Source organism: uncultured Sphaerotilus sp. (genome assembly GCF_963924895.1).
Classification (GTDB): Bacteria; Pseudomonadota; Gammaproteobacteria; order Burkholderiales; family Burkholderiaceae_C; genus Sphaerotilus.
Genome location: NZ_CAWURG010000008.1, coordinates 1 through 53232, shown reverse-complemented (window position 1 = coordinate 53232; position 53232 = coordinate 1). Strand labels below are relative to the sequence as shown.

Annotated in this window: 49 protein-coding genes, 2 tRNA genes and 2 pseudogenes; 38 read left to right on the top strand and 15 right to left on the bottom strand. The window is 67.0% G+C overall.

The annotated features are described in order from the left end of the window. The 5 genes and pseudogenes from AABN02_RS03530 to AABN02_RS03510 form a co-directional block, all read left to right on the top strand. Positions 1 to 135 (top strand): annotated as a pseudogene (locus tag AABN02_RS03530) (IS1595 family transposase); the annotation flags it as partial. Between the two features lie 70 nt (positions 136 to 205). Further along, positions 206 to 1729, top strand: coding sequence for a phosphatase PAP2 family protein (locus AABN02_RS03525; RefSeq protein WP_338413530.1), 1524 nt, complete (start codon positions 206 to 208; stop codon positions 1727 to 1729). 69 nt (positions 1730 to 1798) lie between these two features. Then, a complete protein-coding gene (gmk, locus tag AABN02_RS03520; protein ID WP_338413529.1) occupies positions 1799 to 2446 on the top strand; it encodes a guanylate kinase in 648 nt (215 codons plus the stop codon). 42 nt (positions 2447 to 2488) lie between these two features. Continuing rightward, positions 2489 to 2692, top strand: a complete 204-nt coding sequence (gene rpoZ, locus AABN02_RS03515) for a DNA-directed RNA polymerase subunit omega (RefSeq protein WP_179634291.1) — start codon at positions 2489 to 2491, stop codon at positions 2690 to 2692. A gap of 76 nt (positions 2693 to 2768) precedes the next feature. Beyond that, on the top strand, positions 2769 to 5183 hold the full coding sequence (locus AABN02_RS03510) for a bifunctional (p)ppGpp synthetase/guanosine-3',5'-bis(diphosphate) 3'-pyrophosphohydrolase (RefSeq protein WP_338413528.1): 2415 nt from the start codon (positions 2769 to 2771) through the stop codon (positions 5181 to 5183). Here AABN02_RS03510 and greB read toward each other — a convergent pair whose 3' ends face one another. Beyond that, complete coding sequence (gene greB, locus AABN02_RS03505; protein ID WP_338413527.1) at positions 5184 to 5750, bottom strand: transcription elongation factor GreB; 567 nt, start codon at positions 5748 to 5750, stop codon at positions 5184 to 5186. Positions 5751 to 6055: 305 nt separating this feature from the next. On the opposite strand from greB, the gene AABN02_RS03500 reads away from it, so the two are divergent. The 4 genes from AABN02_RS03500 to AABN02_RS03485 all read left to right on the top strand — a co-directional run bounded on the left by AABN02_RS03500 (position 6056) and on the right by AABN02_RS03485 (position 9121). Then, complete coding sequence (locus AABN02_RS03500) at positions 6056 to 6664, top strand: excisionase family DNA-binding protein (RefSeq protein ID WP_338413526.1); 609 nt, start codon at positions 6056 to 6058, stop codon at positions 6662 to 6664. Positions 6665 to 6674: 10 nt separating this feature from the next. Then, entirely contained in the window at positions 6675 to 7049 is a 375-nt protein-coding gene (locus AABN02_RS03495; RefSeq protein WP_338413525.1) for a response regulator, read from the top strand. Positions 7050 to 7145: 96 nt separating this feature from the next. After that, entirely contained in the window at positions 7146 to 8213 is a 1068-nt protein-coding gene (locus AABN02_RS03490; protein ID WP_338413524.1) for a transposase, read from the top strand. Continuing rightward, complete coding sequence (locus tag AABN02_RS03485) at positions 8210 to 9121, top strand: ATP-binding protein (protein WP_338413523.1); 912 nt, start codon at positions 8210 to 8212, stop codon at positions 9119 to 9121. Before AABN02_RS03490 ends, AABN02_RS03485 begins: the two co-directional genes overlap by 4 nt. On the opposite strand, the gene AABN02_RS03480 is transcribed toward AABN02_RS03485, so the two are convergent. The 4 genes from AABN02_RS03480 to AABN02_RS03465 all read right to left on the bottom strand — a co-directional run bounded on the left by AABN02_RS03480 (position 9051) and on the right by AABN02_RS03465 (position 12330). After that, entirely contained in the window at positions 9051 to 9494 is a 444-nt protein-coding gene (locus AABN02_RS03480; protein WP_338413522.1) for a DUF3717 domain-containing protein, read from the bottom strand. The two genes, AABN02_RS03485 and AABN02_RS03480, sit on opposite strands and share 71 nt — an antisense overlap. A gap of 27 nt (positions 9495 to 9521) precedes the next feature. Next, a complete protein-coding gene (locus AABN02_RS03475; RefSeq protein WP_338413521.1) occupies positions 9522 to 10622 on the bottom strand; it encodes a GGDEF domain-containing protein in 1101 nt (366 codons plus the stop codon). A 2-nt stretch (positions 10623 to 10624) separates the two neighbouring features. Next, the gene (locus AABN02_RS03470; protein ID WP_338413520.1) at positions 10625 to 11788 is read right to left on the bottom strand and encodes an FIST C-terminal domain-containing protein; all 1164 of its coding nucleotides are present in this window, start codon (positions 11786 to 11788) and stop codon (positions 10625 to 10627) included. Between the two features lie 92 nt (positions 11789 to 11880). After that, positions 11881 to 12330 carry a YidB family protein gene (locus tag AABN02_RS03465; RefSeq protein WP_338413519.1) on the bottom strand — a complete coding sequence of 150 codons (450 nt, stop codon included), beginning with the start codon at positions 12328 to 12330 and terminating at the stop codon, positions 11881 to 11883. 140 nt (positions 12331 to 12470) lie between these two features. Here AABN02_RS03465 and purN point away from each other — a divergent pair, with 140 nt between their 5' ends. The 3 genes from purN to AABN02_RS03450 all read left to right on the top strand — a co-directional run bounded on the left by purN (position 12471) and on the right by AABN02_RS03450 (position 15838). Then, complete coding sequence (purN, locus tag AABN02_RS03460; RefSeq protein WP_338413518.1) at positions 12471 to 13109, top strand: phosphoribosylglycinamide formyltransferase; 639 nt, start codon at positions 12471 to 12473, stop codon at positions 13107 to 13109. An 18-nt stretch (positions 13110 to 13127) separates the two neighbouring features. After that, complete coding sequence (locus tag AABN02_RS03455; RefSeq protein WP_338413517.1) at positions 13128 to 14390, top strand: RsmB/NOP family class I SAM-dependent RNA methyltransferase; 1263 nt, start codon at positions 13128 to 13130, stop codon at positions 14388 to 14390. Positions 14391 to 14614: 224 nt separating this feature from the next. Continuing rightward, positions 14615 to 15838 carry a fatty acid desaturase gene (locus AABN02_RS03450; RefSeq protein ID WP_338413516.1) on the top strand — a complete coding sequence of 408 codons (1224 nt, stop codon included), beginning with the start codon at positions 14615 to 14617 and terminating at the stop codon, positions 15836 to 15838. A gap of 84 nt (positions 15839 to 15922) precedes the next feature. Here the strand turns inward: AABN02_RS03450 and AABN02_RS03445 are convergent, their stop codons facing one another. The 4 genes from AABN02_RS03445 to trxB all read right to left on the bottom strand — a co-directional run bounded on the left by AABN02_RS03445 (position 15923) and on the right by trxB (position 19260). After that, the gene (locus AABN02_RS03445) at positions 15923 to 17506 is read right to left on the bottom strand and encodes a hypothetical protein (protein WP_338413515.1); all 1584 of its coding nucleotides are present in this window, start codon (positions 17504 to 17506) and stop codon (positions 15923 to 15925) included. Positions 17507 to 17691: 185 nt separating this feature from the next. Then, on the bottom strand, positions 17692 to 17862 hold the full coding sequence (gene rpmG, locus AABN02_RS03440) for a 50S ribosomal protein L33 (protein WP_310463471.1): 171 nt from the start codon (positions 17860 to 17862) through the stop codon (positions 17692 to 17694). A gap of 15 nt (positions 17863 to 17877) precedes the next feature. Beyond that, positions 17878 to 18111, bottom strand: coding sequence for a 50S ribosomal protein L28 (gene rpmB / locus AABN02_RS03435; protein WP_179634305.1), 234 nt, complete (start codon positions 18109 to 18111; stop codon positions 17878 to 17880). A gap of 180 nt (positions 18112 to 18291) precedes the next feature. Then, entirely contained in the window at positions 18292 to 19260 is a 969-nt protein-coding gene (gene trxB / locus AABN02_RS03430; protein WP_338413514.1) for a thioredoxin-disulfide reductase, read from the bottom strand. 204 nt (positions 19261 to 19464) lie between these two features. Between trxB and AABN02_RS03425 the strand changes: the two genes are divergently transcribed. The 15 genes and pseudogenes from AABN02_RS03425 to AABN02_RS03355 all read left to right on the top strand — a co-directional run bounded on the left by AABN02_RS03425 (position 19465) and on the right by AABN02_RS03355 (position 35175). Then, a complete protein-coding gene (locus AABN02_RS03425) occupies positions 19465 to 20133 on the top strand; it encodes a cyclic nucleotide-binding domain-containing protein (protein WP_310463474.1) in 669 nt (222 codons plus the stop codon). Positions 20134 to 20230: 97 nt separating this feature from the next. Continuing rightward, on the top strand, positions 20231 to 22840 hold the full coding sequence (locus AABN02_RS03420; RefSeq protein ID WP_338413513.1) for a DNA translocase FtsK 4TM domain-containing protein: 2610 nt from the start codon (positions 20231 to 20233) through the stop codon (positions 22838 to 22840). A gap of 68 nt (positions 22841 to 22908) precedes the next feature. Next, the gene (gene lolA, locus AABN02_RS03415; RefSeq protein ID WP_338413534.1) at positions 22909 to 23487 is read left to right on the top strand and encodes an outer membrane lipoprotein chaperone LolA; all 579 of its coding nucleotides are present in this window, start codon (positions 22909 to 22911) and stop codon (positions 23485 to 23487) included. 29 nt (positions 23488 to 23516) lie between these two features. Beyond that, positions 23517 to 24845: a replication-associated recombination protein A gene (locus tag AABN02_RS03410; protein WP_338413533.1), complete on the top strand. Its 1329-nt coding sequence runs from the start codon at positions 23517 to 23519 to the stop codon at positions 24843 to 24845. Between the two features lie 200 nt (positions 24846 to 25045). After that, the gene (locus AABN02_RS03405) at positions 25046 to 25981 is read left to right on the top strand and encodes a branched-chain amino acid ABC transporter permease (protein ID WP_338413512.1); all 936 of its coding nucleotides are present in this window, start codon (positions 25046 to 25048) and stop codon (positions 25979 to 25981) included. A gap of 22 nt (positions 25982 to 26003) precedes the next feature. Next, on the top strand, positions 26004 to 27086 hold the full coding sequence (locus AABN02_RS03400; RefSeq protein WP_338413532.1) for an ABC transporter ATP-binding protein: 1083 nt from the start codon (positions 26004 to 26006) through the stop codon (positions 27084 to 27086). A 22-nt stretch (positions 27087 to 27108) separates the two neighbouring features. Next, on the top strand, positions 27109 to 27897 hold the full coding sequence (locus tag AABN02_RS03395; protein ID WP_338413511.1) for an ABC transporter ATP-binding protein: 789 nt from the start codon (positions 27109 to 27111) through the stop codon (positions 27895 to 27897). A 22-nt stretch (positions 27898 to 27919) separates the two neighbouring features. Next, positions 27920 to 28669, top strand: a complete 750-nt coding sequence (locus tag AABN02_RS03390; RefSeq protein ID WP_338413510.1) for an ABC transporter ATP-binding protein — start codon at positions 27920 to 27922, stop codon at positions 28667 to 28669. Positions 28670 to 28759: 90 nt separating this feature from the next. Further along, on the top strand, positions 28760 to 29344 hold the full coding sequence (locus AABN02_RS03385) for a phospholipase D family protein (protein WP_338413509.1): 585 nt from the start codon (positions 28760 to 28762) through the stop codon (positions 29342 to 29344). Positions 29345 to 29394: 50 nt separating this feature from the next. Further along, a complete protein-coding gene (locus tag AABN02_RS03380; protein ID WP_338413508.1) occupies positions 29395 to 30441 on the top strand; it encodes a histone deacetylase family protein in 1047 nt (348 codons plus the stop codon). Further along, positions 30438 to 32852, top strand: a complete 2415-nt coding sequence (locus tag AABN02_RS03375) for an EAL domain-containing protein (RefSeq protein WP_338413507.1) — start codon at positions 30438 to 30440, stop codon at positions 32850 to 32852. The genes AABN02_RS03380 and AABN02_RS03375 overlap by 4 nt, the downstream gene beginning before the upstream one ends. Positions 32853 to 32872: 20 nt before the next feature. Continuing rightward, entirely contained in the window at positions 32873 to 33865 is a 993-nt protein-coding gene (locus tag AABN02_RS03370; RefSeq protein ID WP_338413506.1) for a CAP domain-containing protein, read from the top strand. Positions 33866 to 34186: 321 nt separating this feature from the next. After that, positions 34187 to 34409: pseudogene (locus AABN02_RS03365) on the top strand (type II TA system antitoxin MqsA family protein); the annotation flags it as partial. Between the two features lie 72 nt (positions 34410 to 34481). Further along, a complete protein-coding gene (locus AABN02_RS03360) occupies positions 34482 to 34859 on the top strand; it encodes a type II toxin-antitoxin system RelE/ParE family toxin (protein ID WP_338413505.1) in 378 nt (125 codons plus the stop codon). Then, positions 34840 to 35175: a helix-turn-helix transcriptional regulator gene (locus tag AABN02_RS03355; protein WP_338413504.1), complete on the top strand. Its 336-nt coding sequence runs from the start codon at positions 34840 to 34842 to the stop codon at positions 35173 to 35175. Before AABN02_RS03360 ends, AABN02_RS03355 begins: the two co-directional genes overlap by 20 nt. Before the next feature lie 4 nt (positions 35176 to 35179). Here AABN02_RS03355 and ppc read toward each other — a convergent pair whose 3' ends face one another. Further along, positions 35180 to 38041 (bottom strand): phosphoenolpyruvate carboxylase, encoded by a 2862-nt coding sequence (ppc, locus tag AABN02_RS03350; protein ID WP_338413503.1) that lies wholly within the window; start codon positions 38039 to 38041, stop codon positions 35180 to 35182. A gap of 121 nt (positions 38042 to 38162) precedes the next feature. Between ppc and hemC the strand changes: the two genes are divergently transcribed. The 7 genes from hemC (at position 38163) to AABN02_RS03315 (ending at position 44546) form a co-directional block, all read left to right on the top strand. After that, positions 38163 to 39119: a hydroxymethylbilane synthase gene (gene hemC, locus AABN02_RS03345; RefSeq protein WP_338413502.1), complete on the top strand. Its 957-nt coding sequence runs from the start codon at positions 38163 to 38165 to the stop codon at positions 39117 to 39119. Between the two features lie 4 nt (positions 39120 to 39123). Beyond that, positions 39124 to 39933, top strand: coding sequence for a uroporphyrinogen-III synthase (locus tag AABN02_RS03340; RefSeq protein ID WP_338413501.1), 810 nt, complete (start codon positions 39124 to 39126; stop codon positions 39931 to 39933). Between the two features lie 151 nt (positions 39934 to 40084). Beyond that, positions 40085 to 41197 carry a uroporphyrinogen-III C-methyltransferase gene (locus AABN02_RS03335; protein ID WP_338413500.1) on the top strand — a complete coding sequence of 371 codons (1113 nt, stop codon included), beginning with the start codon at positions 40085 to 40087 and terminating at the stop codon, positions 41195 to 41197. Positions 41198 to 41209: 12 nt separating this feature from the next. After that, on the top strand, positions 41210 to 42457 hold the full coding sequence (locus tag AABN02_RS03330; RefSeq protein ID WP_338413499.1) for a heme biosynthesis HemY N-terminal domain-containing protein: 1248 nt from the start codon (positions 41210 to 41212) through the stop codon (positions 42455 to 42457). 57 nt (positions 42458 to 42514) lie between these two features. Then, positions 42515 to 42591, top strand: a tRNA-Arg gene (locus AABN02_RS03325). A gap of 49 nt (positions 42592 to 42640) precedes the next feature. Continuing rightward, positions 42641 to 42717 (top strand) — tRNA-Arg (locus AABN02_RS03320). 200 nt (positions 42718 to 42917) lie between these two features. Next, entirely contained in the window at positions 42918 to 44546 is a 1629-nt protein-coding gene (locus AABN02_RS03315; RefSeq protein WP_338413498.1) for a 4-hydroxyphenylacetate 3-hydroxylase N-terminal domain-containing protein, read from the top strand. A gap of 54 nt (positions 44547 to 44600) precedes the next feature. Here AABN02_RS03315 and AABN02_RS03310 read toward each other — a convergent pair whose 3' ends face one another. The 4 genes from AABN02_RS03310 to AABN02_RS03295 all read right to left on the bottom strand — a co-directional run bounded on the left by AABN02_RS03310 (position 44601) and on the right by AABN02_RS03295 (position 48015). Further along, positions 44601 to 44945 carry a hypothetical protein gene (locus AABN02_RS03310; protein WP_338413497.1) on the bottom strand — a complete coding sequence of 115 codons (345 nt, stop codon included), beginning with the start codon at positions 44943 to 44945 and terminating at the stop codon, positions 44601 to 44603. After that, entirely contained in the window at positions 44942 to 46354 is a 1413-nt protein-coding gene (locus AABN02_RS03305) for a cytochrome P450 (RefSeq protein ID WP_338413496.1), read from the bottom strand. The genes AABN02_RS03310 and AABN02_RS03305 overlap by 4 nt, the downstream gene beginning before the upstream one ends. Before the next feature lie 8 nt (positions 46355 to 46362). Further along, the gene (locus AABN02_RS03300) at positions 46363 to 47580 is read right to left on the bottom strand and encodes a hypothetical protein (RefSeq protein WP_338413495.1); all 1218 of its coding nucleotides are present in this window, start codon (positions 47578 to 47580) and stop codon (positions 46363 to 46365) included. Positions 47581 to 47679: 99 nt separating this feature from the next. Further along, positions 47680 to 48015 (bottom strand): DUF3579 domain-containing protein, encoded by a 336-nt coding sequence (locus tag AABN02_RS03295; protein WP_338413494.1) that lies wholly within the window; start codon positions 48013 to 48015, stop codon positions 47680 to 47682. Between the two features lie 237 nt (positions 48016 to 48252). Between AABN02_RS03295 and AABN02_RS03290 the strand changes: the two genes are divergently transcribed. Beyond that, positions 48253 to 49452 carry an aspartate aminotransferase family protein gene (locus AABN02_RS03290; RefSeq protein ID WP_338413493.1) on the top strand — a complete coding sequence of 400 codons (1200 nt, stop codon included), beginning with the start codon at positions 48253 to 48255 and terminating at the stop codon, positions 49450 to 49452. 17 nt (positions 49453 to 49469) lie between these two features. After that, on the top strand, positions 49470 to 50432 hold the full coding sequence (argF, locus tag AABN02_RS03285; RefSeq protein ID WP_179634324.1) for an ornithine carbamoyltransferase: 963 nt from the start codon (positions 49470 to 49472) through the stop codon (positions 50430 to 50432). Positions 50433 to 50495: 63 nt separating this feature from the next. On the opposite strand, the gene AABN02_RS03280 is transcribed toward argF, so the two are convergent. Then, positions 50496 to 51512 carry an integron integrase gene (locus tag AABN02_RS03280; protein WP_338413492.1) on the bottom strand — a complete coding sequence of 339 codons (1017 nt, stop codon included), beginning with the start codon at positions 51510 to 51512 and terminating at the stop codon, positions 50496 to 50498. Positions 51513 to 51806: 294 nt separating this feature from the next. Between AABN02_RS03280 and AABN02_RS03275 the strand changes: the two genes are divergently transcribed. Continuing rightward, complete coding sequence (locus AABN02_RS03275) at positions 51807 to 52325, top strand: class IV adenylate cyclase (protein ID WP_338413531.1); 519 nt, start codon at positions 51807 to 51809, stop codon at positions 52323 to 52325. 76 nt (positions 52326 to 52401) lie between these two features. Beyond that, the gene (locus AABN02_RS03270; RefSeq protein WP_338413491.1) at positions 52402 to 52986 is read left to right on the top strand and encodes a hypothetical protein; all 585 of its coding nucleotides are present in this window, start codon (positions 52402 to 52404) and stop codon (positions 52984 to 52986) included. The last annotated feature ends 246 nt before the right edge of the window (positions 52987 to 53232 follow it).

Here is a 53232-nt window from a genome sequence, read left to right as displayed (position 1 = left end):
CTGGCGGCGTTCGCCTACCGCTTCAACCGTCGGTTCGACCTGCGCGGGCTGGTGGCCCGGCTCATCATTGATGTCTCACGGTGCAAGCCTCGGGCTCAGCGGGTCGTCCGGGGGAATGCTGAGGATCGTTGCTAATCAGGTCAGCTTTAGCTGGTGGTTGGTGAATTAATAGTTCTGATTTTGGTCATTTTTACGGAGTGGAATCATGCCTGCTACATCAGAAAAAGTTCGGTACTGGATCGATATGGCACTTGAGTGTGTTCGACGAGACCACACCTCAAAATTTGGTGCTGGTGATCAAAAGGGTCCATTTCTGACTGCGCGTGCTCTTGGAATGGCACTTGCGGCCCTGCACGATGCATATGTTGATCCGAATGAGCGTTTGATTGTTGATAAAAATTTCCCTCTTCCGAAGGATGGATTTTCACGAGATATTTCAGGTTGTGCTGCCTGCCAACAGTTGTTGAAACTTAGGTACCCTCAGCAAGCGGTTGGACTGAATGCGGCATGGGATTTTTGGGGTGAATATCATGAAATTGGTGTTGATGTTGTTTCTGAAGACTATGGGCGCAGAATTGCAGGTCAAATAGATCTTCTTGGTATTGATGATCGTCAGTTTGGAGGGTCGGTGACGTATAAAAATTATACGCCTTATTCGCCTGGGGGAGCTTATACTCATCAAGCTGATCCGAATGAACCTGGCCAGGGATTTGCGGGATCTTTGTGGGGCAATGTTAAAACAATCATTTCTGGTGCGATAAATGATTTCGCTCCCCCTCCCGGGCGTGACAAAGTAAATGTAAAGCCTGATAAAAATTTCTCCGAAGATTTTTTGCATGTGCAAACCAAAGGGGCAAATCAAAAAAGAAGTAGAACGGCTAAAGAAGAGGTGATCGGTATATTTTGGGGTTACGATGGTGCGTCTGAATTGGGTACTCCACCACGTCTATACATGCAAGTTGTTCTGCAGATCCTCGATGAAATAGAAGCTCGAACTCCCGCTAAATTGACAGATCAAGATGAGTTGAAGATTGTTGCTGCTGTTGGCTTGGCAATGGCTGATGCGGGGGTTGAGGCGTGGCGTTATAAATATTCGCCAGAGCACATGATGTGGCGACCCGTTCATGGCATTCGTCATGGGCTAGGCGGTGTATTTGCTCCGGCTGAGGTTGGATGGAATCCGCTTGGTAAGCCAATAACCAATGACCCAAGAGATACGACTAAGTTCAGAGAGTCTGTGACGCCTGATTTTCCGGCGTATCCATCTGGGCATGCCACTTTTGGTGCTGCGGCATTTCAGTTGCTTCGATTATTTTTGGCTGAAAAGAAATTGCTGAAATTTGATGAGAATGGAGTTGATAGTTTGAGTTTTTGTGCGCACTCTGATGAGTATAATGGCAGAAATTTCGATCAGAATTCGAGGGTTATTCCTAGATCAAAATTAGTTTTGAACTATAAAAGCCTTTGGGCGGCGATTATTGATAATTCTGTGAGTCGTGTTTATCTTGGTGTTCATTGGCAGTTCGATGGGCTAACTAAGGTTGGTGATGAAGATCCATTGGGTGTTTTTGGTGTTCCAAAATCGCCGGCCGAATTGGGACGGCGTGGTGGTGTATGGCTTGGATGTCAAATAGCTAATGCAATTGCCGGAAAAATAAATATTACTGATGCTGTGATTAACGCTTCAGGAATTCCACTTCCTGCGCCTGTTGCTGTGGGTGGTCCGTGACGTTATTTTTTTGATGGATACTTGGGGCCGTGCATCCACAGGGTGCCTGTACTGTTCAGTGAGCCCGCCGTGCCCCAAGCCACCACCCCATCCCCCGCCGACTACCCCGGCAACCTCTACGTCGTCGCCGCCCCGTCCGGCGCCGGCAAGTCCAGCCTCGTCAAGGCGCTGCTGGAGATCGACACCCGCCTGATGGTGTCGATCTCGCACACCACCCGCGCGCCGCGCGGGCAGGAGGAGCACGGCCGCGAGTACTGGTTTGTCTCGCCCGACGAGTTCGGCGCCATGGTCGAGCGCGGCGACTTCTTCGAGTGGGCCGAGGTCCACGGCAACCGCTACGGCACCTCGCGCAACGCGATCGAGCAGCGCCTGCACGACGGCCAGGATGTCGTGCTGGAGATCGACTTCCAGGGCGCGCTGCAGATCAAGGAGCTGTTCCCGAGCGCGGTGCTGATCTTCATCCTGCCGCCCTCGTGGGAGGAACTGCAGCGGCGCCTCTTCCGCCGCGGCGAGGACACGCCCGAGGTCATCGCGCAGCGCATGGTCAATGCCCGCCACGAAGTGGCGCAGGCGCGGCACTTCGACTACATCGTCGTCAATGCCCTGTTCGAGACCGCCCTGTTCGACCTGAAAACCATCGTCCACGCGCAGCGGTTAAAATATTCGACCCAGCGTCTCAGCCGCCCGGCTGTGTTCGATGCCCTTCAACTGTCCTGAGTCCCCTCAGCGACTCCTCACCTGCGGAAGCACGCTCCCACCATGGCTCGTATCACTGTCGAAGACTGTCTGCTGAAGATCCCCAACCGCTTCCAACTGGTGCTCGCCGCCACCTACCGCGCCCGCATGCTGAGCCAGGGCCACGCCCCCAAGGTCGAGACGAAGAACAAGCCCGGCGTGACCGCGCTGCGCGAAATCGCTGCCGGCCAGGTCGGCATCGAGATGCTGCGCAAGGTCCCGACCTGAGTCGCATCTGACCCGCGCTTGTCGGGCATCGGCCACACGGTGCCCGGTCCGCTGCGGGACACGCTAGAGTCGATCCATGGTGTCCCGCACAGCCGATGTCCTGCGTCGCATGTTCTTCTCGTCCTGGCGACGAGGAAGCAAACCCGAGTCCGCCGAGTCCGAACCGTTTCCGGACACGCAGCCCAGCGACCCGGGTGAGGATTCGGACACCGACACCGCCGTCAAAAACAAGCTCCGCACCAAGGTCGGAAAGCCTCCGCGGCCGGTGATCGAGCAGGTGCCGGGCGCGCACGGCGCGAGTGCCGCCTCCTTCGCCGTGCTGACGGCCAAGCTCGACTACCTCGACGAAGCCGACGTCCGCCGCGTGCGCGAGGCCTACCGCTTCGCCGACCAGGCCCACCTCGGCCAGTTCCGCGCCAGCGGCGAGCCCTACATCACGCACCCCATCGCGGTGGCCGGCCTGTGCGCCGACTGGAAGCTGGATGCGCAGGCCATCATGGCTGCGCTGATGCACGACGCGATGGAAGACTGCGGCGTGACCAAGGCGGAACTGGTCGAGCGCTTCGGCCTGCCGACGGCCGAGATCGTCGACGGCCTGACCAAGCTCGACAAGCTGCAGTTCTTGACCCGCGAGGAGTCGCAGGCCGAGTCCTTCCGCAAGATGCTGCTGGCGATGGCGCGCGACGTGCGCGTCATCCTGATCAAGCTCGCCGACCGCATGCACAACATGCGCACGATGGGCGCGATGGCGGCGAACAAGCGCGGCCGCATCGCCCGCGAGACGCTGGAAATCTATGCGCCGATCGCGCACCGGCTGGGCCTGAACCAGTGCTACCGCGAGCTGCAGGAACTCTCGTTCAGCTTCCTGCAGCCCTGGCGCCACGCGGCCCTGTCGCGGGCCGTGGACAAGGCCCGTGGCCACCGCCGTGACATGGTCGAGCGGGTGCGCGAGGAGGTCGAGATCTCGCTGACGCAGGCCGAGGTGCCGGCGCAGGTCTATGGCCGCGAGAAGACCGTGCACTCGATCTACACCAAGATGCGCGAGAAGCACCTCAGCTTCGCGCAGGTGAGCGACATCTTCGGCTTCCGGCTCGTCGTGGCGACGCTGCCGGAGTGTTACCTGGCGCTGGGTGTGCTGCACCAGCTCTACAAGCCCGTCCCCGGCCGTTTCAAGGACTACATCGCCATCCCCAAGGCCAACGGCTACCAGTCGCTGCACACCACGGTGGTGAGTCCTGTCGGCACGGCCGTGGAGTTCCAGATCCGCACCGCCGCGATGCACGCGGTGGCGGAGGCCGGCATTGCCGCGCACTGGATGTACAAGACCGGCGGCGGCAGCGAGCCGCCCGACACCAAGCACCTCGGCACGATGTGGCTGCAGTCGCTGGTCGACATCCAGAGCGAGACGCGCGACTCGGCCGAGTTCCTCGAGCACGTCAAGATCGACCTGTTCCCGGAGTCGATCTACCTCTTCACGCCCAAGAGCAAGATCCTGGCGCTGCCGCGCGGGGCCACGCCGGTGGACTTCGCCTACGCGATCCACTCGCGGGTGGGCGACCACTGCGTTGCGGCGCGGGTCAATGGCGAGCCGGTGGCGCTGCGCACCGAGCTGAACTCGGGCGATGTGGTGGAGATCATCACCGCCCCGTCGGCGCGCCCCAATCCGGCCTGGCTCAACTTCGTGCGCACCGGCAAGGCGCGCTCCAAGATCCGCCACTATCTGAAGAACATGGAGGCCGAGGAGTCGTATGACCTGGGTCTCAAGCTGCTGGCCCAGGCGCTGCGCACCGAGGGGCTGCAGCTGCCGGGCGTCGATGACAGCAGCATGAGCGAGCTGGACACCGCGCTGTGGCAGTCCCTGGTGCGCTGGAGTGGCAACCGCAACCGGCGCGAGCTGCTCACCGACATCGGCCTGGGCCGCAAGATCGCCGTCATCGTGGCCAAGCGCATGGCGCGCAAGATGGTCGAGCAGGGCCGGCGGCCGGACGCGCTGACGCTCAGCATGGGCCGCTACGCCACCGACCAGGAAGCGCCGACCCAGGGCACCGTGGTCATCGACGGCAGCGAGAATGCCACCATCCAGCTCGCCACCTGCTGCCAGCCGATCCCGGGCGACGACATCGTCGGCTACCTGGGTCGCGGCGAAGGCCTCACGGTGCACACCAGCGACTGCTCGGTGGGCAAGCGCCACTTCGAGCGCGATCCCGAGCGCTGGCTGGGCGTCGAGTGGGCCGAGCAGCCGGCGCGGGCCTTCCGCACCGCGGTGGCCGTGCTGGTGCACAACGGCAAGGGCGTGCTGGCCGAGGTGGCGCAGGCCGTGAGCCATGCCGAAGCCGACATCGCGCACATCGACATGGACCCGACCCGCGCGGACGAGACCTCCGAGCTGAAGCTCACGCTGGCGGTGCGCGACCGGCAGCACCTGGCGGATGTGCTGCGCGTGGTGCGGCGCTGCCCGTCGGTGGTGCGCGTGTCCCGCGTCAAGCCTTGATCAGGCGCGCTCGGGTGCGGGATAGTGCACGGAGATCACCTCCAGAACCTGCAAGCCGCCCGGCGTCATCAACTGCACCTCATCGCCCTCGCGGGCCTTGATCAGCGCCCGCGCGATCGGGGCCACCCAGCTCACCTCGCCGTTCAGGCTGTCGGACTCGTCGATGCCCTTGATGGTGATGGTGTGCTCCACGCCCTCGTTGTCGGCATAGGTGACCGTGGCGCCGAAGAAGATCTGGTCCTTGCCGTGGTGCGCCGACGGGTCGGCCACCTCGGCGATGTCGAGCCGCCGCGTTAGGTAGCGGATGCGGCGGTCGATCTCGCGCAGGCGCTTCTTGCCGTAGAGGTAGTCGCCGTTCTCCGAGCGGTCGCCGTTCTTGGCCGCCCAGGACACGATCTCCACCACCCGGGGCCGTTCCTCGTCCAGCAGTTGCATCAGCTCGGCGCGCAGGCTGCGCCAGCCTTGCGGGGTCATGTAGTTTCGTGTACCCGCTGGCAACGGTGGAAGACCGTTTGCGGGCTCGTCGTCGTCGTCTGAAGACGTTTCAGGCTGAAAGGCTTTGCTCATGATCAGAATTGCGGGATCATTGGTACTGTTTAGTCCCGCGGATGCGGGGTTTGTGGTGCAAGACCATCACACTGGATGTGCGTAATTCGTAATTGGGTAGCGAAATACGTCACACTTTGAAACATCCGGTCCTACAGCAGGGGAAGTGGCATGCCGATGACCCTGGCATGTCACAGAAGAAATAAGCGCTGGAGACCTTCGGATCCGTTCAACATGTGGTTGGCGGGTTCGACCGATAGGTTTTTTTGAGGACCCCCCCTGCCATGTCTCGTCCCCATTTTGCTCAAGATCCGATGGATCCATTGTTGACCACCCGGGAGGCCGCCCAGCGATTGGGTGTGTCGCTGCGCACGGTCCAGCTCTGGGTCGAAGCGGGAACCCTGCCGGCCGGCCGCACGCCCGGCGGCCATCGCCGCATCCGCCTGTCGGCGGTCGAGGCGCTGGCGCACCGCAGCGGGCTGCGCCCTGCGGCACCGACCTCGCTGTCGATGGCCGCGGCGGGCACGGCTCCGCTCGACCTGCTGCTGGTGGCTTCGAGCGTCGACCAGCTGCACCTGTGGCAGGAAGTGCTGCAGCCGCTGGGCTCGGCGATTTCCATCCGCGGTGCGAACAATGGCTACACCGGCCTGCTGCAGCTCGGACGCAAGTCGCCCGATCTGCTCGTCACCGACCTCGCGATGCCCGACATCGACGGCTACGCCATGCTGCTGACCCTGTCGAGCCTGAGCGACTACAGTCAGCTGCGCGTCCTGGCGATCACGACCCAGACGCCGCACCAGATCGCCGAGCGTGGCGGCTTGCCGGAGCGGGTGCGCGTGGTGCACCAGCCGGCACCGGCCATCGCCGTGCGGGCCTGGGTCGAGTCCGAAATGACCCGCATGGGGCGCAGTCCCCATGTCGATCCCCTCAGCTGAAAGTCTGTCCATGTCCCGTCGCATTCTTGTCGTCGATGATCAGCCGGATCTGCGCAAGCTCATCCGGATGACGCTGGAACTCGGCGAATTCGAGGTGCACGAGGCCGTCGATGGTGCCAGTGCGCTGGAGATGGCGGTTTCCTTGCGACCGGCGCTGGTGCTGCTGGATGTGGTGATGCCCGGGGGCCTCGATGGCTACCAGGTGTGCGACCGCCTCAAGCAGCACCCGGCGCTGGCCGGCACGCTGGTCGTGATGCTCACGGCCCGCGGACAGGCGGGCGACATCGGTGCAGGCCAGATCGCCGGGGCCGATGGGTATCTGGTCAAGCCGTTCAGCCCGATCGACCTGATCGAGCGTGTCGAGTCGATGCTGGATGCGGTGTGACCCGGACGAAGCGACAAGCCCCGGGGTTCAGCCCGGGGTCGAGCGTTCAAGCCGGAGCGGCTTGCCACGGGATCTGTATGAAATTACAGTCTTTGGATGGAAGCCGTGAAGACCCTCAAGCTGCGCATCAAGGACAAGCACGCTGCCGTGCTGTCGGTGATGGCGAGTGAGGTGAACTTCGTATGGAACTACTGCAACGAGACGAGTTCGCGGGCTATCCGGGATCGGCGCAAGTTCCTGAGCGCGTTCGATCTTCAGAAGCTCACGGCGGGGTACTCGAAGTGCGAGGGCGTGGGGGTGGGCAGCGCGACGGTGCAGCTTGTCTGCGAGGAGTACGCCACCCGCCGCAAACAGTTCAAGAAGGCTCGCCTGAACTGGCGGGTATCGAACCCGAAGTCGGCCCGGCGGTCGCTGGGCTGGGTGCCGTTCAAGGTGGGCGGGGTGAAGTACAAGGCCGGGCAGGTCAGCTTCCTGGGGCACCGGTTCAGCCTGTGGGACAGCTATGGGCTGTCGAAGTACGAGCTGAAGGGGGGATCGTTCGCCCAGGATGCGCGGGGCCGCTGGTACCTGAACGTGTGCGTGAAGGTGGAGCCACAGAAGTCCGAGGGCACCGAGGTGATCGGGATCGACCTGGGGCTGAAGACGGCGGCGGTGTGCTCGGACGGGACTGAACTCGCGTCCGGCACGTATCGCCGGCACGAGGCGGCCCTTGCGAAGGCGCAGCGAGCGCACAAGAAGCACCGCGTCAGGGCGATCCACGCGAAGATCGCCAACACGCGCAAGGACGCGATGCACAAGTTCAGCACGGGCTTGGTGGCCAGAAGCGGGGCGATCTTCGTCGGTAACGTGCAGGCGAGTGCGATGGTGAAGACCCGGATGGCGAAGTCCACGCTGGATGCCGGATGGTCGATGATGAAGACGATGCTGGAGTACAAGAGCCATCAGGCCGGCGTCGTCTTTCAAGAGGTGAATGAAGCCTGGACAACCCAGACATGTTCGAGCTGCGGGGTCATTCCTGCCAGCAGTCCGAAAGGTAGAGCAGGTCTGCGAATGAGGCGATGGGCTTGCTGCGGGTGCGGAGCGGAACACGACCGCGACGTGAACGCAGCGAGGAACATCGCCCGCGTGGGACGACACGCGCTTGGAGAAGGAGCCCCAGGATGAAGAGCGATGGATTGCAGAATCCCCGTCCTTCAGGGCGGGGAGTCGTCAAGATTGGCGCCTATCCCGTGGTGCGGCGGCTGACGCGGCGCCTGGAAGCGCTGGAGCGTGGGGTCGAGCAGTTCGGTGCCGGCGACCTCGGGCACCGGGTCGATGCGGCGGGGCAGGACGAAGTGGCGGCGGTGGCGGTCAGCTTCAACCGGGCGGCGCAGCGCATCGAGGATCTGGTGGGCTCCAACCGGGCCTTGCTGGCCAACGCCAGCCACGAGCTGCGTTCACCGCTGGCGCGGCTGAAGATGGCGCTGGCGATGATGGAAGGCGCGCCACCCGCCCAGCGCAGCGCCCTGCGCCACGAGATCGACTGCGACATCCGCGAACTTGACGGGCTGGTCGAGGAAGTGCTGCTGGCCAGCCGGCTGGATGCCCAGGGCGCCTTGCGTGTCGAGTCGGTGGACCTGCTGGGCCTGCTGGCCGAGGAGGCGGCGCGCGTCGGGGCGGCTGCAGATGGCGAGCCGGTGCTGGTGCAGGCCGAAGAGCGGCTGCTGCGCCGCGCGCTGCGCAACCTGCTGGAGAACGCCCGGCGCTATGGCGGGGACGAGGTGGAGGCACAAGTCCATGCCATCGGCGCCGACGAGGTCGAGGTGCAGGTCTGCGACCGGGGCCCAGGCGTGCCGGAGGCCTACCGCGAGCAGGTGTTCGAGCCGTTTTTCCGCCTCCCCGGGCATGCCGAGCGGGCAGGGGGGGTGGGGCTTGGGTTGTCACTGGTGCGCCAGATCGCCCAGCGGCACGGCGGCAGCGTGCGCTGCTTCGCCCGCGAGGGCGGCGGCAGCTGCTTCGCGATCAGGTTGCCCTGCGGGGCGGGGCGGGCGCTGGCGGCACCTCCGGGCGCACCCGGTCCGCATAGCGGTTGAAGCGCCAGGCGGTGCCTTCCCGGGTGATGCGGTGCCAGGTCATGCGCTTGGCGGCGGGGCTCATCGCCGGCCAGTGCTGCACCTCGTCGAAGGTGCGGCCGCAGCCCTTGCAGACCGCGTCGCCCTGGGTGGTCGAGCAGATGGCGATGCAGGGCGCGTCCGGCGTCGTGTCGTACCAGGCCAGCCAGGCCTGTCGGGCGGCTTCTGGCAGGCCGTGCTCGTCGCACAGCGATTCCCGGTAATACACCAGCAGGGCATAGACCTCCGCGAGCGCCCGCAGCGGCGCACACAGCGTCACGCCGTCGGGGGAGGGTTGTCGCTGGCGCCACCAGTTGATGGCTGCCTCGATGTCGGTGATGTGGATGCCTGCCATGGAGGCGCGAGCATAGCGCCGCGGGCCTCAGCCCGCCGCCAAGGGGCGATGGAACTCGAAGCGGCCCTTGCCCTGCTGCTTGGCCTGGTACATCGCCGTGTCGGCGGCGCGCACCAGATCCAGCGTGCTCATCGCGTCGCGCGGGTAGACGGCAATGCCAATGCTGACCCCCACGCTCAGGCGCCGTCCGTCCACGTCGAAGGGCTTGGAGATCGCGGTCAGGATCCGCTGGGCCAGGGCCTCGAGCGCGGACTCGCCGTCCTCCGAGCGGATCAGCACCAGGAACTCGTCGCCGCCGAAGCGGCACAGCGGATCGTGCGGCGACACGGCGCAGCGCAGGCGTTCGGCCACCTGGCGCAGCAGCTGGTCGCCGGCGTCGTGGCCGTGCCGGTCGTTGATTTCCTTGAAGCCGTCCAGATCGAGGAAGAGCAGGGCGAGCTGTTCTCCGGAATCGTGCACCCGGCTGCGCGCCGAGCCGAGCAGGTCGAAGAAGCGCGCGCGGTTGCACAGACCCGTCAGCGGATCCTGGAAGGCCAGGGTGCGCACCTGCTCCTCGGCCCGCATGCGCTCGGTGATGTCGAGCAGGGTGCCGCTGACGAGCTGGGTGCCCGGCCGGTCGGCATCGGGGCGCGAGACGATGCGGTACTGCAACCAGCGCTGCTGGCCTTCGCGGGCCTGCAGCCGCAGCTCGCCGCACAGGCTGACCTCCTGGCGCGTCGCGCGGCGCAGGCTGTCGTGCAGCACGCCCCGGTCGGCGCCGTCCATGCTGGCCAGCCACAGCACCAGCGGCAGCTCCCGGGTGTTGGCCGGCAACTGCATCAGGCTGGCCAGGGTCGACGAGATGAGCAGCGTCTCGTCCTCGGCCCGCCAGGTCCAGCTGCCGAGGCCGGCAATGTGCTCGGCCTCGGCCAGCGCCGACTGGCTGCGCTGCAGCTCGTCGGTGGACATGCGTTCGGCACGGGTCACGAGGTAGACGAGCTGCTCGTATTCCTCGTAGGTCGTGCCGATCAGCGCCAGCAGGGCGGACCAGCGCTCGGCACTCGGAGGACCCGCGAGGGGGTCGATGCCCAGGCGCCGCAGCTGGCGGGCCAGCATGGCGTGGGGCAGGGGGAGCGTGTGGCGGTCCATGGTCATTGGTCCCCGGGGGCTTCCCAGAGTGCGGCCAGCGTGAGGGTCATGTTGTGCATCTCGCAGCGTTCGCCGACGCCGGCTGAAATCTCGCCGAACGAATAGAAGCCCGCCAGCGCCGAGCCCGGCTGCAGCAGGCTGGCGACGGGCTCGAGTTCCTCTTCCGTCTGCTCGCCGAGGACGTGCCGGCGGCCGACGCAGCTCACCACCAGCGCCAGCACGGGGACGTCGGCGGGCAGGGCGTCGCCCAGGTCCCTGGCGGCGTGGAACGCGCCCTCCAGCAGCTCGCTGCGACCGGCCCGCGAGAGCTGGACCAGGCTGCCGGTCGGAATGTCGCCGGCCACGTCGATGGTCTGGCGTTCGTTGTCGATGCCGAGCACGTAGCGGATCACGCCCTGGAGGTCCCCGGTTTCCCGGAACACCGTCAGCGGGAAATGCGAGGCGGCCGCGGGCAGGCCGCTGGCGTAGCGGCCGAGGTACTGGCGGTAGAGCTGCAGGGCCGGGCGGCCGTCGATCTCCTCGACCGTGTGGCCCTGGGCCCGGGTGACCAGCCGGCGCTGGCCGAAACCGATGCTGCCGCCGCGGCAGCTGCGCGCCATGCGCAACCGCGGGCCATACAGGCCGATGACGCAGGCGCTGCCCTGGGGTGGTCCGTCGGTGTGCATCGACCAGGTGCGCGCCAGGCGGGTGCCGGCCGCGCCCATGCCGCCGGCGATCGGCAGGTCGTCGGGCAGGGCCGCGCTCAGGCCGCGCACCAGCTCCGGCCCGTTGACTTCCATGCCGTCTGCCAGCACCAGCACGCCCGTCAATCCCGGCGTGTCGAGCAGCGCATGGGCCAGCTGCTGCCCGGCCGCCTCGGAGCCGAGTGCCGGACTCAGCCCGACGTGGAGCCGCCGCAGGGCCGTGTGGTCGAACCGGGCGATGCAGACCACCAGCGCCTCGTCGCGGGCCTGGCGTGCATGGGCAATGGTGTGGGTGGCCGCGCTGGCGAAGAGGCTGCGCGGCAAGGTCCGGGCGAGGGCGGCCAGCGGGCTGTCCTCGGCCAGCGTCGCGAGGCTGTCGGCCGCACCGAACACCAGGACGAGCGTGTTCGGGCTGTCGAGCCGGGCGTCAGGCGGTGTTGCCCAGCCGGAGCCCGGCTGGTACACGTGAGTTGCGAGTTCCATGCAGTCGATACATCAGCGCAGCCAGGATGGGCTCACCGGTGTATCGACCGCTGGCCGCAGGGCTTGAGCGGCCCTGCGGCGGGTGGACTGGCTCAGCGTTTGAGCAGGCCACCCAGGATCTGCGGCAGCATGCTGCCCAGGTCGGTGCCTTGCTGCGGCAGCTGGCCGTTCGGCGTCAGGCCGTCGATCAGTTGCGGCAGGATCTGCGAGAGCTGGCCTGCGGTGGCGCCCTGGTCCATGCCGGCGCTGCGCGCCAGCTGGCCCATGACGTCCGAGCCCAGCACGTTGGTGAGCTGGTCGGCGGAGATCGGCATGTTCTGGCCGGTGGAGACCCATGACGACGCCACGTCGCCCAGTCCGCCGCGCTGGAACTGTTCCAGCAGGCCGCCCAGGCCACCAGCGGCTGCGCCGCCGCCCTGGTTGTTGCCGCCCATCAGCATGCCGATGACGGCCTGGATCAGCGCCGCTTGTCCACCACCACCTTGACCGCCGCCGAGTGCCTGGCTGACGACCGAACCCAGCATTGAATCGAGCAATCCCATCGTGTTCTCCTGAAAGTGTCTGTGAGTCGAGTGCCGGTGCACGTGCGTTCCATCACGCTACGCCTTCGCCGGCGGCCGTACTGTGACTGGTTTTGGCTGCGCTGTCATGCACTGCGGTCAGCCGCTACACTCCCGCACCCATGAAACGCATCGTGATCCTGATTTCCGGCCGTGGCTCCAACATGGAAGCCATCCACCGCGCCTGTGCCGAAGAGGGCTGGCCGGCTTCCGTCGTGGCCGTCATCAGCAACCGGCCGGGCGCCGCGGGCCTCGCCTGGGCGGCCGAGCGCGGCATCGCCACGGCGTCGATCGACCACCGTGCCCACGCCGACCGCGCCGCCTTCGACGCCGCGCTGGCCGCGGAAATCGACGCCCACCAGCCGGACCTGGTCGTGCTGGCCGGGTTCATGCGCATCCTGACGCCCGGCTTCGTGGCCCGGTACGCCGGCCGCATGCTCAATGTCCATCCGTCGTTGCTGCCTTCCTTCGGCGGACTGCATACGCACGCACGTGCGCTGCAGACCGGCTGCAAGGTGGCCGGGGCGACGGTGCATTTCGTGACCGCCGAACTGGACCACGGCCCGATCGTGCTCCAGGCCGTGGTGCCGGTGCTGGCCGAGGACACCGCCGAGACGCTGATGGCGCGGGTGCTGGTCTGCGAGCACCAGATCTATCCGCGCGCCGTGCGCTGGTTTGCCGAAGACCGGCTGGTGCTGGGCGACGACGGCGTCGTGCGCCACACTCTGAACGCGCCGCAATGGCTGTTCCACACACTCTGAGCCTCCGAGGACTTCCCCATGACCCCCAAAGCCCTCTTCACGCTGTGCGACGAGCTGTTGCATGAAGTCCTGCGCTTCTCCAGCCCGACCGACGCCGTGGTGTCGGCCTTCTTCCGCCGCAACCGGATGCTGGGCATGCGCGAGCGCCACGCGCTGGCCGAGACGGTCTACACCGTGCTGCGCGAGCGGCTGCGCCTGCAGTACCTGGCCAAGTCCGGCACCGGCTCGCTGGAGCGCCGCCTGAGCATCCTGGCCTGGCAGGGCACCGAAGCCTATCTGCGTGCGGCAACCACCGAGGTCGAGCAGAAATGGGCCGCCACCGCCAAGCTGCTGAGCCTGAAGAGCCAGTCCGAGAACTTGCGCCACAACCTGCCCGACTGGCTGGCCGACGCGCTGAAGAAGGAAATGGGCAACGACTTCTGGCCGCTGATCGAGAGCCTGTCCAAGTCGGCCGGGCTGGACCTGCGCGTCAACACGCTGCTCGTCAAGCGGGAAGCCGCCCAGGCCACGCTGGCCGAGGAAGGCATCCTGACCGAGCCGACGCCGTACTCGCCGACGGGCCTGCGCGCCCGCGGCAAGCCCACGCTCAACCTGACCGAGTGCTTCAAGCGCGGCGAGGTCGAGGTGCAGGACGAGGGCAGCCAGTTGCTGGCGCTGCTCACCGAGGCCAAGCGCGGCGAGATGGTGGTGGACTTCTGCGCCGGCGCCGGCGGCAAGACGCTGGCGCTGGGCGCGATGATGCGCAACACCGGCCGCCTCTACGCCTTCGACGTCTCGGCGCACCGCCTGGCCGCGCTCAAGCCGCGCCTGGCGCGCAGCGGGCTGTCGAACGTCTACCCGGCCGGCATCTCCCACGAGCGCGACGAGCGCATCAAGCGCCTGTCGGGCAAGATCGACCGCGTGCTGGTCGATGCACCGTGTTCGGGTCTGGGCACGCTGCGCCGCAATCCGGACCTCAAGTGGCGCCAGTCGCCCGAGGGCGTGGCCGAGCTGACCGTCAAGCAGCGCGCCATTCTGGACAGCGCCGCGCGGCTGGTGAAGGCGGGCGGACAGCTCGTCTACGCCACCTGCAGCCTGCTGGACGCCGAGAACGAGGCCATCGCCCAGGCCTTCGGTGAAGCCCACCCCGAGTTCGAGCTGCTGAACGCGGCCGAAGTGCTGGCGCGTCAGAAGATCGAGGACGCCGAGTCGCTCTGCCGCAACAACTACCTGCGCCTGTGGCCCCACCGGCACGGTACGGACGGGTTCTTTGCCGCGGTCTGGCGCCGCCGCGCCGCCTGAAGCGCACCTGAGGGGAGATGCCACTGACGCGTTCTTCCCTTGATCAGGCGCAATCGTCGGCGATCGGGCAGTTTGGGCGTGCATATCAGGCAATATCCCTGTTTCGTGCAAATCTTCGGAACGTCTAGAATGTTGCACCCCGCCAGTGGTCCGGACACAACATGATTCCGTAGCGCAGGCGACCGTCTCGCCTGCAGGCCCCCTGCGCTTCTAGAAAGAACCCGATGCCCGAACTCTCGACGATCTGGTCGGTCCTGGTGGACTGGCTGGCCCATGGTCTGCTGCGCGCCAGTCCCTGGCAGGTGCTCGTCACCACGCTGGTGATGACGCACATCACGATCGTCGCCATCACCGTCTTCCTGCACCGCAGCCAGGCCCACCGTTCGCTCGACCTGCATCCGATCCCGTCGCACTTCTTCCGCTTCTGGCTGTGGATGACGTCCGGCATGGTGACCAAGGAATGGGTGGCGATCCACCGCAAGCACCACGCCAAGTGCGAGACCAAGGACGACCCGCACAGCCCGGTCGCCCACGGCATCAAGACCGTGCTGCTGCGCGGCAGCGAGCTGTACCGCGCCGAGGCCAAGGTCCAGGAAACGCTGAAGAAGTTCGGCCACAACACCCCGGACGACTGGCTGGAGCGGCATGTGTACACCGGCCAGTCGAAGCTCGGCGTGACGCTGATGCTGGTCCTGAATGTGCTGCTGTTCGGTGCCCTCGGCCTGACCGTGTGGGCCGTGCAGATGCTGTGGAGCCCGATCCACGCCGCCGGCATCATCAATGGCCTCGGCCACTGGTGGGGTTACCGCAACTTCGAGGCGGCGGACGCGTCCACCAACATCTCGCCTTGGGGCATCTGGATCGGCGGCGAAGAGCTGCACAACAACCACCACACCTTCCCGACCTCGGCGAAGTTGTCGGTCAAGCCCTTCGAGTTCGACATCGGCTGGGCCTACATCCGCGCGCTGGAGATGATGGGCCTGGCCAAGGTGCGCAAGACCGCGCCGCAGCTCAAGCTCGGTGCTGTCCGTCCCGTCGCCGACAGCCAGACGCTCGAAGCCCTGATCGCCAACCGCTACGAGGTCATGGCCCAGTACGCCACCAATCTGCGCAAGGCCTGCGCGGAGGAGCTGGACCGTCTGAAGCAGCAGGGTGCACAGAACACCGAGCGCTGGAACGAGATGCGGCTGGCGCAGCGCTGGCTGCACCGCGACGACCAGAAGATCCCCGCCGACGTGAAGGCGCTCGTCGCCAAGGCCTGTGACCAGAGCCCGTCGCTGACCCAGCTGGTCACGATGCGCGAGGAACTGCGCCAGCTCTGGACCCGCACCAATGTGTCGGGCGAGCAGCTGGTGGTGGATCTGCAGGGCTGGTGCCAGCGCGCCGAGAGCAGTGGCATCGCCGCGCTGCAGGACTTCGCGCGCACGCTGCGCTCTGCCCACGCCTGAGTGGCCTGCGCTGCCGCCGCGCAGCTTCGGCTTGATGCCTGTATCTGAACAAGGGCCACCCGACGCCGGGTGGCCCTTGTCGTTTCAGGCGGCCAACAATTCCATCAGCCGGCTGCCGACCGCTTGCGGTGGCCGGGCGGCCATGGTGCTGCCGGATCCTCCTCCCTCGACGGCCGTTAGCCACGCAGACTGGCGCTGTCGCACGATGCCGTGCAGCAGCAGGACGTCTTCGAAAGCCGGTTGGTCGAGCACTTCGATGGCGGTCGGGCGCAGCAGCAGGCAGGACAGCGCGGCAGCGGGATCGTCGAGTGGCCAGGCGTGCAGGATCCTGTCGAGCGTCTCCGGATAGGCCTCCAGCGCCGCGTCCGTCGGCATTGCGGCCGGGTCCATGGCCGGAATGCGGACGTTGTAGAGCGCCTCCAGCTGCGCCGCGACGCGCTCGTGGTTCCAGGGCTGCGCCATCTGCCGGTACAGGTCCAGCAGGCGCAGCAGGATCCAGGGGCACTTGCCGGGCAACTCCTGCAGCCGGCGCTCCAGCACCACGGCGACCCCGATCGGCGACTCCTCGACGTGGGGTTCGAGTTCGTCCAGCAGCTGGGCGCTGGCGTTGGTGGTGTCGAGATTCGGGTGGCCGAAGTCGGCATCCGGCCAGCGATTCGGATTCGGGGGCGTGGCGGGTGGTGCAGACCAGGCGACAAGGCCAGGGTCCGGCCCGGTCGGCGTCGGTGCAGATGCACCATCGGCCGGGGGCTGCGGGGTGCACGGATCGCTTGTTTCCGGCCGGGACTGGACGCGTTGTCGGCGCAGTCGGTGCGCAGTGGCGGGCTCCGTGGTGCCCATGCGCGGCATCATCCCCTCCCGGATGAGGCGCCACACCAGCATGCACACCGACAGTCCGATCACCGCGGCCATGACCAGCACGGCATCCCGCCAGGTATCGCGCTCGCTGCGTTCGATCCGCGCGACGAGCGCCGCCAGGCTGGCGCGTGTCTGGCGCTGCTCTTCGTGCAGGTCCTGCCAGGGCAAGGTGGAGGCTGGACTCTCCGGGGCGGGGGCAGGGGGTGCGGCTGCGCTGGCCATCGTCAGGGTCATGGCGGTGACGACGGCGTTCACCAGGCGCTGCAATTCGGCCTCGTCGAGGGCGCGTGCGGTGGCCGGTGGCGTCGACAGCGCGGGGAGGGGCGCCGGGGTTGCGGGTGCCAGCGGCGGCTTGTCTGGGTGTTTCTCGAGGCTGGGCTGGGTGGCTGCCGACGGTGCGCGTCGCCGCTGAGCACCGCCGGCGGCCGGTGGATCGACCAGCACGGTGAACTCGCGGGTGTAGTCGGCGCCGCACAGGAGGCTCAGGCGGCCGGCGAGTACCGTGTCGGTGACCCGTTGCGGACTGCTGATCTGCACCAGCACCCGTCCGTCATTGCCGCTCGGGAGGGTGCGCACGCGCACGGGTGCGATCGTGTCGCCCGATTCGCCCTGCTGGATCTGCACCTGCAGGCAGTCCGGTGTCAGGCGGCTGGCGGGCCAGTCGAAGCCGCGCACCTGGACGGACATCGACAGCGGCTGGTCGACCACGGCCCGTGCCATCGAGGTGTCCACCGACTGGCCGCACGCTGTCCCCACCCCGGCGAGCAGCACCGCGGCACCGATGCCTTGTCGCCAACCCGGCTGCTTCATGCTGCTCCCCCGCGTGCGTTGTCCTGTGGGCAATCTAGGCGGCCGGGTGTGTGCAGTCCATCACGCTGGAGGGGGCCACCTTTTGGGGGATGCGGGGGTGATGGCGTCGTGGACGCATGAAAAAACCCGCCGCGGGCTGGGCCCGGGCGGGTTGTCTGGAACAAGTCCTGTTCAGCGTGGGCTGATCAGCGGAGCTTGATTTCCTTGTAGAGCACGTGCTTGCGCACCTTCGGATCGAACTTCATGAATTCGAGCTTTCCGGGCGTCGTCTTCTTGTTCTTGTCCGTGGTGTAGAAATGGCCGGTACCCGCAGTGGATTCCAGCTTGATCTTTTCGCGTCCGCCTTTGGCTGCCATGGTGTCAGTCTCCGATTACAGTTCGCCGCGGGCACGCAGGTCGGCGAGGACCACGTCAATACCCTTCTTGTCGATCAGTCGCAGCGCAGCGTTGGAGATGCGCAGGCGAATCCAGCGGTTTTCGCTCTCGACCCAGAAGCGGCGGTACTGCAGATTAGGCAGCCAGCGGCGCTTGGTTTTGTTGTTTGCGTGGGAAACATTGTTCCCGGTCATCGGGCCTTTACCCGTGACTTGACAGACGCGTGCCATGACGCTTCTCCGATACGATGGTTACAGCAACCAGAGCAGGCCCGCCTGATGAAACTGTTGGCACTTGTGGTGCCCGGCCTGATGATCACCCCTCCGTCAAACCGATGGGCTTGACGGGTCTATTGGCGGAAAAACGTCGATTATAGAACGGAAATCAACGCCGCCGCCAATGGCCCGGCGTCAGGCGCCCGCAGGGGGGTTCTGTTCCAGGTAACGCTGTGCGTCCAGCGCGGCCATGCAGCCCGTGCCGGCGCTGGTGATCGCTTGGCGGTAGACATGGTCCTGCACGTCGCCTGCCGCGAAGATGCCGGGCACGCTGGTCATCGTGGCCAGGCCGTTGAGACCGGAGCGCGTGACGATGTAGCCGTCCTTCATCTCCAGCTGGCCCTTGAAGATGTCCGTGTTCGGCTGGTGGCCGATGGCGATGAAGCAGCCCTTGACGTCCAGATCCCGGGTGCTTTCGTCCACAGTGCTCTTGAGGCGCACGCCCGTGACACCAGTCTGATCGCCCAGAACTTCGTCCAGCGTTTGAAACAGATGTAACTCCATTTTTCCGGCGGCAACCTTCTCGTGGAGCTTGTCAATCAGGATGGCCTCGGCACGGAACTTGTCCCGGCGGTGGATCAGGTGCACCTTGTTGGCGATGTTCGACAGGTAGAGCGCCTCCTCGACCGCGGTGTTGCCGCCACCGACCACGCAGACGTCCTGGCCACGGTAGAAGAAGCCGTCGCAGGTGGCGCAGCCGCTGACGCCGCGGCCCATGAAGGCTTCTTCCGAGGGCAGGCCGATGTACTTGGCACTGGCGCCGGTGGCAATGACCAGCGCGTCACAGGTGTAAGTGCCGGAGTCACCTTTCAACTGGAATGGGCGCTGCGAGAAATCCACCTCGTTGATGTGGTCGTACACCATGGTGGTGTTGAAGCGCTCGGCGTGCTCCTGGAAGCGCTGCATCAGCTCCGGCCCCTGCACGCCCATCACGTCCGCCGGCCAGTTGTCGACTTCGGTGGTGGTCATGAGTTGCCCGCCTTGCGCCATGCCGGTGACCAGCGTCGGCTTCAGGTTGGCACGAGCGGCGTAGATGGCGGCCGTGTAGCCGGCGGGGCCGGATCCGAGGATGAGGACTTGGGCGTGCGTGGAGGTGCTGCTCATGGGTTCGGTGTCGGTTTCCGTGGGAGTGCGCGGTTTCATTTCCGGGTCACCGCGCTGTTCAACGGGGTGACGCTTCGGTTAGAGTCGCGACGCAATGGGCATGTCGTGAAATGTTGCAGTGCGAAGCTTAGCGGTTCTTGCCTGCATCGCGCCATGTCCCGCTTTCAATGACAACGATAGACACCAACAAGCAGGAGTAGCCCCATGGCCATGCTCTCAAACCTTGATCTGATTCGACGGGTTCCTCTTTTCTCGATGCTGACCGTGGAGCAGGCGCAGACGATCGCCGATGGCGTGGTCAAGCGCCGCTACCGCCGCGGCGAAATCATCGTCGAGCAAGGCCGCAAATCAGACGCCCTGTTCATCCTGCTGAGCGGCCGTGCCCGCGTCATCACCTCCGACACCCGGGGCCGCGAGGTGATCCTGGCCGTGCTGGAAGCGGGGGACTACCTCGGCGAGATGAGCCTGATCGACAACGAGCCGCATTCGGCCACCGTGCGCGCCGAAGTGCAGACGGATGTGCTGGTGCTGGGCCGCAACGAGTTCGCGACCTGCCTGCCGGACAACTCCAGCCTGTCCTACGCGATCCTGCGCGGCCTCGTCGCGCGCCTGCGCAATGCCGACCGCCAGATCGAGTCGCTGGCCCTGCTGGACGTCTACGGCCGCGTCGCCCGCGCGCTGCTGGACATGGCCGAGGACGACGAAGGTCGCCGCGTCATCCGCAGCAAGGTGTCGCGCCAGGATCTGGCCAAGGTCGTCGGCGCTTCGCGCGAGATGGTCAGCCGCGTGATGAAGGATCTGGAAGAGCGTGGCCTGATCGAGACGCAGGAAAACGGCTGGGTCGTGCTGACCGAGCGTCTGGCCACCCAGTAATCCCCCGCACAAGGCACCTCCGGGTGCCTCAGTTAAGGCAAAGCCGCCCCGCTTCATGGCGGCTTTGCCGTTTCTGCGGATGGCGGACAATGTCGGAATGACTTATCCGCTCGGTTCGCTGCGCAGTTCAGCTTCCGCCCAGACGTCTGCTATGCAGGCGCAGGCTTCCAACTCTCCCTCCGTCCCCCGCTGGCGCCTGCAGGTGGGCATCACGCTGGGCGGCACACTGCTGCTGCTGTGGATCCTTGCCATGGTCAGCCACCACCCGGGGGATGCCGCGTTTTCCACCTCCGGCGACGGGCAGCGCCTGCGCAACCATGCCGGTGTGATCGGGGCCTGGGCGTCCGACCTGTCCTTCGTGCTGTTCGGCCTGTCGGCGTGGTGGGGGCTGCTGTTCGGGGTGCGCTCCTGGCTGTCGATGGTGGCGCGCCTGCTGCGGGCTGATCTGGCGCCGGTGGATCCGGTCGGCCCGGTGCACTGGCGGCCGCAGTGGCTGGTCTGGGTCGGGCTGGTGTTGCTGCTGATGTCGAGCACGGCCCTGGAGTGGACCCGCCTGTACCAGTTCGAGGGTGCCGTGGCCGGGGCCCATGCCGGGGGTGTGCTGGGCGCCGTGCTCGGTCCGTCCAGCATGCGTCTGCTCGGTTTCGTCGGCAGTGGCGTGCTGTGGATCGTCGTGCTGCTGCTGGCGCTGGCGTGGTCGTTCCGGTTCTCGTGGCTGGGGCTGGCCGAGCGCATCGGCGGCTGGTTCGATGGCTGGCGCGAGCGTCGCCAGCTCAGCCGCAAGGAAGCCGAGGACAAGCGCATCGGTGCGCAGGCGCAGATGGAGCGCGAGCGTGAATCGATGACCGAGCCGGCGCCGCTGACCCCGCTGGAACCTGTCGCGCCGGCGCCGGCAGTCGGTCGCAAGAAGAAGGACAAGCCCGCTGCGCCGCCGAGCGTCGAGCCGGTGTTCGACTCGGAGACGATGCCTGCCGTGCTGCAGATGGCGCCCGCCGGCACGCGCGCGGCGCCGAGCTACGAGCCCGATTTTGTGGACACCGTGCCCGAGAGCCTGCCGCCGCTGGTGGCGCCGCCCTGGGACGAGGGCCTGCCGATGCCGCTGCCGAGCGCCCGCCCGGCCGCGATGGTGGCGACGACTTCCGCGCCTGCGCGCCCACCGGCCGCCATCCAGATGCCACTGCCGCTGCCGGTGGCGGTTCCGACGCTGATCGACGGTCCGGCCCACCTGCCGCAGGTCGGCCTGCTGGACCTGGCCACGCCCGCCACCGAAACCGCCACGCCCGAAGCGCTGGAAGCCACCAGCCGCCAGATCGAGCGCAAGCTCGCGGACTTCGGCGTCGAGGTGCAGGTCATCGCCGCCATGCCCGGCCCGGTGATCACGCGCTTCGAGATCGAGCCGGCCACCGGCGTCAAGGGCTCGCAGATCGTCAACCTGGCCAAGGACCTGGCACGTTCGCTGAGCCTCGTGTCGATCCGCGTGGTCGAGACCATCCCGGGCCGCAACTGCATGGCGCTCGAACTGCCCAACGCCAAGCGCCAGATCATCCGGCTGTCCGAGGTGCTGGGCGCGCCGATCTACACCAACGCCGCCTCGCTGCTGACGCTCGGATTGGGCAAGGACATCGTGGGCCAGCCGTTCGTGGCCGATCTGGGCAAGATGCCGCACTGTCTGGTGGCCGGCACGACCGGCTCCGGCAAGTCGGTGGGCATCAACAGCATGATCCTGTCGCTGCTCTACAAGGCCGATGCCAGCGACGTGCGCCTGATCCTGATCGACCCGAAGATGCTGGAAATGAGCGTCTACGAGGGCATTCCGCACCTGCTCGCGCCCGTGGTCACCGACATGAAGCAGGCGTCCAACGCGCTGAACTGGTGCGTGGCCGAGATGGAGCGGCGCTACAAGCTGCTCAGCAAGATGGGCGTGCGCAACCTCGCCGGCTACAACAAGAAGATCGACGACGCCACCGCCCGCGAGGAGCTGATCCCCAACCCCTTCAGCCTGACGCCCGAGGAGCCCGAGCCGCTGGGCCGCCTGCCGCACATCGTCGTCGTCATCGACGAGCTGGCCGACCTGATGATGGTCGTCGGCAAGAAGATCGAGGAACTCATCGCCCGGCTGGCGCAGAAGGCCCGTGCCGCCGGCATCCACCTGATCCTGGCGACGCAGCGGCCGTCGGTCGACGTCATCACCGGCCTCATCAAGGCCAACATCCCCACACGGCTGAGCTTCCAGGTTTCCAGCAAGATCGACAGCCGCACCATCCTCGACCAGATGGGCGCCGAAGCCTTGCTGGGGCAGGGTGACATGCTGTACCTGTCGCCGGGCTCGGGTGTGCCGATCCGGGTGCACGGCGCCTTCGTCAGCGATGACGAAGTGCACCGTGTCGTCGAGTACCTGAAGACGCAGGGCGAGCCGAACTACATCGAAGGCATCCTCGAAGGCGGCGTGCTCGATGGCGACGGTGGCAACGACACCAACGCCGAAGGCGGTGGCGGAGACGCGGAAGCCGACCCGATGTACGACCAGGCCGTGGCCGTCGTGCTGCAGAACCGCAAGGCCTCGATCTCGCTGGTGCAGCGCCATTTGCGCATCGGCTACAACCGCGCGGCCCGCTTGCTGGAACAAATGGAGCAATCCGGACTCGTATCCAGCATGTCCACCAACGGCAACCGCGACCTCCTCGTCCCGGCACGCAACAACGAATGATGCTGAACCTCCTGAAGTCCCGGATTTCTTCGCCCGTGTACGTGCGCGGCGCTGTGCTGGTGCTGGCGATGCTCAGCCCGGTGCTGGCCCGCGCCGACGCGGTCGAGGCGCTGCGCAGCTTCGTGCAGACGGTGCAGTCCGGCCGCTCGCCGTTCACGCAGGTCGTCACCGCGCCCGATGGCGCGAAGAAGAAGACGTCCAGCGGCGAGTTCGAGTTCCAGCGTCCCAACCGCTTCCGCTTCGATTACACCAAGCCCTACGAGCAGCAGATCGTGGCGGACGGCCAGAAGGTCTGGCTCTACGACGTCGATCTGAACCAGGTGACGGTGCGCGCCTTCGACCAGGTGCTCGGCTCGACCCCGGCGGCGCTGCTGGCCGGCGGCAACCTCGACCGCGACTTCACGCTCCAGGCCGATGCCGACGCCGGTGGCCTGCAGTGGGTGCAGGCCCAGCCCAAGGCCAAGGAAGGCCAGATCCGCCAGCTGCGGGTCGGCTTCCGCGGCAAGGAGCTGGCGGCGATCGAGCTGGTCGACGCCCTCGGCCAGCGCTCGCGGCTGGACTTCGGCCGCTTCGAGCCGAACGTGACGCTGGCCGCGACCCGCTTCAAGTTCACCGCGCCCACCGGTGCGGACGTGCTGCAGCAGTGAGCGCTCCGATCGGCGACCTGTTCGGCGATCTGCCGGAGTCCGATCCGGTTTCCGCCGCGACACCAGCGTCGGCGCTTGCCGCCGACGCCCCGCTCGCCGAGCGCCTGCGCCCGCGCCACATCGACGAGGTCATCGGCCAGCGCGACCTGCTCGGGCCGGGCAAGCCGGTGCGGGTGGCGTTCGAATCCGGGCGCCCGCATTCGATGATCCTGTGGGGTCCACCCGGTGTCGGCAAGACGACGCTGGCGCGGCTGATGGCCGATGCCTTCGACAGCCACTTCGTGCAGATCTCGGCCGTGCTCGGCGGCGTCAAGGACATCCGGGATGCGGTCGATCAGGCGAAGCTGGCGCAGTCGCGCGGGCGGCGCTGCATCGTCTTCGTCGACGAGGTGCACCGCTTCAACAAGGCGCAGCAGGACGCCTTCCTGCCGCACGTCGAGTCCGGCCTGTTCACCTTCATTGGTGCGACGACCGAGAACCCGTCCTTCGAGGTCAACTCCGCGCTGCTGTCGCGGGCGACGGTGCATGTGCTGCAGCCGCTGTCGGAGGACGACCTGCGCACGCTGCTGGCCACCGCCCGCGCCGAACTCCACGCCGCCGAGCCGACGCCCGAGGCCGCGCAGCGCCTGATCGCCTATGCGGACGGGGACGCACGCCGCCTGCTCAACACCTACGAGAACGTGGTGCGCATGGTGGGGCCGGACGCCGTGCTCGATGAAGCTGCGCTGGAGCGCAGCCTCGGCGCGCAGCTGCGCCGCTACGACAAGGGCGGCGAGCAGTTCTACGACACGATCTCCGCGCTGCACAAGTCCGTGCGCGGCAGCAGCCCGGATGCGGCGCTGTACTGGTTCGCGCGCATGGTCGATGGCGGAGTCGATCCGCGCTACATCGCCCGGCGGCTGATCCGCATGGCCAACGAGGACATCGGGCTGGCCGATCCGCGGGCGCTGCGGCTGGCGCTGGACGCCAGCGAGACCTACGAGCGGCTCGGCTCGCCGGAAGGGGAGCTGGCGCTGGCGCAGGCCGTCGTCTATCTGGCGGTGGCGCCCAAGTCGAACGCGGTCTACACGGCGTGGAAGGCGGCGCGGGCCTTCGTGCAGCAGGACGGCTCGCGGCCGGTTCCCCTGCACCTGCGCAACGCGCCGACGAAGCTGATGCAGAACCTCGACTACGGTCGGAATTATCGGTACGCCCACGACGAGGCGGACGGATATCCGTCCGGTGAGCAGTATTTCCCGGACGCCCACGACCCCGCACCGCGCTTCTATGCGCCGGTGGACCGCGGGCTGGAGATCCGCATCGGCGAGAAGCTCGCCCAATTGCGTCAACTCGACGAACAGGCGAAGAAAAACCGCTGAATCGCCGGTTCCATCCGGATATTCCGCGGTTTGCCTAGCGCAAACGCGCATCTTTTCCAGCCCGGTGCCCGCCTAGAATCCCTGTGCGGAATGCCGCGGCAGGAAGTCACGTCCTGTCCCGAACCCGAGCGGCCAGCGGGGGGGCTTCCCTGGCACGCACCTTGCGGTATTACCCGGCAGCGGTCACAGGAGAGCTTGGAATGGATACCTTCGTACAGCAGATCATCAACGGGCTGGTGCTCGGGAGCATGTATGCCCTCGTCGCACTCGGCTACACGATGGTCTACGGCATCATCAGCCTGATCAACTTCGCCCACGGCGAGGTACTCATGGTCGGCGCCATGGTCAGCTGGAGCGTCGCGATCGCGTTCCAGGAGGCGGGCTCGACCCTGCCGGGCTGGCTGATCATGTTCATCTCGGCGATCGCGGCGATCATCGTCTGCTCGCTGCTCAACTACGCGATCGAGAAGATCGCCTACCGCCCGCTGCGCAACGCGCCGCGCCTGGCCCCGCTGATCACCGCGATGGGCATGAGCCTGCTGCTGCAGACGCTGGCCATGATCATCTGGAAGCCGAATCCCAAGCCCTATCCGCAGCTGCTGCCGGTGGAGGTCTACAACCTCTGGGAAGACGGCCCCGTCATCACGCTGACGCAGATCCTGATCCTCGTCATCACGGCGGCGGTGCTCACCGGCCTGCTGTGGCTGGTGAACAAGACCAAGCTGGGCCGGGCCATGCGTGCCACGGCCGAGAATCCGCGGGTCGCCGGCCTGATGGGCGTGCGCCCGGACCACATCATCAGCACCACCTTCGTGATCGGCGCGGCGCTGGCCGCCATCGCCGGCATCATGTGGGCCGCCAATTACGGCACCCTGCAGCACAGCATGGGCTTCATGCCCGGTCTGAAGGCCTTCACGGCGGCGGTGTTCGGCGGCATCGGCAACCTGACCGGCGCGATGGTCGGCGGCGTGCTGCTCGGCCTGATTGAAGCCATCGGCGCGGGCTACCTCGGCGATCTCACGGGCGGTGTCTTCGGCAGCCAGTACGTCGAGATCTTCGCCTTCCTCGTCCTGATCCTGGTGCTCACCATGCGACCGTCCGGCCTGATGGGCGAACGCGTGGCCGACCGCGCCTGAGGAGACCCACCACATGACTTCCATGGACAAGACCAAACAATGGATCGTGTTCGGACTGGCCGCAGCGCTGCTGCTGGCGCTGCCGCTGTTCGCGGCGCAGTTCGGACAGGGCTGGGTGCGCATCATGGCGCTGGCGCTGCTGTACGTGATGCTCGCCCTCGGCCTGAACATCGTCGTCGGCTTCGCCGGCCTGCTCGACCTGGGCTACGTCGCCTTCTACGCGGTGGGGGCCTACCTCTACGCGCTGCTGGCTTCGCCGCACCTCTCGGAGAATTTCGAGTGGATCCGCAACATGTTCCCCAACGGACTGCACATGCCCATCTGGGCCGTGGTGCCGGTGGCGGCGGCGGTGGCGGCCTTCTTCGGCGTGATGCTGGGCGCGCCGACCCTGAAGCTGCGCGGTGACTACCTGGCCATCGTGACGCTGGGCTTCGGGGAAATCATCCGGGTGTTCATGAACAACCTGGAGTACCCGGTCAACATCACCAACGGTCCGCGCGGCATCAGCCAGATCGACCCGATGAACTTCTTCGGCTTCAGCTTCGGCCAGCCGGTGGACCTGTTCGGCCACACCTTCCCGCCGGTGGTGCTGTACTACTACCTGTTCCTGGTGCTGGTGGTGCTGACGGTGATCGTCTGCCGCCGCCTGGAAGTCTCGCGCATCGGCCGCGCCTGGATGGCCATCCGCGAGGACGAGATCGCCGCCAAGGCGATGGGCCTGAACACCCGCAACCTCAAGCTGATGGCTTTCGGCATGGGCGCCACCTTCGGCGGCATCTCGGGCGCCATGTTCGCGGCCTTCCAGGGCTTCATCTCGCCGGAGTCGTTCACGCTGGCCGAGTCGGTGATGATCGTGGCGATGGTGGTGCTGGGTGGCATCGGGCACATCCCCGGCGTCATCCTCGGCGCGCTGCTGCTGTCGGCGCTGCCGGAAGTGTTGCGCTACGTCGCTGGTGACGTGCAGTCCATGACCGGCGGACGGCTGGACGCCGCCATCCTGCGCCAGCTGCTGATCGCGCTGGCGATGATCACGATCATGCTGGTGCGCCAGCGCGGTCTGTGGCCTGCGCCCGAGCATGGCAAGGCCGCTCCGGCGATCAAGTGAAGCGAACAGGAGCCATCACCCCATGAGCAAGAACACTTCGGACATCGTCCTGGAAGTCAAGGGCGTCTCCAAGCGCTTCGGCGGTCTGCAGGCCCTCTCGGACGTCGGCATCACCATCCACAAGGGCCAGGTCTACGGCCTGATCGGCCCGAACGGCGCCGGCAAGACGACCTTCTTCAACGTCATCACCGGCCTCTACACCCCGGACGGCGGCACGTTCAACCTCGGCGGCGCCCCCTACACGCCGACGGCGGTGCATGAAGTGGCCGCGGCCGGCATCGCCCGCACCTTCCAGAACATCCGGCTCTTCCCCGAGATGACCGCGCTGGAGAACGTGATGGTGGGCCGGCATGTGCGCTCGCATTCCGGGCTGATCGGCGCCATCTTCCGCACCCCGGCGTTCAAGGCCGAGGAAGCGGCGATCGCCAAGCGTGCGCAGGAACTGCTCGACTACGTCGGCATCGGCAAGTTCGCCGAGTACAAGGCGCGCACGCTGTCCTACGGCGACCAGCGCCGGCTGGAGATCGCCCGCGCCCTGGCCACCGACCCCAAGCTGATCGCGCTGGACGAGCCGGCGGCCGGCATGAACGCCACCGAGAAGGTGGTGCTGCGCGAGCTGATCGACCAGATCCGCAAGGACGGCCGCACCATCCTGATCATCGAACACGACGTGAAGCTGGTGATGGGCCTGTGCGACCGGCTGACCGTGCTCGACTACGGCAAGCAGATTGCCGAGGGCACGCCGGCCGAGGTGCAGAAGAACGAGAAGGTGATCGAGGCCTACCTGGGCAGCGGTCACAAGGCCCACTGAACGCAGCAGGACATCCGATCACATGGCAACCGCAACGAACCTCAAGACCGGCGGCAGCGGCCAGGTCCTGCTGAGCATCGAGAACCTGAAGGTCGCCTACGGCGGCATCCAGGCCGTCAAGGGCGTGACCTTCGAGGTCCGCGAGGGCGAACTCGTCAGCCTGATCGGCGCCAACGGTGCCGGCAAGACCACCTCGCTGAAGGCCGTCACCGGCATCCAGCCGATCGCCTCCGGCGACGTGAAGTACCTGGGCAAGAGCCTGAAAGGGCAGGGCTCCTGGGACCTGGCCAAGCAGGGGCTGGTGATGATCCCGGAAGGTCGCGGCACCTTCACGCGCATGACCATCACCGAGAACCTGCAGATGGGCGCCTACACGCGCAATGACACAGCCGAGATCGGCGTGAACATCGAGAAGGTGTTCAGCATCTTCCCGCGCCTGAAGGAGCGCCGTGACCAGCTCGCCGGCACGATGTCCGGCGGCGAGCAGCAGATGCTGGCGATGGGCCGCGCGCTGATGGCCCGCCCCAAGGTGCTGCTGCTGGACGAGCCGTCGATGGGCCTGTCGCCGATCATGGTCGACAAGATCTTCGAGGTCGTCGGCGACATCCACAAGCAGGGCGTCACCATGCTGCTGGTCGAGCAGAACGCCAGCCGCGCGCTGGCGGTGGCCGACCGGGGCTACGTGATGGAGTCCGGGCTGATCACGATGACCGGGCAGGGCCAGCAGCTGCTGGCGGATCCGAAGGTGCGGGCGGCCTACCTCGGGGAGTAACCTGCGCGGCGGCCCATGGCGCAGTGGGCGGGCGGGATCATGGGATGATCCCCGGCTCGAATTGAACAACTGCCGAAATCGGCTGCTTCCATGTCCCGTCCTGCTTCCTTTTCCTGGCGCCCGTCCGCGCTGTTGACGGCCGTCTGTCTGACGGCGCTGCTGGCCGATGGCGCCCAAGCCCGTGCCCAGGTGGCCGCCCCGACCGGCTACACCGCCTTCGCGCCGCGGGCTTCCTACGCGCTGTGTTTCGTGCCCGACGGTGCCTCCTGCCAAGCGCTGCTGATCGACACCATCAACGCCACCCAGCGCAGCCTGCGCGTCCAGGCCTATTACTTCACCAGCACGCCGATCGCCCAGGCGGTCAAGCAGGCCAAGGACCGTGGCGTCGACGTGCAGGTCATCGTCGACCAGAGCCAGGCTGGTGAGAAGTACACCAGCGCCACCTACCTCAAGAACGCCGGCATCCCGGTCGTGGTCGATACCAAGCCCGCCATCGCGCACAACAAGGTGATGATCTTCGACGACCGTGCGGTCTTCACCGGCTCGTTCAACTTCACCAAGTCGGCGCAGGAGCGCAATGCGGAGAATGGCGTTCTCATCCGGGACGACCCTGCATTGGTCAAGGCGTATGCCGATAACTGGCTCACGCGGTTCAAGCAGTCCACCCCGTATTGATCCGGCCCGGGCAGTTCTCCGGGCCGGTGGCTGATTCAGAGATTGCCGACATGCGCATCATCCACAACCCGGACCACCGCCTGCACACGGCCCAGCACGAGATGTACCGCGGCCGTCTGGTCCCCTGCCACGAAACGCCCGACCGGCTCGACCACGTGCTCGCGGCCCTGCAGCAGCGACCGGTCGGCCCGCTGTGCACGCCGGAGGAGGTGCCCGATGCGGCGCTGGCCGCCATCCACAGCCCGGCCTATCTGGCCTTCCTGGCCGGTGCCTGGGACGCCTGGGTGGCGCTCGACCCGGCCAACGCTGCGTTCGACATCCTGCCGTCGGTGTGGCCGGGACGCGGGTTCCGGCACGACGTGGTGCCGCGCAACTTCGCCGCACAGCTGGGCCTGTACGCCTTCGACGCCGGTAGCCCGATGGTGGCCGGCACGTGGGCAGCGGTCCGGGCTGGCGCAGCCTGTGCGGTCACGGCCGCGCGGGCGGTGACCGGGGGCGAGCGCAGCGCGATGGCGCTCACCCGCCCGCCCGGCCACCACGCCGGCCCGGACTTCTTCGGCGGCTACTGCTTCCTCAACAACGCCGCCCTCGCGGCGCAGACACTGCGCGACGGCGGCGCGGCGCGGGTCGCGGTGCTGGATGTCGACTACCACCACGGCAATGGCACGCAGACGATCTTCGAGCAGCGCGCCGACGTGCTGACCGTGTCGCTCCATGGCGACCCGATGACCGAGTACCCGTTTTTCCTCGGCCACGCCGATGAGCGCGGACAGGGCGCAGGGCAGGGCTTCAACCTGAACCTGCCGCTGCCCCGCGGCACCTCGGCCGACACCTGGTTCGCCACGCTCGACCACGCGCTGCAGGCCGTCGAGCGCTTCCGGCCCGACGCGCTGGTGGTTCCGCTTGGCGTCGACACCTTCGAGGGCGATCCCATTTCCGGCTTCCACCTGCGCAGCAGCGACTACCTGCGGCTGGGCGAGCGGCTGGCGCGCCTCGGGCTGCCGACGGTCTTCACGATGGAGGGCGGCTACGCCGTCGCCGACGTCGGCATCAACGTCGTGAACGTCCTGCAGGGCTTCGAGGAACGCACGCCGTGAGCCTGCGTGCCCGCATCCTGTGGCTGGTGCTGGTGGCCTCGCTGCTGCCGGTGCTGGCGATGCTGTGGGTGCTGCTGGACAACCGGGCCGCCACGCTGGAGCAGGTCCGCGGCCAGCTGACCGCGCGCACCGGGGTCCTGGCCGGTGATCTGGACGACAAGATCAGCGGCACCGCGCAGCTGCTGTTCGGGCTGGCGCAGGTGCCCATGCTGGGCAGCGACGATATCCCCGCCTGCTCCACCTTCCTGGCCGACGTGCTGCGTGAACATCCGCAGTACACCGGCCTGCTGACCATCCAGCCGGACGGCCAGTTGCACTGCGACTCGCTGCGCAGCGGCCGCCAGCTCGACCTCAGGGACCGCGGCTATTTCCGGCGCGCGCTGACCTCGCCGCGCCATGTGGTCGAGCCGGTGATCGGGCGGCTCACCGGCAAGGCGGTGCTGCAGATCGCCTACCCGGTGCGCGATGCCCGGGGGGCGCTGCGCTTCATCCTGCTCGCGTCGCTCAATCTGGACGCACACGGACAGGCGGTGGCCACGACGCTGCCCTACCGCCAGATGAATGTCCAGATCTGGAACGACGACGCCTCGCTGGTGATGGACTACCCCGGGCCGGGGGCCTCGCGGGTGCCGGTCGACGGCGAGGTCAAGCACTTCGTGCTGTCCGAGGCGTCCGGCCAGCCGGCGGCGACGCTGGGGGCGGGCCACCAGGCGCGCATCTGGGCCAGTGCGCCGCTGCCGCGCACGCGCGATGCCGGGCTGCGGGTGGTGCTCAGCGTGCCCGAGGCCGATCTCCATGACCAGGCGGATGCCCAGTTCCGGCGCGCGATGACCGGCATGCTGCTGATGTCGGGGCTGGTGTTCTTCGGGGCGGCCGGTCTCGGGGAATACGCGGTGCGGCGCCAGACCGCGCGCCTGATGGTGGGCATCTCGCGGCTGGACGCAGGCCGCTTCGACGAGCCGATCGGCCAGCCCTATCCGCGTGGCGAGCTGGGCGAGGTGATGGTCGCACTGGACCGCATGGCCGGCTCGCTCTCGCAGCAACGTGATGTCATCCAGCGCAACACGGAAGCGCTGGAGCGCCAGGCCAGCCATGACGCCCTCACCGGTCTGGCCAATCGCCACCTGCTGACCGACCGGCTCGAACAGGCGCTGATCTACGCCCGCCGCGCCCAGCGCGTGACGGGTGTGCTCGTGCTCGATCTGGACCGGTTCAAGACCGTCAATGACAGCCTCGGCCACAGCCACGGCGATCTGCTGCTGCAGACCGTCGCGCAGCGGCTGAACGACTGCGTCCGCCAGGGTGACACGGTGGCGCGCCTGGGCGGCGACGAGTTCGTGCTGGTGCTGTCCGACATGGCCGATGTCGGCGACATCGTCCCGGTGGCGCAGAAGATCCTGCACGCGCTGTCCCAGACCGTCCGGGTCGGCGGGCAGGACCTCGCGGTCAGCACCAGCCTGGGCATCAGCGTCTTCCCACGCGACGGCGCGTCGGCCGACGTGCTGCTGCGCCATGCGGACACGGCGATGTACCGATCCAAGGCCCGCGGCGGCAATGCGATGGCGTTCTTCACGCCGGAGATGAACCAGGAAACGGTCGAGCGCCTGCGGGTGGAGGCCGGCCTGCGGCGCGCGCTCGAGCAGGGCGAACTGCGCCTGCACTTCCAGCCGATCATCGACGCCGGCACCGGGCGGGTGCTCTCCGCCGAGGCGCTGCTGCGCTGGCAGGATCCGGAGCTGGGGCTGGTTTCTCCGCTGAGCTTCATCCCGATCGCCGAGGAGACCGGCCTCATCGTGCCGATCGGCGACTGGGTGCTGCGCGAGGCCTGCGCCCGGGCACGCGCCTGGCAGCTGGCCGGTCTGGGTGATGTGCCGGTCGCGGTCAACCTGTCGGCGCGCCAGTTCAGCAGCCCCGGGCTGGATGCCTCGGTCGCCGCGGCGCTGGCCGCCACCGGCTGTCCGGCCACGCTGCTGCAACTGGAAATCACCGAAAGCATGGTGATGACCCAGCCCGAGCAGGCGTTGGCGACCATGCAGCGCCTGAAGGCGATGGGCGTGCAGCTCTCGATCGACGACTTCGGCACCGGCTACTCGTCGCTCAGCCACCTCAAGCGCTTCCCGGTGAACAAGCTCAAGATCGACCGCTCCTTCGTGCAGGACATCGAGACCGATCCCAACGACGCCGCCATCGTCGATGCCATTCTCGTGCTGGCCAAGAAACTCGGCCTGCGCACGGTCGCCGAAGGCGTGGAGACCGAGGGGCAGGTGGCCTTTCTGGCGGCGCTGGGCTGTGACGAGTACCAGGGCTACCTGTTCGGCCGGCCCTGCGCGCCCGAGCAGTTCGAACAGCGGCTGCGAACAGCGGCTGGTCAGCATGACGCGGTAGGCTTCAGGGGTTTGCACACCAGCTGATTGATCCGGGAGTTCGCACCATGACCACCATCCACTGTCTGGCCCGATGGGGTGTTTCCTCTGCACTGGCTGCGCTGGTGTTGTCCACGGCCGGCTGCGGCGGCAGCGCCGGGGCGGCCGGTGACACCGGCTTCGGCGGCGGGACAGGCTCCGCATTCACCACGGCCGCCCAGCCGCTCTACACCGCCGTCCCCGACACCTCCATCTGCCGCGCCGGCACGCTGACCGCCGCGGAAAAATCAGGCGCGCTCGCCACGGTCAACGCCATCCGCGCCGCCCACGGCCTGGCCGCCGTCGCCTATGAAGCCGCGGGCGACGCCGAGGTGATGCAGATCTCGCTGATGTCCGTCGCCAACAGCGCGCTCAGCCATGCGCCGCCGAGCAACTGGAACTGCTACAGCGCCGCTGGCCAGCAGGGCGCGACCAGCAGCAACCTGTACCTGGGCGGCCCGAGTGCCTTCCTGACGCTGGCGTCCTCCGCGTCGATCCTGGGTGGCTGGCTGGCCGACGTCGGCAGCGAGGCCACGCTCGGCCACCGCCGCTGGATGCTCGATCCCTTCCTGAAGCAGATCGCCTTCGGCCGTGTCGACGCCGAATCCGCCAGCGGCGTGCGCACCACGGCCGCCGCACTCAAGGTCATCTACGCCGCCGACGACGCCGGCCCGGTCACGCCCGACTACGTGGCCTACCCGGTCGGCAACTACAAGAAGGCGTATTTCCAGGGCAACCCCATCCTGTCGTTCACCGCCATCGCCGACAAGTCGAGCCGCACGGCCAACGGCATCGCCAAGGTCGATTTCGGCGCCGCGACGGTGTCGGTGGTGCCGCGTGGTGGCGCGGCGCTGGCGGTCAGCAGCGTGTCGCCCGACTACGTGGGCTACGGCGTGCCGAACGTCCTGCGCTTTCGCGCCACGGGCATCACCGCCGGGGTGTTCCACGACGTGACGGTGGCGAATGTGCGGGTGAACGGCGTGCTGCGCAGTTACAGCTACACCTTCCGGCTGGTGGATTGAGCCGAGCCGAACCGAGCTTCGACGCTACCTTGTCCACCATCCCTGTGGATAAACCTGTGGGGAAGGGGTGGCGAAGCGTCGCAAGTCCTTGTCGGGCAACGGTTTATGTTGGATTGCACGGTTTTGAGGCACTGTGGTGGACCTCAAAGCTGGACCACGGTGACGAGTGTCTGCAGCAAGAAGTCTTGCGGAAATGACGCCAGCCCTTGAGCGTCGCGCATGTGCCAGACCGAGGCGCAGTGTCACCGGCTGACCGGGCGGCGTGTCGGGGATGGGGATGCGGTCCACCGGACAGCGCAGGTGGGCGTCCAGCACCGCTTCAAGCAGGTCAACGCCTTGACCGTGGCCCCGGCCTTCACCGTTCATATCCGCAAGAAGCTGGCGCTCGATCAGCGCGAGGCCGCTGGCTGCCATCTTCGGCGGCGGCGTCAATGCCTTCTCGCGCTACGAAACCGGCAAGACCCGCCCGCCGCTGGCCTTGGTGAAGCTGCTGAAGCTGCTGGACCGGCACCCGGAGTTGATGGACGAGGTGCGGTCGGCGTAGATAAGCTTGCGTCCGCTCGCACCCAGGCTGCTACGCCTATTGATTTATCCCTTTTAATGTATATTTAATCCAATGTCTGCCCATGAAAAACCGCTCGAATGGATCGCGAGCAGCCACAAGGATCTGATGGCGTTGCCCGAGGATGTGCGGCGGTTTTTCGGCTTTGCTCTGTCCCTGGCGCAAGCGGGTGACCAGCATGACGCAGCCAAGGTGCTGAAGGGCTTCGGCGGTGCTGGTGTGCTCGAAGTCGTGGAAGACGATGCAGGCGGGACGTACCGCGCCGTGTATACCGTCAAGTTCGATGAAGCCGTGTTTGTTCTGCACTGTTTTCAGAAGAAGAGCAAACGCGGCATCGCTACCCCGAAGGCCGACACGGACATCATTCACGCGCGACTCAAGGTCGCCGAAGCCCGAGCCAAGGAGCTGAAAAATGCAAAATCAAACCATTGATGGTGTCGAGGTCATGCGCAGTTCCGGCAACGTGTTCGCCGACCTCGGCTTGCACGACGCCGAGAAGCTCAAGATCAAGGCGGGCCTCGTGATCGAGATCCGCAAGGCGATGCGGCTGCAGGGCCTGACCCAGCAAGAGGCGGCCAAGCGCATGGGCATCACGCAGCCCAAGGTGTCGGACATGATGCGCGGCGACTTCTCGAACCTGTCCGAGCGCAAGTTGATGGACTGCTTGAACCGACTGGGCTACGACATCGAGATCAAGGTCCGACCAGCGGCTCAGCCAGTCGGACACTTGGTGTTGGCCGTGGGTTGAAGGCTCAACCCGTGTTGCGCAACCCCGCCGCCACCCCGTTGATCGAGATGTGAATCCCCCGCTGCAACCGCTCCAGCGTCGCGTCACCCGCCGTCTTCGCATCCGCCGGCCGCTGCCGGTAGCGGCGCATCAGCTCGACCTGCAGGTGGTTCAGCGGGTCGAGATACGGGAAGCGGTGCTCGATCGAGCGGGCCAGCGTCGGGTTGGTCGCCAGGCGCTGGGTGTCGCCGGTGATCAGGTTCAGCGCGTCATTCGTGCGCTGCCACTCGGCTTCGATCGCGGCGAAGATCCGCTTGCCCAGCTTCTTGTCCTCGACCAGATCGAGGTAACGCGCCGCGATGCGCAGGTCGGTCTTGGCCAGCACCATGTCCAGGTTCGACAGCAGTGTGCGGAAGAATGGCCAGTCCTTGCACATCTTCTGCAGCAGCGCGAGCCGCTCGGCGCGCTGCTGGTCGGTCTTGCCGTTGGCCAGGTAGCTCTCCACCGCCGAGCCGAAGCCGCACCAGCCTGGCAGCGCCACGCGGCACTGACCCCACGAGAAGCCCCAGGGGATCGCGCGCAGGTCCTCGATCGCGCGCGTGGCCTTGCGTGAGGCCGGGCGCGAGCCGATGTTCAACTCGGCGATCTCGCGGATCGGCGTGGCGCTGAAGAAGTAGTCGGTGAAACCGGGGGTCTCGTAGACCAGCGCGCGGTAAGCCGACATGCTGGCCAGCGAGATCTCCGCCGCTGCGTCGAGGAAGCTGCGCGGCGCGCTCTTCGTCGGGTGCAGCAGCGTGGCCTCCAGCGTGGCGGCGACCAGCGTCTCCAGGTTGCGCAGACCGATCTCCGGGTGTGCGTACTTGGAGGCGATGACCTCGCCCTGCTCGGTCAGGCGGATCTGGCCGTTCACGGTGCCCGGAGGCTGCGCCAGGATGGCCTGGTAGCTCGGGCCGCCGCCGCGTCCCACCGTGCCGCCACGGCCGTGGAACAGGCGCAGCGTGATGCCGTGGCTGCTGCCCAGCGCGTCGAACAGCTCGACCAGCGCGAGTTCCGCCGCGTACAGCTCCCAGTTGCTGGTGAAGAAACCGCCGTCCTTGTTGCTGTCGGAGTAGCCGAGCATGATGTCCTGCTCCGCGCCCGAGCGCTGCACCAGATCGGCGACACCGGGCAGCGCGTAGAACTGCTGCATGATCGGCGCGGCGTTGCGCAGGTCGCCGATGGTCTCGAACAGGGGCACGACGATCAGGTCGTTGCGCGCAGCGCCGCTGTCCAGCGTGCCGCGCAGCAGGCCGACTTCCTTCTGCAGCACCAGCACTTCGAGCAGGTCGCTGACGTCCTCGGTGTGGCTGATGATGTAGTGGCGCAGCGCGTGGCGGCCGTAGCGGGCCAGCATGGTGCGGGCCGTCTCGAAGATCGCCAGCTCGCTGCGGGCGTGGTCGGAGTACTCGGCGCCGATCACGCGCAGCGAACGCGCGTCGTTCAGCACGCGCATCAGCAGCTCGCGCCGGCTGGCCTCGTCCAGCGCGCTGTAGTCGGCCTCGATGCGCGCGGTGCGCAGCAGCTCGGCGACCACTTCCTCGTGCTTGTCCGAACTCTGGCGCAGGTCGACCGTGGCCAAGTGGAAGCCGAACACCTCGACTGCGCGCATCAGCGGCGCCAGCCGCGGGGCGATCAGGGCCTGGGCGTGGTGGTGCTTCAGCGAGGCCTCGATCACCTTCAGGTCGGCCAGAAACTCGTCCGACGACGCATACGGGTTCTGCGGCGCGACGGCGTGGCGCAGCGCCTCGGTGCCGGTCAGCGCTTGCAGCGTGGCGGCCAGCCGGGCGTAGACGCCGATCAGGGCGCGGCGATAGGGCTCGTCCTCGCGGTGGGCATTCTGGTCGGGCGAGCGGGCGGCGAGCGCGGCCATCTCGGGCGTGATCGGCGCCAGCAGCAGCGACATCGACAGCTCGGCGCCCAGTTCGTGCGCCTCGGTCAGGTAGTGGCGCAGCGCGGTCTCGCTCTGGCGCGACAGGGCGAGCTGCAGCGTCTCGGCGGTGACGAAGGGGTTACCGTCGCGGTCGCCGCCGATCCAGTTGCCCATGCGGAAGAAGTTGGCGATCGGCCGTCCCGGCAGCGCGTTCTCGACCTCGCGGTACATCTTCGGGATCTGGCGCAGGAAGGTGCTGCGGTAGTAGGACAGCGCGTTCTCGATCTCGTCCGAGACGGTGAGCTTGGTGTAGCGCAGCATCCGCGTCTGCCAGAGCTGCGTCACGCGGGCGGTCAGCATGGTCTCGTTGTCGCTGCGCTCGCGGGCGGTGTGCAGGCCGTCGCGCTCGCCGATCAGCTCGGCCACGGCGCGCTCGGCGTCGAGGATGGACTTGCGCTGCACCTCGGTCGGGTGCGCGGTCAGCACGGGCGAGATGTGCGCGTGGTCCAGCGTGCGGGCGATGTCGTCGGCGCGGATGTCGGCATCGGCCAGGCGCTCGAAGGTCATCGCCAGCGAGCCTTCCTGCAGGTGGCCCTGGCGCTCGTGCACGTCGCGGCGGCGCACATGGTGGCGGTCCTCGGCGATGTTGGCCAGGTGCGAGAAGTAGCTGAAGGCGCGGATGACGCTGACGGTCTGGTCCACCGAGAGGTTCTTCAGCAGGCGGTCGAGCGCCTTGCCGGCGGTCGCATCCTGCTTCAGGCGGTAGGCGACGGAGAGCTGGCGGATCTTCTCGACCAGCTCGTAGGCGGCCTTGCCTTCCTGTTCGCGGATCACGTCGCCGAGGATGCGCCCGAGCAGGCGGATGTCCTCGACGAGCGGGCGGTTCTTCTCGGCCGCGTCGGCCGGGGAGCCGGTCTCGACCACGGTGTCTGGAGCGGCAACGGAGCCGGACGAGCGGGAACGGGCGGCGCGTGGCATTGAAACCTCGATGTCAAAAGATTGGTAATCTGGTTACGCGACAAATTTTAGCATCGCGTATTTTGGACGTATGACGAATTCAGCAAGTTCGGGGCCAGCGCCGATGCGGGAGAATGTCGGGATGCATACACCGCCGCTCTCCTGCACCATCGCCACCCGAGAAAGCCGCCTGGCCCTGTGGCAAGCCGAACACGTCCAGACGCTGCTGCGCGAACGTTTCGGCTGGACCGTCGACCTGCTGGGCATGACGACCCGCGGCGACCAGATCCTCGACCGTGCGCTGTCCAAGGTGGGCGGCAAGGGCCTGTTCGTCAAGGAACTCGAAGTTGCGCTGGAAGAGGGCCGCGCGCACCTGGCCGTGCATTCGCTCAAGGACGTGCCGATGGAGCTGCCCGCCGGTTTCACGCTGTGCACCGTTCTGGAGCGTGAAGACCCGCGCGATGCCTGGGTGTCGAACCACTTCGAGTCCGTGCAGGTGCTGCCGCTGGGCGCGAAGGTCGGCACGTCGAGCCTGCGCCGCGTGGTGCAGCTCAAGGCGGTGCGGCCGGATCTGGACGTGCAGCCGCTGCGGGGCAACCTCGACACCCGCCTGCGCAAGCTGGATGAGGGCCAGTACGACGGCATCGTGCTCGCGGCGGCGGGGCTGAAGCGGCTTGGGCTGGCATCGCGCATCCGGGCGGTGATCGACCCGGCCGTGATGCTGCCGGCGGCGGGGCAGGGCGCGCTCGGCATCGAGGTGCGCACCGAGAATGTGGCGCTGCGCGAGGCGCTGGCGACCCTGATCGACACGCCGACTTGGCTGGCGGTGCACGCGGAGCGGGCCGTGTCGCGCGCGCTGGGCGGCAGTTGCAGCATGCCGCTGGCCGCGCACGTGACCTGGCGTGGCGCGACGATGGTGCTGGAAGCCCGCCTTGGACACCCGACCGATGCCGCGCAGCCGCTGCTGATGGCGCAGGTTGACGGCCCCGTGACCGACGTGGCCGGTGCCGAGGCGCTGGGCCTGTCGGTCGCGCATCTCCTGCGCGATGGTGGCGGGATGGCCTATCTGGCCGCAGCCGAAGCGCTGGCGGCGGCCTGACCCGATGCGCGTCACGGTGGTCGTGACCCGGCCGCAGCCACAGGCGGACGACTGGGTCGCGCGCCTGCAGGCACTGGGTCAGGCGGCCTGCGCCTTGCCGCTGATGCGCATCGAACGGGCGGCTGCCTTCGACGCGGACGTAGCGCGCCGCTGGGCGGAACTGGCCCGGCACCGGCTGGTGATGTTCGTCAGCCCGAACGCGGTGCTGGCCTTCTTCGCGGCGCGGCCAGCCGGTCTGCGTTGGCCGGACGCGACACTGGCGGGCGCCACCGGGCCGGGCACCGTGGCGGCGCTCCGCTCGCAGGGCGTGGACGTGGCCTGCATCGTGTCGCCACCGATGGACGCCGCGACCTTCGACGCCGAATCGCTCTGGACCCATGCGCTGGTGCAGCGCGACTGGGCCGGGCAATCGGTGCTCGTCGTGCGGGGTGAAGACGGTCGGGACTGGCTGGCCGACACGCTGGCCCGCGCCGGGGCGTCGGTCTCGTGTCTGGCGGCCTATCGGCGCGGACCGCCCGTGTGGCCGGGCGTGCTGGCCGACACGCTGGCCAAGGTGGCGGCACAGCCGGCGCGGCACGTCTGGCTGTTCAGCAGCTCGCAGTGCATCGCCCACCTGCTCGCGCCGGATGCGCCGTCGGCGGATGCGGCCTTGCGCGCAGCCGTGCTGGCCATGCCGGTGCTGGCCACGCATCCGCGCATCGCCGAGACGGCGCGGCTGGGCGGCTTTCAGCGGGTGGTGCCGGTGACGCCGGATCCGGCTGCGGTGGTCCGGGCGGTCGCGTCCTGGGACGATGGAAAGTGTCCGCAGTTGTGATGCGTTGCACGGCCGTCATGCCCCGTCGATACAATCAGCGCAGCGGGATGAACACTTCGGACCCGCACTGCCTGTGAACGATCAAACACTACCTCCCACCGGCCCTCCCGCCAGCGCCGACGCTTCTGCTCCGACCCCGGAGGTTCCGGTCGTGGTACCTCCTCCGGTCGCACCGCCGCCTGCCGCGGCCGTGCCGATGATCGTGCACGCTGCGCCGGCCCATGTCGCCCTGCCGTCGTGGGTCATGCCCGTCGGTCTGGTGTTGGCGCTCGTGGCGGGTGGCAGCCTCTGGATGGGCTGGGAAACGCAGCAGCGGGTGCACGCGCTGGAGATGGAACTCGTCAAGCGCCAGCAGGGCAGCAGCGAGCAGGCCTCCGAGGCGCGTGTGCTGGCCAAGCAGGCCGAAGACGTTGCCCGCGACGCCGCAGCCAAGGTGGCCCTGATGGACGCACGCGTGTCCGAGGTGTCCCTGCAGCGCGACCAGCTCGACGACCTGATCCTGTCCATGTCCCGCTCGCGCGACGAGAACGCGGTGTCGGACATCGACGCCTCGATCCGCGTCGCGGTGCAGCAAAGCTCCATCACCGGCAGCGCCGAGCCGCTGATGGCCGCACTGCGCAACGCCGACGATCGCCTGGCCCGCATCAGCCAGCCCCGGCTGGAGCCGCTGCGCCGCGCCATCGCCCGCGATCTGGACCGCGTGCGCGCGGTGGCGGTGCCCGACATCGGCTCGCTGCTGATCAAGCTCGACGAGGTTGTCCGCCTGGCGGACGAGTTGCCGCTGGTCTCGCAGTCTGCGACCACGGCGCGTGCGGTGGTGTCCGCCCAGCGCGCGCAGGCCCAACAGACGGCGGCGTCCGCGCCGCAGCGTGCCGACCTGCCGGTGTGGCGTCAATGGCTCATGGACTGGGAGCGGCCGGTGCGGCTGGTCTGGGACGAGGTCAGCAGCCTGCTGCGCGTGACCCGCATCGACCGGCCCGAGGCCATGCTGCTGGCGCCCGAGCAGGGCGTGTTCCTGCGCGAGAACCTCAAGCTGCGCCTGCTGAACGCGCGCCTGTCGCTGCTGTCGCGGCAGCCCGAATCCGCGACGGTCGACCTGCAGAGCGCGCAGCGCTCGCTGCAGACCTACTTCGACGGAACCGCCCGCCGGACCCAGATCGCCACGGATCTGCTGCGCACAGTCACCTCACAGAGCCGCCTGGTGGGCATCCCCCGGCCCGACGAATCCCTCGCTGCCACCGCTGCCGCCGTGGCAGGTCGCTGAAGGGGGCCGGTCATGCGTCAAGTGGTCTGGTTGCTGCTGCTTTTTGCCGTCGCCGTGCTGGCGGCGAGCACGCTCGGGGCGAACGACGGTCTCGTGTCCATCTACTGGACGCCGTGGCGGGTGGACGTGTCGATCAATGTCTTCGTGCTGGTGATGCTGATGCTTGGCGGCGCGGGCTATGTCGTGATCGGCGCGGTGTCGAGTCTGGTCGGCCTGCCCGAGCGGGCCAAGGCCTGGCGCACCCGCCAGCGCGAACACGCTGCGCAGAAGGCGCTGCGCGAGTCCTTCTCGCTACTCTTCGCCGGCCGCTACGGCCGTGCGCACAAGGCGGCGCAGCAGGCGCTGGAGATCCAGGCGCAGTCCTCGGACCTGCGCATCGAGCCGGATTTTGCCGTGCTGGCGCATCTGGTCGCGGCCAACAGCCTGCACCGCCTGCAGGACCAGCCGCGCCGCAACGAGGAACTGGCCAAGGCGCAGGCGCTCATCGCCAACCTGCCGGGCGGCTCGGCGGTGGGCGAGGGCGCACGGCTGCTGGCGGCGGAATGGGCCGTGGACGACCGGGATGCCGACCGTGCGCTGGACCAGCTCGCGCTGCTGCCGGCGGGCGTGGCCCGGCGCACCCATGCGCTGCGGCTCAAGCTGCAGGCCTCGCGGCTGGCCCGTCAGCCGCTGGAAGCGCTCAAGACGGCGCGCCTGCTGGCCAAGCACCAGGGCTTCACGCCGGTGGCGGCGCAGGGGCTGTTGCGCTCGCTGGCCGTCGAGGCGCTGGACACCGCGCGCGACGCCGACCAGCTCCGCCGCACCTGGCTGCAACTCGACAGCGCCGATCGCCGCGATCCCTATGTGACCGCCCGGGCGGCCCGCCGTGCCGGTGCGCTGGACGCCCTGTCCGACGCCCGCGGCTGGCTGCGCCCGCACTGGGAGAATCTGTCGCAACTCGGCGAGCGCGAGCGCTCCGATGTGCTGGATGCCTTCGCCGAGGTGCTGCCGGGTCTGCCGCCGGACTGGCTGCCGCTGCTCGAATCCAGTGTCGAGTCGCTGCCGCAGGATCCGCAACTGGCCTTTGTGGTCGGGCGCGCGATGGCCGAGCGCCAGCTCTGGGGGCGCGCACACCGCCTGCTCGAATCGGCCGCCCAATCGCCCCACGCCGATGGCGTGCTGCGCATGAAGGCCTGGCGCGCGCTGGCCGAGATCGCCGAAGTGGAGGGCGACGAGGAACTGGCGCACCGGTGCTACCGCGAGGCCGCAAAAAATTCGTGAGTTCACTTGCCAACCGGCAAGGAATCACGCCATAATCTACCTCTCAGCGAAATTTGAGCGGCTGTAGCTCAGTTGGATAGAGTACTTGGCTACGAACCAAGGGGTCGTGGGTTCGAATCCTGCCAGCCGCACCAACAACAAATTTCGCCGACGGATGAGGGTGCATTGCAATCCTTTTCCATGGCGGCTGTAGCTCAGTTGGATAGAGTACTTGGCTACGAACCAAGGGGTCGTGGGTTCGAATCCTGCCAGCCGCACCAACCATTCGTTCTAGAACAACGGGGTAGCTCCAGATGGGCTGCCCCGTTTTTCTTTGCCTGCGCGCCACCTTTGCATGACGCTCGGTCAGTGATCAGTCGGCCCGCGCTGCACCGCGGTGTCGGGGACGATGGCCATCTGGGCAGCCTTGATCGGAATATTGGGCGGTGTTCAAATTGTCGGTCCGACAAGGAGACGCCCGATGCATGCCCCACGTTCCGCTGCCACCACTCCCGCCACGCTGATGAGTGGCAGCGACTACCGCGAATCGCTGCGCCGTCGGAGGCCGACCGTCTATGTCGATGGCCGCCGCGTCGAGTCGGTCGCTGACGAGCCCTCGCTCGCCCCCGGCGTCAACGCGCTTGCCTACACCTATGACTTCGCGCGTGACCCGAAGTTTGCTCCCGTCGCACTCGCCACCCAGGCCAGCCGCGGCAAGGTGGTCAACCGCATGCTGCATGTCAACGAGTCGGCGGGTGACCTGCTCAACAAGCTCGAAGCCGTGCGCCTGTTGTGCCAGGAGACCGGCTGCGCCCAGCGCTACCTGGCCCACGACGCGCTGAACGGGCTGGCCCAGGTCAGCGCGCGCATCGACGACGCCAGAGGCACGACCGAGCACCGCGCCCGCTTTGCCGCCTTCCTGGCACGGGTGCAGGACGAAGATCTCTCGCTCGGCATCGCGATGACCGACGCCAAGGGCGACCGCAGCAAGCGGCCCCACCAGCAGGCCAACCCCGACACCTACGTCCACGTGGTCGAGCGCAACGGCAAAGGCATCGTGATCAGCGGGACCAAGGCCATCGTCACCGGCGCGCCCTACATGCACGAACTGCTCGTCATGCCGAGTCGCAACATGGGCCCCGAGGATGCCGACTTCGCGGTGTGCTGCGCGGTCCCGGTCGACGCGCCCGGCCTCACCATCGTCGCGCGGCCCGCGGGTCGTCCAGGCGAGAAGCTCGAGCATGGCAGCGCGCTGTTCTCGCGCAAGTACGGACAGTCGACGGCCGTCGTCATTTTCGACCAGGTCTTCGTGCCCTGGGAACGTGTGTTCTATGCCGGCGAATGGGAGCACAGCAGCACCCTGACGTACAGCTATGCCACCCACCACCGGCACAGCTGCATTGCCGCGCGCGCGGGCTTCGGCGATCTGCTGATCGGTGCGGGCGCCTTGATGTGCGAGGCCAACGGCTTCGATCCCGGCGAGAAAAGCCAGCTGCGCGAGCCGATGGTCGAGCTGATCAAGATCACCGAAGGCTTCTACGCCTGCGGCGTGGCCGCGAGCGTCTACGGCACGCAGGACCCCTACTACGGCAACTTCATGCCCGAGCCGGTATTCAGCAACATCGGCAAGCTGCTGCTCGCAACCCAGATCTACGACATGCACCGCCTCGCGCATGAGGTCTCGGGGGGGCTGATCGTCGCGCTGCCAGGCCCGGACGAGGACCACAACCCGGCCACCGCGGCGACGCTGTCCGAGGTGCTGCGCGCCAACCCGAGCGTGCCCTACGACAAGCGCATCGAGGTCGCGCGCTTCATCGAGGACCTGACCGCCTCCTACCAAGGCGGCTGGTACTCGGTGATCAGCCTGCATGGCGGCGGCTCTCCGGCGGCGATGAAGCAGGAGATCTGGCGCAACTATCCGGTCGGCAGCAAGGTCGAGCTGGTCGAGCGGCTGCTGCAGCGGGGTGTGCTGCATGACGAGACGCGCGCCATCACGAAGAACCGGCAGCCCGGCCGTTGTTGCGACCAGGGCTGCACGGTGCCGGGCCAGCCGGTGATGGTCGAGATGCCGACGCTGCGACCGCCGAGCGGTGGATCAACCGCTGCTTGAGTCTGGACCGATCGGCGTCGCCTGGCGCGCCGGCTGCGGTGCCTGGAGGGTTCATCAGGCGATCGTCTGCCGGTCCAGGCGCGATTTCAGCACCAGATCCACCACCGGCTGCTCGCGCTTGTTCGCCCGCTGGCAGTGGTCCTGCTGGAAGTGGTCCGTCACGCGGATCACCACTTGCGCCCAGCGTCGATCGCGTTCGCGCCAGGCGTGCGACGAGATCGATTCCCAGGCGTAGCCATTGAACACGGTCGCATTGACGAAGTGGTCCAGCGCCCGCACGCCGGCGCGGCCGCGGGCGTTCGGCCCGAACAGGCCGATCCACACCAGCATCAGATAGCCGCATACCGCCATCGGCACCACGGCGCACATCAGCAGGAAACCCGCCAGCCGCTCCTTCATGCAAGGGCCTCGGCGGCGGATGCCGTGCGCCGGAACAGCCGCAGCCGCACGCCATTGGCCGAGCGGATCGTGAGCCGCCCGACGGGCTGCGGCACATGCCCGGGCACGGCCTCCAGGCGGTGGTGGCGCACGAGTTGCGCCAGGATCAGCGTGGCTTCCTGCAGCGCGAAGGCCGCGCCCATGCACACCCGCGGCCCCATGCCGAAGGGCAGGTAGGCCTGCTTCAGCGCCTCGCGCGAGGCGTCGCCGTCGTAGCGGTCCGGGTTGAAGGCGTCTGGTTCGGGCCAGAGGTCGCGGTGGCGGTGGATCAGCCAGGGGGCGACCACGACGGTGGCGCCCGCGGGCACCTGCTTCTTGCGCATCGAGCAACTGCTGGCGGTCTGGCGCGCCACGAAGCCGACGGGCGGAAACAGCCGCAGCGTCTCGCGGAACACATTGCGGGTCAGCGTCAGGTCCTTCATGTCGCCGAGTTCTGGTGCCCGCGCGCCGAGCTGGGTGGCCACTTCGGCCTGCACCCGCGCCTGCACGTCTGGCGCCTGCGCCAGCAGGTGCGTGGCCCAGGTCAGCGCGCTGGCCGAGGTCTCGTGGCCCGCCAGGAAGAGCATCGCCACCTGGTCCACCAGCGCCTCGAACGAGAAGGGCACACCGCTCTCCGGATCGCGTGCGTCCAGAAAGGCGGCAAGGATGTCCTGCCGCGTCGACGGGCAGCCGCCCCGGTGCGCGGCGTAGCGCGGCCGGATCAGCGTCTCCAGCAGTCCGCGGATCTCGCGTGCGGCGCGCCGGCTGCGCCAAGCGTCCCACGGCCAGCGCAGCCAGCGCTGGCCGAAGAGCGAGGGCATCATCAGCCGCGGCACCTGCGCCTGGAAACGCGAGAAGGCGTCGAACACGCGGTGTGCGTCCGGGCCGGTCATGGGCTCGGAGAAGATCGTGCGGAAGATGATGTCGGCCGTCACGTGGGTCATCTCGACTTCGAGGTCGTGCTCCGCGCCGTCCGGCAGCGCGGCCAGACGGGCCAGCATCGCGTCGGTCGCCTCGCGCATCACGGGGAAGGCCACGTTCAGCCGCGCCTGCGCGAAGGCGGGGTCCATCATGGCGCGCTGGCGCTGCCACTGCGCGCCGTTGGTGGTGAAGATGCTCTCGCCGAGCAGCGGCTGCAATGCCTCGCCGAGCAGGGCGCTCTTCGGGAAATTGCCGTCCGTGTCCTGCAGCACCTCGCGCACCAGCGCGGGCTCGTTGACCATGTAGAGGTCCAGCCCCGGCAGGTGGACCTCGCCCATCTGCATGCGGTAGCTGCGCTCGTAGAGCGCATCCAGCCACGAGCGCCGGGCGCTGAAGAACATCAGCAGCCCCGAGGCCTTGCTGGTGCGCGGACGGGGGTAGGCGGGGCAGAAGTGGGTCGGCGGCGTCATGGGCGTGTTCATCGTGCGGCGTGGCGGGCCTGTTCGAGGTGCGCCTCGAAGGGCAGGGGTCCGTACAGCAGCGTGTACAGGTCGAAGTTGCCGGCCCGGTCGGGCGTCATCAGGTACAGGAAATGCGCCTGCACCTTGTCGCGGCGGATCGCCGCCCAGCGGCGGGGCTCGTACATCTGGAAGAAGCGCGCCGCCAGCCGCACCGGCATTGCACTGGCAGCAGGCGGCGCTTCACCGGCATTGGCCAGCGGGTGGGTGCGGTAGAAACACAGCGGATCGATCAGCGCCGTGACGTCCAGCCAGGCCAGCTGCGGATGCGCCACCAGCCGTGCCAGCGCCGCCCGGAACGCCGAGGCGCGCGGCAGCAGGGCCAGCGCCGGGTAGCACTGGCCCATCGTCAGCACGGCGGTGCGGCGACCGGCCTGCAGCGCCTGCCAGCGCGGATCCTGCAACAGCCCGTCGACGACGCCCACGGTCAGCAGCGTGCCGACGCTGTGGCCGGCCAGCACGACCTCGTCGACCGGATCGGTCTGCTGCTGCGCGATGATCTGCTCGATCCAGGCCTGCGTGCGCGCCTCCAGGGCGGTGGCGCTGCCCCGGCTCATGTGGCGCACGAAGCCGTGGATGCGTGTCAACCAGAACAGCCCGAACCGGTCCGCCTGGACCAGCACGACGCGCGCCGCCAGCAGCCCGAGCACCATGGCCAGCGCGGCACGCGGGCCGGTGGGCACCACCTCGACCGCCATCGCGGCCCAGCCCACGCCCGCACCGGCCAGCAGCGCCCCCAGCACGCCCGCGATCGGCAGCAGGCTGGTGAGCAGCGAGGTGGAATGGGTGCGCCGCAGCCGCCCGAGGCCCATCTCGAACAGCATCGCCGCGTACACCGCCACCATCTCGCGCAGCAGCACCAGCGGCTGGCGGCTCCAGTGGGCGCGGATGATGTCGTCCCAGCCCATGAAGACCTGTTCGGTGAAGACCGCCGGGGCGGCGGGGTCCTCGCAGGCGGGCGTCGGCGTCCACTGGACGGGCCAGCGGTGGGTGTGGGGATCGGTGTCGGAGCGCTGGCGGGTGCCGGTGTTCACCAGCGCGCCAGAAGGTTGCGGGCGGGCGCCCTGCTCGCGGAAGAGGCGGTGGTAGTGGCCGGCGCCACGCGGGTCGAAGCCGCTGAAATAGTGCACGCGGCGGCGTCGGATCGGGGCGGCGGCAGAGGCAGAAGGCTGGGACATCACCTCGCCATCTTGGCCCGGACCGCTCGGCCGCGATCGGCCGAACTTGAGCGGAAAAACCGCTGAAAACTAAACGCAGGAGGGATCTGCGGGCCGTGCTCAGGCCTTGCGCGGCGGATCCGGCAGCAGACAGGCCTCGGTCACCTGCAGGTCGTTGTCGCGGGCGAAGTTCATCACGAAGTCCCAGGCCATCGGCTCCAGCTCCTTGAGGGCTTCATTGACCACGACGCACTTGACGCTGCCCAGCGAGGTGGGGATGCAGTAGGGCGAATAGCCGATCGCGCCACCCAGGCCGCCCATCTGGCCACCCGGACGAAAGCAGGACATGGCGCCGGCCAGCCGCTCCGCCCAGTCGCTCGGCCGGAAGGTGCGGCCATCGCTGGTGGTGCCCTGGATGAAGACTTCGCGTGGTTTGATGGGAATGTTGGTCGTCACGTGCTGCTGCCTGCTGCCTTGCTGTGACAAGCTCGGTCGGTTGCCACGTAAACCCGTATTGTGCTGCACCGCAGCAGCCCTGTGGCAGAGCGAGTCCGTCGGCGCGCGCCGAGTATCGCCGCTGCCACTGTCGGTCGGCTGTCAACGGCATTCCCTACAATCGCCCAGGCGCCGACTCCTTGACGGCGCCTTTGTTTTTTTTCAGCCCCCTTTGCCTCCCTGCTGGAGAACCCACCGATGTCCGCTGCCCCTGTCTCGATCGCCGAACCCCATGTGATGACCACCTACGGCCGCCTGCCGATCGCGATGTCGCATGGCCGAGGCTGCCGAGTCTGGGACACCACCGGGCGCGAATACCTCGACGGCCTCGGCGGCATCGCCGTGAACACGCTCGGCCACGCGCACCCGAAGTTCGTGCCCGCGCTGCAGGAGCAGATCGCCACGCTGATCCACTGCTCGAACTACTACCACGTGCCCGGCCAGGAACAGCTCGCCGCGAAGCTGGTGGAACTGTCCGGTCTGACCAACGTCTTCTTCTGCAGCACTGGCCTGGAAGCCAACGAAGCCGCGCTGAAGCTGGCGCGCAAGTTCGGCCACGACAAGGGCATCGAGCGCCCGGAAATCATCGTCTACGAGAAGGCCTTCCACGGCCGCTCGATCGCCACGCTGTCCGCCACCGGCAACCCGAAGGTCCAGGCCGGCTTCGGCCCGCTGGTCGAGGGCTTCATCCGCGTGCCGATGAACGACCTGGCCGCCGTGGAAGCCGCCGTGCGCGACAACCCGAACGTCGTCGCCGTGTTCCTGGAGACGATCCAGGGCGAGGGCGGCATCAACGCGGCGCGCTGGGACTACCTGAAGAGCCTGCGCGCGCTGTGCGACGAGCGCGACCTGCTGCTGATGCTCGACGAGGTGCAGTGCGGCATCGGGCGCACGGGCAAGTGGTTCGCGCACCAGTGGGCCGGGATCGTGCCGGACGTGATGCCGCTGGCCAAGGGGCTGGGCTCGGGCGTGCCGATCGGCGCGGTGGTCTGCGGGCCGCGCGCTGCGAAGATCTTCCAGCCGGGCAACCACGGCACCACCTTCGGCGGCAACCCGCTGTCGATGCGCGCCGGCATCGAGACGCTGCGCATCATGGAAGAAGACGGCCTGATGGAGAACGCCGCCACGGTCGGCGCCCACTTGAAGGCCGGCCTGCTGCGTGAACTCGAAGGTGTGGCCGGTGTCACCGAGGTACGCGGCTACGGGCTGATGATCGGCATCGAGCTGGACCGCCCCTGCGGCGAGATCCTGACCCGCGCGATGGACGCCGGCCTGCTGCTCAGCGTCACCGCCGACCGCGTGGTCCGGCTGGTGCCGCCGCTGATCCTCACCGCTGCCGAGGCTGACGAGATCGTCGCCATCCTCTGTCCGATCATCAAGAATTTCCTCGCCGCGTGATGCGGCCGTTCCCTCCCATGAAACCAGGCATGAGTCTCATGAAGCACTATCTGCAATTCAAGGATCTGCGGGCCGAGGAATACAGCTACCTGTTCGAGCGCGCGCGCACCATCAAGCGGCGCTTCAAGAATTACGAGCGCTACCAGCCGCTGGCCGACCGCACGCTGGCGATGATCTTCGAGAAGGCGAGCACCCGCACCCGCGTGAGCTTCGAGGCCGGCATGTACCAGATGGGCGGCTCGGTCGTCCACCTGACCACGGACGGCAGCCAGCTCGGCCGCAGCGAGCCGATCGAGGACTCGGCGCGTGTCATCAGCCGCATGGTCGATCTGGTGATGATCCGCACCTTCGAGCAGACCAAGATCGAGGCGTTTGCCGCGCACAGCCGCGTGCCGGTCATCAACGGGCTGACCAACGAGTTCCACCCGTGCCAGATCCTGGCCGACCTGTTCACCTACCTCGAACACCGCGCGCCGGTGGGGGCCGAGGGGTATGACATGAACAGCCTGAAGGGCAAGGTCGTGGCCTGGGTGGGTGACGGCAACAACATGGCCAACACCTGGCTGCAGGCGGCGGAGATCCTGGGCTTCACGGTCCACGTGAGCACGCCGGGCGGCTACGAAGTCGACCCCAAGGTGGCCGGCATCCGCTCGACCGACTGCTACAAGGTCTTCGACAACCCGCGCGAGGCCTGCCGCGGCGCCGATCTGGTCACCACCGACGTGTGGACCAGCATGGGCTACGAGGCCGAGAACGAGGCGCGCAAGACCGCGTTTGCCGACTGGTGTGTGGACAGCGAGATGATGGCGCTGGCCCGACCCGATGCGCTGTTCATGCACTGCCTGCCCGCGCACCGCGGCGAGGAAGTGGCGGCGGATGTCATCGACGGGCCGCAGTCGGTCGTCTGGGATGAGGCCGAGAACCGGATGCATGTGCAGAAGGCGCTGATGGAGTATCTGCTGATCGGGCGGATCGGCTGATCCCCCGCCGCCGCCGTCATTCCCGCGAAAGCGGGAACCCACCTCCGGCAGGCACAGGCCGGATCACGCCGCCAGCAGCGCATCCAGCGGGCTGCGCGTCGTGCCGGCGGCCATCTTGAGCACATGCGTGTAGATCATCGTGGTGCTGACATCGCTGTGGCCGAGCAGTTCCTGCACGGTGCGGATGTCGGTGCCAGCTTGCAGCAGGTGCGTCGCGAACGAGTGGCGCAGCGTGTGGACCGATACCGGCTTTGCGATGCCCGCTTCGGTCACTGCCAGTTTCAGCGCCCGTTGCAGGCGCTGCTCATACAGGTGATGGCGACGGATCACGCCTGAGCGCGGGTCGGTGGCGAGTGTCGGGGACGGAAATACCCAGAACCACGCCCAGGTTTCACCTGCTCGCGGGTATTTGCGGTCCAGTGCGTGTGGGGTTTCGACGCCGGGTTGCTGTGCGGCTCGGTCTGCTGTCCAGACCGCTCGGGCCTTGTCCAGTTGCGCGGACATCGGCGCCACGAGTACCTGCGGCAGCATCACGACACGGTCTTTCCCGCCTTTCGCTTCACGGACGGTGATGACCTTGCGGGGGATATCCAGATCCTTGACGCGCAGGCGCAGGCCTTCCATCAGGCGCATGCCGGTGCCGTAGAGCAGGCGGGCGAGCAGGCCGGTTTCGCCTTCGGTACGCGAGAGCAGGGCGGCCACCTCGTCGATCGTGAGCACCGATGGAATACGTGGTCGAGCGGTCGGCCGCGCCATGTCGTTCATCCAGGGCAAGTCCATGCCCAGCACTTCGCGGTACAGGAACAGCAGCGCCGACAATGCCTGTCGATGTGTTGAAACCGACACGTTGCCATGTGTCGTCATGTGGGACAGAAAGGCTTCCACCTCAGCGCCGCCCATGTCGCGGGGATGGCGCATCTGGTGGAAGCGGATGAATGTCTTCGTCCAATGCACATAGGCTTGTTCCGTTCGCAAGCTGTAGTGCAGGTAGCGGATGCGCTCGCGCAACTGGTCCAGCAAACGGGTTGCCACCAGTGGCGGATGATTGGCACTCGTGGATCGGCGAGGCTTGTGGTTCATGGCGCCAGTCTGCGGATGCAGCGCCTGGCGTCAATCACTCCGAATGGGGATGTCGCCAGTAGACTGGTGCAGCGGTGTCCGGGTATGCTGCCAGCGTCGTCTGACGGCGTAACTGGTTACGCCAGCAGTGCAGGCTTTGGGGTTGTTTTTACGGGGGGCAAACCATGCAAGACAGGGAAAAACTTCAATCCTGGCGCGGACTTGCGTTCCGTAGTCCGCAAGCTGATACGCAGCATCAAGCTTGTTACGCCTGCAAGGCGTGACGTCGATATTACGTTAGACGCCTCAAACACCATGGCTCGCAATGTTGAAATCAAAGCGCGAATCGAGAGTATCGAAGCGCTCGCAGTTGTCGCTGCGAGACTCGCCACTGAAGGGCCGTTCGAGATCGACCAAGACGACACGTTCTTTGCCTGTGAAGTCGGTCGCCTAAAATTGCGCGCATTCTCCAAGACTTCGGGCGAGCTCATCTTCTATCGTCGAGCGAATCAGCAAGGTCCGAAAGAGTCGTTCTACGTGCGCTCGCCAACGTCAGAACCAGATTCACTTCGCGAAGCGCTGACACTCGCATATGGCCAAGCCGGTCGGGTCCAAAAGCACCGCACACTATTCCTTCTCGGCAGAACACGAATTCACATCGATCAAGTTCAAGGCCTTGGGTACTTCCTAGAACTCGAAGTGGTGCTCAACGAAAGTGAGTCGCCAGAGGTTGGCGTCCTTGAAGCCACCGAGATCATGGGCAGGCTCGGTGTACAACAACATCAATTGCTTGAAGAAGCCTATGTCGATCTGCTGGCAAGAAGAGGCGCCTAACCCTTCCATCGAGGGGATGCCCAAAAGGCTACGCCTTTTTGGCACCCCTCATGTCAAACGTTAGGCCGCAGAAATCGTGAACTCCGAAGACTCCTTCCTATTGCAACTCGCTAAGGCCATACAGACATGGCTGTGGATCGAGGGTGAGTTGTACTCTCTCTACTCCATGTTCATGCAAGGAGCGAACTCTCATCTCATCTCGGCGACATTCAATAGCATCCAAAGCGTCGACGCCAAGCTTGCACTCCTAAATTGTTGCTTCACCCTCGTGTTTGAGCGGGGTAGCGACGATCTCAAGTCATGGAGAAAGCTCGTCGGAAAGTTGGAGAAACTGAACAAGCAGCGCAACAAGATTGTGCACGAGCCTGTTTCATTGCACTATTCGAGGGGCGTGCTTTCTGAAGTGAAGATTGGCCCGTCTTACTCGAACTCCCTCGCCTTGGCAAAGGGACAAACTACCCACCAAGGTAAACCAGTTGTTTCCGCAGACTACGACCCATCAAAGGTCTATATTCTGGAAGATCATCGCCTCACCCAAACCGGAGTGTCGGCCCTAGAAAGAACGTTCAAGGCTGCGGCACTTGAGATGCGCGCGTACCGTGAGTTGGTCGCGCCGAAGGTGGCGTCTGCACTTCAAGCGGCCCAGAAACCACGCAAATGAATCTGCGGCCTAACCATTCGCTCAACCGGACCCATTGCGGCATGCGGCAAAAGGCCCGCCATTTCATTCTGGGCCTTTAGCCACATACCGCAACGGTCCGGTTAGCTCAAACTACAAGGGCTTCCCCATTCGTCAAGCAAAATTTGAGCGACCACCCGCGCAGCGGGTGGGGTTTCAAGTATTGTCAAAGCCGACCAGCCAAACTCTGATCAGGCGGAAGAAAACAACAAGTTGCGGACTGGCCAA

Coding starts and splice junctions, on each gene's coding strand:
- AABN02_RS03525 (WP_338413530.1), top strand. CDS start 206: ATGCCTGCTACATCAGAAAAAGTTCGGTACTGGATCGATATGGCACTT.
- rpoZ (WP_179634291.1), top strand. CDS start 2,489: ATGGCTCGTATCACTGTCGAAGACTGTCTGCTGAAGATCCCCAACCGC.
- AABN02_RS03510 (WP_338413528.1), top strand. CDS start 2,769: ATGGTGTCCCGCACAGCCGATGTCCTGCGTCGCATGTTCTTCTCGTCC.
- greB (WP_338413527.1), bottom strand. CDS start 5,750: ATGAGCAAAGCCTTTCAGCCTGAAACGTCTTCAGACGACGACGACGAG.
- AABN02_RS03495 (WP_338413525.1), top strand. CDS start 6,675: ATGTCCCGTCGCATTCTTGTCGTCGATGATCAGCCGGATCTGCGCAAG.
- AABN02_RS03490 (WP_338413524.1), top strand. CDS start 7,146: ATGGAAGCCGTGAAGACCCTCAAGCTGCGCATCAAGGACAAGCACGCT.
- AABN02_RS03485 (WP_338413523.1), top strand. CDS start 8,210: ATGAAGAGCGATGGATTGCAGAATCCCCGTCCTTCAGGGCGGGGAGTC.
- AABN02_RS03480 (WP_338413522.1), bottom strand. CDS start 9,494: ATGGCAGGCATCCACATCACCGACATCGAGGCAGCCATCAACTGGTGG.
- AABN02_RS03475 (WP_338413521.1), bottom strand. CDS start 10,622: ATGGACCGCCACACGCTCCCCCTGCCCCACGCCATGCTGGCCCGCCAG.
- AABN02_RS03470 (WP_338413520.1), bottom strand. CDS start 11,788: ATGGAACTCGCAACTCACGTGTACCAGCCGGGCTCCGGCTGGGCAACA.
- AABN02_RS03465 (WP_338413519.1), bottom strand. CDS start 12,330: ATGGGATTGCTCGATTCAATGCTGGGTTCGGTCGTCAGCCAGGCACTC.
- purN (WP_338413518.1), top strand. CDS start 12,471: ATGAAACGCATCGTGATCCTGATTTCCGGCCGTGGCTCCAACATGGAA.
- AABN02_RS03455 (WP_338413517.1), top strand. CDS start 13,128: ATGACCCCCAAAGCCCTCTTCACGCTGTGCGACGAGCTGTTGCATGAA.
- AABN02_RS03450 (WP_338413516.1), top strand. CDS start 14,615: ATGCCCGAACTCTCGACGATCTGGTCGGTCCTGGTGGACTGGCTGGCC.
- AABN02_RS03445 (WP_338413515.1), bottom strand. CDS start 17,506: ATGAAGCAGCCGGGTTGGCGACAAGGCATCGGTGCCGCGGTGCTGCTC.
- rpmG (WP_310463471.1), bottom strand. CDS start 17,862: ATGGCAGCCAAAGGCGGACGCGAAAAGATCAAGCTGGAATCCACTGCG.
- rpmB (WP_179634305.1), bottom strand. CDS start 18,111: ATGGCACGCGTCTGTCAAGTCACGGGTAAAGGCCCGATGACCGGGAAC.
- trxB (WP_338413514.1), bottom strand. CDS start 19,260: ATGAGCAGCACCTCCACGCACGCCCAAGTCCTCATCCTCGGATCCGGC.
- AABN02_RS03425 (WP_310463474.1), top strand. CDS start 19,465: ATGGCCATGCTCTCAAACCTTGATCTGATTCGACGGGTTCCTCTTTTC.
- AABN02_RS03420 (WP_338413513.1), top strand. CDS start 20,231: ATGACTTATCCGCTCGGTTCGCTGCGCAGTTCAGCTTCCGCCCAGACG.
- lolA (WP_338413534.1), top strand. CDS start 22,909: ATGCTCAGCCCGGTGCTGGCCCGCGCCGACGCGGTCGAGGCGCTGCGC.
- AABN02_RS03405 (WP_338413512.1), top strand. CDS start 25,046: ATGGATACCTTCGTACAGCAGATCATCAACGGGCTGGTGCTCGGGAGC.
- AABN02_RS03400 (WP_338413532.1), top strand. CDS start 26,004: ATGGACAAGACCAAACAATGGATCGTGTTCGGACTGGCCGCAGCGCTG.
- AABN02_RS03395 (WP_338413511.1), top strand. CDS start 27,109: ATGAGCAAGAACACTTCGGACATCGTCCTGGAAGTCAAGGGCGTCTCC.
- AABN02_RS03390 (WP_338413510.1), top strand. CDS start 27,920: ATGGCAACCGCAACGAACCTCAAGACCGGCGGCAGCGGCCAGGTCCTG.
- AABN02_RS03385 (WP_338413509.1), top strand. CDS start 28,760: ATGTCCCGTCCTGCTTCCTTTTCCTGGCGCCCGTCCGCGCTGTTGACG.
- AABN02_RS03380 (WP_338413508.1), top strand. CDS start 29,395: ATGCGCATCATCCACAACCCGGACCACCGCCTGCACACGGCCCAGCAC.
- AABN02_RS03370 (WP_338413506.1), top strand. CDS start 32,873: ATGACCACCATCCACTGTCTGGCCCGATGGGGTGTTTCCTCTGCACTG.
- AABN02_RS03360 (WP_338413505.1), top strand. CDS start 34,482: ATGTCTGCCCATGAAAAACCGCTCGAATGGATCGCGAGCAGCCACAAG.
- AABN02_RS03355 (WP_338413504.1), top strand. CDS start 34,840: ATGCAAAATCAAACCATTGATGGTGTCGAGGTCATGCGCAGTTCCGGC.
- ppc (WP_338413503.1), bottom strand. CDS start 38,041: ATGCCACGCGCCGCCCGTTCCCGCTCGTCCGGCTCCGTTGCCGCTCCA.
- hemC (WP_338413502.1), top strand. CDS start 38,163: ATGCATACACCGCCGCTCTCCTGCACCATCGCCACCCGAGAAAGCCGC.
- AABN02_RS03340 (WP_338413501.1), top strand. CDS start 39,124: ATGCGCGTCACGGTGGTCGTGACCCGGCCGCAGCCACAGGCGGACGAC.
- AABN02_RS03330 (WP_338413499.1), top strand. CDS start 41,210: ATGCGTCAAGTGGTCTGGTTGCTGCTGCTTTTTGCCGTCGCCGTGCTG.
- AABN02_RS03315 (WP_338413498.1), top strand. CDS start 42,918: ATGCATGCCCCACGTTCCGCTGCCACCACTCCCGCCACGCTGATGAGT.
- AABN02_RS03310 (WP_338413497.1), bottom strand. CDS start 44,945: ATGAAGGAGCGGCTGGCGGGTTTCCTGCTGATGTGCGCCGTGGTGCCG.
- AABN02_RS03305 (WP_338413496.1), bottom strand. CDS start 46,354: ATGACGCCGCCGACCCACTTCTGCCCCGCCTACCCCCGTCCGCGCACC.
- AABN02_RS03300 (WP_338413495.1), bottom strand. CDS start 47,580: ATGTCCCAGCCTTCTGCCTCTGCCGCCGCCCCGATCCGACGCCGCCGC.
- AABN02_RS03290 (WP_338413493.1), top strand. CDS start 48,253: ATGTCCGCTGCCCCTGTCTCGATCGCCGAACCCCATGTGATGACCACC.
- argF (WP_179634324.1), top strand. CDS start 49,470: ATGAAACCAGGCATGAGTCTCATGAAGCACTATCTGCAATTCAAGGAT.
- AABN02_RS03280 (WP_338413492.1), bottom strand. CDS start 51,512: ATGAACCACAAGCCTCGCCGATCCACGAGTGCCAATCATCCGCCACTG.
- AABN02_RS03275 (WP_338413531.1), top strand. CDS start 51,807: ATGGCTCGCAATGTTGAAATCAAAGCGCGAATCGAGAGTATCGAAGCG.